Genomic DNA, 57,671 nt, shown 5'->3' on the forward strand with positions numbered 1-57,671 from the left:
GCTACCCGTTCCTTTCTTCTCCGTTTCCTTCGATCGGCGACGGCTTCCGGTCCAGTGAAAAGCGACAGACGTCTCGCTGATTGGCCGATGTCGCAGTAGGAGGGATGGAATGAAGAAGCAGGGACGAGACGATACGGTGATGTATAAAAAGGGGAAGAAACCTTTGACGGAATACTTACAGGACCATGCCAGGCAGCGTCCGAACGATCCGGCGTACATTTACTACGGAAAGGCTTGGAACTGGAGAGACGTGCTGGAGCAGGTTCAGAAGGTCGCAGGGTTCTTAACCTCCGCTGGATTTACAAAAGGTGATCGGATCGGGCTTTTCATGCAGAACGGACCACCATACGTGATCGCTCATTATGCCATTCAGTACATCGGGGCAGTCGTCTGTCCGCTCAGTCCGATGTATAAGGCTGGAGAGTTGGATTACTTCGTGGAAGAAGTAGGGATGTGCGCCGTTTTCGCGGGCAGCGAACTGCTTTCGGAAGTTAGAAAAATGGAGCATACGCTCGCCCGTGTCATTGCCGTTCGAAACAGCGAGTACCGAGCAGACGCCGTTTCAGAGAAGGATTCAACCCTGCAGCAGCGGGAAGTAGCATGGAGAGATGTTCTTCTTGAAGGCCCTTCGTTACAAAAGCCAACCGCCGTTGATATGGATGAGACCGCTCTGCTTGCTTTTACATCCGGGACGACCGGGCGTCCGAAAGCGGCCATGCTTACCTACGGCAATGCCCTTTACAAAACGGCGGCTGCAGTCAGCGCCAACGGAGTGGAGAATCGGGAAACGTGGCTTGCGGTCATGCCGCTGTGCCATATAGCGGGAATGGTGATGGGCGTGAATATCCCTGTCTACACAGGGGCTCCGTGTGTGTTGATGGAACGCTTTGATCCGGTTGAAACGTTGAGGATGCTTAAACATTATGAAGTGACGGTCTGGTACAGCACCGCACCGATGAATGAAGCGATACTTGACATGGGAACAGAAGGAACGCTTGAACACTTGCGGTTGAACCTGTGTACCAGTTTCGGTATGCCGGTGACGGAGAGTCTTGCGGAAAGGTGGAAGGAGCTAGCGCCGGGGTGCTGTTTGTTTGAAGCATCGTACGGCTTGAGTGAATCACATACGGTCGATACGTATATGCCTGCGGAAAAGGTGAAATTCGGTTCCGTCGGCGTTCCGGTTCCTGGTTCCAGGATAGAGATCCATGATCCATGGACAGGAGAAGCTTGTCCACCAGGGGAGTCCGGGGAGATTGTTATCCGAAGCCCGGGTGTGTTTAAGGGCTACTGGAATCGTCCGGAGGCTACAGCAGAGGTTAGGAAGGATGATTGGCTGCATACGGGCGATATCGGTTACTTCGATGAGGACGGCTATCTGTATTTTCAAGGTCGGAGTAAGGAGATGATCAAGTCCTCCGGGTTCAGTATTTTCCCGGAAGATGTGGAATCGCTGTGGAAGAAGCACCCGGCTGTCGTACAGGCAGCCGTCATCGGTATCCCGGATGAGCGAAAAGGGGAGGTTGTGAAGGCGTTCCTCGTTCTGCAGCAGGATGCCGACGTAACGGAAGAAGAGCTGACAGGATGGGCCAAGGAGCATATGGCCCGCTACAAGGTACCTTCAGCCATCGAAATCCGCCGCTCGCTGCCGCAGACGAGCGCAGGAAAAATACTAAGGCGGCTGCTGAAAACAGAGACGTAACCCGATAGACCGCTTCCCGCTATGGGGGCGGTTTTTTCGGTGTGTTCTTGGGTAAGATGAAGGGGATATGGATAATGGGATACTTGTGTTAAAATAGTCCTTTAACAGGCCGGTCGTCTTTTGCTGCAAAAGAATCCGCGACACTACATGGAGGTTATGATATGGATAATAATGATATATTGATACGGCTGCGATATGCCCTCGATATCCGCGACATGGACATGGTTGAAATATTCAAGCTCGGCGGTGTAGAGCTGACGAAAGAGGACGTGCGTAAAGTTCTCACCAAGCCGGAGGAAGAGTATGAGGAATACGATGATGAAGCGTACGAGGACGAGATGCATATCAAGTGTACGAACAGCATGTTGGAGTCCTTCCTGAACGGGTTGATTACATTTGAAAGGGGCCCTCAGCTTTCTAAGGATGGCACCCCTGTCAAACCGGACCGTTCCATCAAGAACTATTCCAGCGTCAATAACGTCATGCTGAAGAAAGTGAAAATAGCATTGAAACTCACCAACGAAGATGTGATCGACATCATCGGACTTGCCGGTGTGACGATAACAAAAGGCGAATTGAGTGCGCTGCTTAGAAAAGAAGGGCATAAAAACTACAAACCATGCGGCGATAAGTATGCGAGGAATTTCCTGAAAGGCCTTGCGATCAAGCATCGCGGCTGATGAAAAGCCCCGGGAGAGGCATCCCGGGGCTTTTTTTATGATTTTGATTCCCTTCCGATTTCAGGGAGGATGGTTTTGGCTACTTTCTTGTCCAGTGCTTCATAATCATAATAGTTGATCGTTTCGTATAACTCTTCACGGGACTGCATGTCGGACAATTTGTGCTTTTGTGTGTCTTGGGTCAGGATTTCCGTGAAAATCCGTTCGTAGGCTTTAGCAGCGACGCGAAGGGAGGTGACAGGATAAATCACCATGTTCATTCCGAATGCCTCGAAGTCTTCCCCGGTGAAATACGGGGTTTTCCCGAATTCCGTCATGTTGGCCAGAAGAGGGGCGTGAATGGCATCGGACGCCTTTTTGAAATCTTCCTCGCTTGTCAAAGCCTCTGGAAAAACAGCATCTGCGCCCGCTTTTACATAATCATTCGCACGTTCGATTGCCGCATCCATTCCTTCCACTGACTTAGCATCTGTTCTGGCGACGACCAGGAGGGTAGGAGCCGTTTCTTTAATCGTGCGGATTTTCTGCATCATCTCTTCTGTATCGACAAGTGTTTTTCCGTTTAAGTGGCCGCACTTCTTCGGGAGCTGCTGATCCTCGATTTGAACGGCAGCAACTCCTGCCTCTACCATTTCCATCGCTGCGCGGGCGACGGTGATGGTCCCGCCGTATCCGGTGTCGATATCGACAAGTAAGGGAAGGTCGGAGGCACGGATCAACTCTTGTGCCTTTGCTGCCATTTCGTTGGAGTAAATCATGCCGAGGTCGGGCAGTGCACGGCTGGCAGTATAGGCGGCACCTGATAAGTAAAGGGCCTTGAACCCGACGTCTTTGGCTATTTTGGCAGACATGCCGTCATGGGCACCGGGAATCCTGAGCAGTTCCTGTTCTTCCATCAATCGCTTGAACGCTGCTGCTCGTTCCGGCTGGGTCGATGTAGGTTCCACTATCCATGTCATGATACGTTCTCCTCCTTATATACGGAATAATTCCATGAATTGAGGCACGGATGTATCGACTAATTGGTCGTAATCCTCACATCGATTCAGAATCCGGTTCACCTGACGGAATGGGAAGCGTGTCTTCAAATTGTCCTGGAACTTGTTCAAAAGAAGCGGGATTCCCTCATCCCGGCGTCTGCGGTGGCCAAGGGGGTATTCAATTGCCACTTGTTCAGTGCAGGAACCGTCTGTAAAGAATACCTGAACAGCATTGGCGATCGAACGTTTATCCGGATCGAGGTAATCGCGGCTGTATTCCTCGCACTCCACCGTTGTCATCAACCCTCTTAGTCGGTCGATATCCGGATTCCGGGCCGTGTCATCTTCATAGTGGTCGGCGTTCAGGGTGCCGTAAATCAATCCGACAGCTGTGATGTACTGCAGGCAGTGATCGCGATCCGCAGGGTTGTGCAGCGGTCCTTTCTTATCAATGATCCGAATCGCCGATTCATGGGTGGTGATGGTAATCCTGGCAATGTCGGAAAGTCTGTCTTTTACTTCCGTGTGGAGCTGGACGGCGGCTTCCGCAGCCGTCTGGGCATGAAACTCGGCTGGGTATGCGATTTTAAACAGGATATTCTCCATGACATAGGAACCGAGCGGGCGGGCCAGTGTCAGCTTTTTCCCGCTGAACAGGACATCCTGAAAGCCCCACCCTGGCGCAGATAATGCTGTGGGATATCCCATTTCTCCTTTTCTCGTCATTAAAGCCAGACGGACACCCCTGCTTGTCGCATCACCGGCAGCCCAGGATTTCCGTGATCCGGTGTTTGGCGCGTGGCGGTATGTGCGGAGACTGGAATTATCGACCCATGCCTGCGAGACGGCATCGGTGACTTCTTCCTTCGTCCCGCCGAGCATCGCTGTAACAACGGCGGCTGTTGCGACTTTTACGTAAAGGACGTGGTCCAAACCTTCTCTGTTCAGGCTGTTCTCAAGTGCAAGGACACCTTGAATTTCGTGGGCCTTCACCATGTTCACGAGCACGTCCTTCATGTGGAGCGGAGCTTCCCCTGCGGCCAGTCGCCTCCTGCTGATATAGTCGGCGATGGCCAGGATTCCTCCCAGGTTGTCGGAGGGATGCCCCCACTCGGCAGCGAGCCACGTGTCATTGTAGTCGAGCCAACGAATCATACAGCTGATATTGAAGGCGGCATGAACAGGATCCAATTCATAGGAAGTCCCCGGGACACGCGAGCCGTCAGGAACGATAGTACCAGGAACGATGGGACCGAGGTGTTTCGTGCATTCCGGGTATCGAAGGGCGAGAAACCCGCAGCCAAGCGAATCCATCAGGACGTACTGGGCTGTCTGCAACGCTTCCTCGCTGGTAACTTCTTCGTGAACCGCATAAGCAGCGATTTCCTCCAATAATGGATCGGTTTCCTTGAGGGTATTCATTTTCACTTCTTCCATTTCATCTCCACCTTTACAAAGAATATGTACCATACAGCCGGGCAGGCAGCCCGGCTTTCTTCCTTTATGGATGCAGATCCCGCGGGCCGGAATAAAGGACACGGGGACGGAACAACTTGTTGTTGGCGTATTGTTCTGTGACATGGGCACAGAGGCCGAGGGTTCTTGCAGCAAAGAAGATCGGCGTGTACAAAGCGATTGGAACAGAAAGAAGGTAATAGACAGGAGCAGCGTAGTAATCCAGATTCGGATATAGATTTTTTTCTTCTTTCATGACGGCTTCTCCTGCTTCGCACATGTCAAACAGGTCTTCACGTTTTTTTTCTTTTGCGAGTTCCCGAAGAGCTTCTTTCATGAGGGAAGCCCGTGGGTCCATGCGATTCCTATACACTCGATGACCGAATCCCATCACCTTTTCTTTCTTCTGGAGCTTTTCATAGAGCAGGTGACGGAATCCGTCGGTCGTTTTTCCTTCAAGCAGCATATGCATGACCGCTTCATTCGCACCGCCGTGAAGATTCCCTTTTAAGGAGGCGACGGCACCGGTCAAGGCACCATACAAGTCGGCATTCGTCGATGCGATGACCCGGGCGGTGAAGGTCGAGTTCGGCATTTCGTGCTCGCTGTAGAGCAACAAGGAACGGTCGAAGAACTTCACCTCCTGCTCCGATGGTATCGTACCGGTGATCATGTATAAGAAATTCGCGCTGTAAGAGAGTTCCTCCGTGGGCTCGATGACCGGTTCCTGCTGCAGGATGTGGTAACTGTTAGCGACGATGTTCGGAATTTTAGCCAGTAAACGCAGCGCCGTCGTACGCATGACCTCCGGTGAGCGGTCTTCCAGCCTTTCATCGTGACCGGCAAGGGCGGAAACACCTGTGCGCAGCGCATCCATCGGGTGTGTAGAGGACGGAAGCTTTTCGAAAAGCGTAAAAAAACCTTGCGGCAGGGAATATTCCTTTATTAAATTAGCTTCGATATTTGATCGTTCTGCACCTGCAGGGAGACTGCCGTGAAGCAGAAGATGAATCAAGTCTGTATAGGTCTTACAGCCGGCAAGCTCAATCAGTTCATAGCCGCGGATGACAATTTCCTCTTTCTCTGTATCCAGGTAGGAAAGCTGCGTCTCTGCAGCAATCACACCATCAAGACCAGGTCGATAGATCATTTGATCAGGCATAGACATCCTCCTCATAGTAACCGCTTACAAAAATAAGATCAGGACAGCGAATGCTTACCGAAAAGTTCTTCGCGGACAAGGACGTATGCTTTTTCTAAACGAATTCGTTCCTCCGAGTCACGGCATTCCTTCTGCCATTGTTCGAACGTCTCCTCCAGTGTACTTGGAAGATCGGCGTAGAACTGATTCATAATAGATGCTTTAAAAAGGTCGATATAGCTGTCTATCGGATCATTCATAGAGACACCTCTATTTCATTCGGAAATAAAGCCAATAAAAAAACAACTTCCCCAAGAAGTTGTCAAGCTGCGTTCTTCCTAGGAAAAGCAAATAAGATCCGCAGCCATGCGTATCCATCCTTCTCCTGAAACGGCACTTCACACCCCCTATCCTCGTAGGTACATGATGTTCGCTGAAACGGGCAGGTCTCCTGGCTTATGATCATCGCTCCCTGAACCCTTCCCATTCCCGCTCGATGACGGGGACAGTGGTCCTTCAGTTCGCTCCCAATTACAGTTGCGGGACAGCACCGGCTTTTCACCGGTTTCCCTTTTAAGCAGGCAGCATTTGTGCGCCTGCACCCGAATCAAAACGTATTCAGTTGTCACAGTTCAATATATCAAACAATCCAGAAATAAACAATATTTTCCTTTCTTCCCCATGGTAGGAACAGCTGGGATGTTTGCTTTTTATAAAAAAAGGTTACATATCTTACAGGTGAACAAACTATACCATGTATGTTTTCCATAGAAAGGATGAGTGAGAGTGAAAGTACTTGTAGTAGGTGCAAATGGTCAAGTCGGTAAACATCTGGTTGAGAAAATCCAGGACAGCGAAAAAGTAGAAGCCGTCGCTATGATCCGTAAAGAGGAGCAGGCGTCCTACTTCAAAGATTTAGGAGCCGAAACGGTCCTTATTGACTTGGAAGACGACACGGAAACCATTGCAAAAGCGTTTAAAGGAGTGGACGCTGTCGTATTTACAGCGGGATCCGGTCCGAATACCGGCCCTGATAAAACAGTAATGATCGACCTTGACGGTGCGGTGAAGACGATCGAAGCATCGAAGCAGGCAGGTGTGAAGCGCTACGTCATGATCAGTTCTTTCGATACGACGCGGGAAGCGATTCAGGAAGCACCGGCTTCTTTCGCTCCTTATGTCATTGCGAAGCACTATGCAGATGACTGGCTGCGACGAACGGATCTGGATTACACGATCATCCACCCGGGAATGTTGACGAACGATGCGGGTACGGGTGAAGTGGAAGCGGCAGAGAAAGTCGAACGCGGGGAAATTTCCCGTGAAGACGTGGCGAGCGTCATTCTTGCGACATTGGAAAATGAGGCGACAATCGGTAAGGAATTCCAAGTGGTCGGGGGAAATACGACCGTCCGCGATGCTGTAGGATCTTTATAATTATTAGGAAGACTCTCGAAGGCTCTGCTGGAAACAGCGGAGTCTTCTTTATTGTTTCGTCGATTTCCCGGGAAATATGTGGCGGCACCATGTGAAAAAATGCTACGATTCCCGTAGGATATACATAGGAGGAAAGTATATGACACGGAAATTATATTATGAAGATGCTTATTTGACGGCATTTGATACAACCATTGCCCGTACCGGGCAGGATGATAACGGATTTTTCGTCATACTTGAAGAAACAGCCTTTTATCCAACCGGCGGCGGCCAGCCGAGTGATCGAGGAGCTTTGAACGGAGCACCGGTTTCGGGTGTGGAAGAAGTGGACGGCGATATCCGTCATTATTTGGAGGAGCCGATGGTCGTCGGAGGTACCGTCCATGGGGAAATTGACTGGGCCAGACGCTTTGACCATATGCAGCAGCATTGCGGGCAGCATATCCTTTCTGCAGTCATGGAAGATCGTTTTCAGTGGCAGACGACCAGCTTCCATCTGGGTGAGGAAACGGTCACGATCGATTTGGATACTTCTGAGCTTCTGGAAGAAACGCTTGCAGAAGCGGAAGCAGAGGTCAACCGCTTGATCCTGAAAAATATTAAGGTGGAAACAGCATGGATGACGGCGGAAGAGGCAGGGAAGTATCCTTTGCGTAAGAAACTCGCCGTCACGGAAAATGTCCGTCTCGTCATGATTCCGGGCGTTGATTATAATGGCTGCGGCGGAACACATCCGCAGGCGACCGGGGAAGTAAGGGCTGTTAAGCTTCTGGGCTGGACTAAGAATAAGGGTCAGGTGCGCCTGGAATTTGTCTGCGGAGAACGCCTGCTTGGACAGTTCGGAAAGAAACACCGGCTGTTGACGGAGTTGAAGCAGCTCGTTGCCCGTCCTGAGGAGGCGCTGCCGGAGGAAATCGTTGAGCTGAATGAAAAAAGCAAAGAGAAGGATAAGTACATCTTGGATTTGGAGAGTAAGCTGATCGGCTATGAAGCGAAGGAGCTTGTGGAACAAGGAGAGCAGAAACAGTTTCTCTCTGCAGTATATCAGGACCGTTCCATTAAGCAGCTCCAGGCTTTAGGGCAGGCTGTGTTGAACGAAACGACGGATGCCTGTGTCCTGCTCGTCAGTGAACAGGAAGATGCCCTCCAGTTTGTACTTGCCTGTGGCAGCGGACTGGACAGAAATATGAATGACGTGGCGAAACAAGTGTTGCCGCATATCGAGGGAAAAGGCGGAGGAAAACCGCATTTTGTCCAGGGTGGCGGCAAGAAACGAATCAAAGCTGATGCATTTGTGGAGCTGGTAAAGAATATAGTTTAAAAAGAGTCCCCCTGAACTCCAGGAAGCGCTTGTCGCTTTCTGGAGTTTTTTATCATCTTACGGTAACTGTTGTGTAATAGTGGTGTAATAGTATTAAGAACATATAACAGTTCCATTATTGTTGCGTTTTTTTATTGTAAATGTGGTATTATCAATCTTGTTCTCCTACGCATGCTTAATTTTAATTGGTATCAGCTATTGATGAAACATAAATAAATTAGATCACTATTTACGGAGGTTGTATCATGTTTTCTAAATTTAAAACAAAGATGGAAAACCCCGAATTCAAGAAGAAATTCATGATTTATGCGGCTGTCATTGCAATTTTCTGGGCGAAGATGTATTACGTTCAGGGCAGTGTCTTCACGTTGAATATTGAAAATGCCAATGAAGCGGCTATTCTTGCGTTCAACCCACTGAGCAGTATTTTCCTACTATTCGGTGTCGGTATTCTTCTTGGCGGCCGTAAGGGAATGCTGGGGATGTATATATTCGGGTCCTTACTATTGTATGTAAACGTCCTATTTTATAGAGAATACAACGACTTTTTAACGATTCCGATGTTAGGTCAGGCGGCAAACCTTGCCGGTCTTGGCGGAAGTATCACCGATATCATGTCAGCCACAGACATTTTCCTGTTCCTTGATGTCTTCGTCGCTGCATTTCTATTGTTCTTCTTAAGAAAAAATCGTCTGCAGAGTTTCATGCCGAAACGAAAGGAAGGTTTGATCCTTGCGATGATCGCTGTTCCTTTGTTTGTCGTGAACCTCGGCTGGGCACAGACTGAGCGTACGGAATTGCTGCAGCGGGCATTCGACCGGAACATGCTTGTTAAGTACCTTGGTGTCCTGAACTTCCACGCGTATGACCTTGTTCTACAGGGACAGACAGAGGCGAAGCGTTCTTTCGCTGACAGTAATGAACTTGCGCCTGTCTTGAATTATCTAAATGAGAAAAAGACGGAGCCTAGTGAAGAAATGAAGGGAATTGCAGAAGGGAAGAACGTTATTGCTCTTTCCTTGGAAAGTACGCAGACCTTTGTTGTCGATAATACGGTGAACGGACAGGAGCTGACGCCATACTTGAACGACCTGAAAGAAGAAGGGGCTTATTTCAGTAACTTCTATCACCAGGTGAAGCAGGGGCGTACATCCGATTCCGAGTTTCTGTTGGATAACTCCTTGTATGGATTGAACCGTGGATCTGCATTCTTTACGCATGCGGGGAATGAATATGAGGCAACGCCGGAAGTGCTAGGCAAAGAAGGGTACACGTCTTCCGTTATGCATGCGAACGATGCCAGCTTCTGGAACCGTGATACGATGTATGATTCACTCGGATATGATCGTTTCTATTCCAAGAAGGATTTTGATGTAACTGAGGATAAATCCTATAACTGGGGTCTTCTCGATGAGTACTTCTTTGATGAATCCCTGGATAAGATGGAACAGATCGATCAGCCTTTCTATAATAAGATGATTACACTGACGAACCACCATCCGTTTACGCTTCCGGAAGATAAACAGATGATCGAGCCTGGACAAACATCCAGTAAGACGCTGAATAACTACTTCCAGACGATTCGTTATCAGGATGAAGCATTGAAACAGTTTGTAGAGAAATTCAAGAAATCTGATCTGGCCGATGACACGGTGTTGGTCATCTATGGGGACCACTTCGGTATTTCTGAGAACCATAAGAAAGCCATGGGTGAGTATTTGGATAAAGATATCAATGAATACGAACAGTTCCAGCTTCAACGCGTACCGCTTCTCATCATCGGAGAAGGCATTGAGCCGAAAGAATATGATACAGTCGGTGGTCAAATCGACCTGCGTCCGACAATCATGAATCTGCTTGGTGTGGAAGATGACAATCCCGTTCAATTCGGACAGGATCTCTTCAGTGAAGATCGTCAGGAATTGATGATCGACCGTGATGGTAACTTCGCAAATGAAAAATACGTCGGTGTTAATGGCAACTGCTATGACAGGGAGACCGGCGAACCGGTAGAAGGGGAAGATGCTTGTACTTCCGGATTTAAACAAGCGGAAGAAGAGCTTGCTCTATCTGACTCTGTCGTCTACGGCGACCTGCTTCGCTATTTAGACGAAACAGAAATGATTGAGCAGAAAGCTTCCTCAGATAAAAAAGAATAAGACAAGAGAAAGAGCTTGCGGGCTGAATCCCGCAAGCTCTTTTTTTATTGGTGTGCGTGGAGGAGGTATGCTTCTGTGAAGTCCACCACTGCGGGCTGGGGAAGCAGACGGGCTTCTGCCTCTCCGACCGGTGCTTTATTCAGCTGGTGCACCTTTTCGAATGCTTCTCCGATTGTTGGGAAACGTTCTTCCTCATACTCTAAATCTTTGTAAGTCCGCCATACTCTCTTTCCATCTTCATAAACCGGACTTCCATTCGTACATTCTTTCAGACACTTGGAACGATATTCCCCGAGATGCATGGACGTATTGCTCTCATAGTCCGTACCAAGTAAAAGGACATACCCGTCCCGGTCATAAATCCGGGCGAGTGGAGACTGGTCCCCAAGTCCGAAATCAAGCGAATGGTCCTTCGTGATTTCTTCGCTGTATTTCCCCCAGGCTGCGAAGGAAGAGACCGGATGGTTGCTCCGCTTGACATCAGGAAAAGAACGGAACGCCTCCGCGATCTGTCCCATGAAGTAACTAGGAGTGATGACCGGATCAAAGGCGGGCATTTCTGCGCGCACCGTTTCCCACCACGATTCAGGGATGGGTGGATTCCCCCATCCGGCTGGATCCGACATGTTGGCACTATGGGCAGGCATGACCAAGGTCCCTGTCGGTGTCAGAACGTCCTGCAGAGCATGGATGACGGTGACAGGTCCTCCACACACCCAGCCCAGCGAACTCATCGAGCTGTGAACAAGCACCGTCATACCTTCCTCCACTCCTAGATTTCTAAGGTCCTCCGCGAGGGATTTCCTTGTTTGTGGCTGCTTTGAAAATTGTACAGCGTTTGCTTCCGACATAGTCGAACGACCTCCTGCTTCCATTATGTAATGGATGTACTCCTTTTATTTTACAATGAATGGCAGGAGTTTAGGAGGGGATAATTTCATAAAAAAGGAACACCTCCGATCATCCTGCCGGAGGTGTTCTTCCTTTATTTTGTCTGATCCCTGTATTCTTTCTCCGTACCATCCGGGAAATCGACGTCGAGCTCGAAGGACTCATAATCATCCGGCAGGTTGAAGGCTTCCTTCACTTGCTTGATGACCTCATCGTCTGCGGTGTCCTTGTCGAACGTCAGCTCCTGGAACAGAGGTGTCATTTGTGCCAATGCCTCGTCGGACTGAAGGTTTTGGTCGTCCATGTCATCTTGATAACTCGCTTCCATTCCATCTTTCTCCTTTTCATAATCCACATCAAATGTATTGTTCTCCGGATAGTGGACCTCTAAGTCGAAGCTGGTGAACGGAAAAGATTGTTCATCCGTCTCTGCTGCACCATTTTCTGCCTGCTCCTCTTGAGGTGCATCCTCAGGTGGGTTGCTTACCTCATCATTATCGTTACATCCTGCTAACAGGAAAAAAGGGACTGCCGCCAGCAAGGATAGTGTTTTCCAGTTATTCATCATTCCTGCATCTCCTTTGATTTGAAAGTATTCGTAGTGTACCCAATCTCTAGAATTCATATATATGACGCGATTTTCTCCACATATCCTGCTTGCAGACAGGGCGAAGGTACGTATTTTTTTCAAAATTAAGGAACACTGCCAATAGTTTTGAAATATTTTACTATAAAAGAGTTGCGTAATTCCGAGTAAACCTATAGACTTAAATATCAATTGATGATTATTCTGAATATTTAATTTCGTAAGACTATAAACAGGTGGGTATGGAGGATTGACAATGACCTGGGAGATGGGGTTTGTGCTGCTGGTCGTCTTGGTGATGATGATCTGCTTATTTAAAGAGGTGGCGCGGCCGGATATTATCGTGTTCGTCGCGTTGATTGCGTTTCTTGCAGTGGGCATCATTACACCGGAAGAGGCGATTTCCGGCTTCTCCAATGAAGGTATGCTGACGGTTGCTATGCTGTTCGTCATAGCTGGTGTCATTCAGAAGAGCGGGTTGGTTGAGAGATCGGTGGCAGCCCTGCTCGGGAAAGGGAAGTCGGAGAGGAGATCGTTGTTCCGGTTTCTTGTACCGATATCCGGTGCTTCGGCATTTTTGAATAATACACCGATCGTCGTAACGCTGACACCGATCGTTCGCGAATGGTGTGCCGATCATAATATATCACCGTCTAAATTTCTGATTCCGTTATCTTACGCTTCCATCTTGGGAGGAATACTTACCTTGATGGGTACGTCCACCAACCTTGTCGTCCATGGATTGCTGCTGGAGCGGGGGATGGAGGGATACAGTCTTTTCACTCTTGCACAAGTCAGTCTTCCCGCAAGCTTGATCGGGTTGGTTTATTTGGTGACGGTCGGTTACCGTATTCTTCCTGACTACAAACCTTTGAATAAAAGAAGCGGGGATGAACGGAAGCAATATTTGATGGAAGTGGTTGTAGAGAATCACTTTCCAGCCGTCAATCGGACGGTTGAAGAGGCGGGACTCCGTAATTTGGAAGGAGTTTATCTGCTGGCAATTGCGCGCTCCAAAGATAAAGTGTGTCCGGTTAAGAATTCTACAACGATAAAAGCGGGGGACCGCCTTATTTTCACTGGTATCATTTCCAAGATCGCTGAGCTGCAGGATAAGAAAGGATTGACGATCAAAACAGGAACGGACGTCTCCCTGGAACAATTGGAGAACGGACACGGCCGTCTTGTGGAAGTCGTCGTCTCTCACCAGTCCTCTCTGCTGCATAGAAAGATAAAAGAAACACAATTCCGGGCGACGTTTGATGCAGGAGTGGTCGCTGTTCATCGGAACAATGAACGGATTGAAAGTAAAATTGGTGACATTGAGTTGAGAGCCGGAGACACGCTCCTGCTTTTGACAGGAGCTGATTTTCAGGAAAGAGCAGCTCAGTCAAAAGATTTTTATGTCGTTACACCGCTTAAGAAACACCCGCTCTTAAATAAGATGAGCAGTTGGAAGGCGTGGACGGCACTCCTGTCCCTGGTTGGAATGATCGGCCTTGTCACCATGAACGCCCTGTCCATGTTTACGGCAATGAGTATATTGGTCGTCTTTTATCTCCTGTGCAAGATTGTTACTCCTGATGAAGCCAAGCAGAATGTCCAGTTCCACGTCCTTCTGCTCATCGCAAGTGCCTTTGGAATCGGGCAGGCCTTGTTCAAAACGGGCGCTGCCGAATGGGTAGCCGGCGGACTGATCCGACTGTCCGATCCATTCGGGATCTTCGGAGCCCTCGTTCTGTTGTATGTTCTGACGGCTCTCTTTACAGAAATGATCACAAACAATGCTGCCGCTGTCTTAATGTTCCCAATCGCTGTCGAGGCCGCCAACAGGCTGGGAGTAGAACCGATGGCCTTTGTCGTCTTGGTAACCATCGGGGCGTCTGCAAGCTTCCTGTCTCCAATCGGATACCAGACGAACTTGATTGTATACGGACCGGGGGGATATCGATTCAAAGATTATTTGAAGGTTGGTCTGCCTTTGAGCTTTCTTGTCATGGCATCGACGATATGGATGGTTGATTGGATCTGGATATAATAAAAAGGACTTCCGGAGACGGAAGTCCTTTTTGTTGTTCAAAGATAGATGTCGATCGTATTTTCTTTGCTGCTAAGGTATGGTTCTAATTCTCCTTTTGCAATTTTCCATCCGCCTTGCCTGTAAGGGGAGGAGGTACTTTTTAATGTGAGTTTATTTCCGTTTGCCGTGATCATAGATGCTTCGGAATTCAGATGGTAGATGAATGTAACGGGCCGGTGGAGAAGCTCGAAATGAAAATGTAAGCCGTCCATATTGGCTGGAACGACTGGATCGATGACGATGCTGTCCTTTTCCTGCCGTACCCCGAGAGCCTGATTGATCAGCTGGTTCATATAGATACCGGGACCGCTGGAATAGATCCGCCATCCGCCCTTGACTGGTACACTTCCGTCCTTCAATTGATGGAAGTGCTCCTGGGCATCATAACGATCCAGGAAAGCCCCGTCGGAGCTGCTGAAATAAGCGTTGCTTTGACGTAGTGATGCGTTCGGTACCACTTCTTGTATGCGGACAGGATTAATCACGGCCAACCCATCCCACACATCTTGATCTTTTCCGAGCTTCGCCATTGCTTCTATGAAGCGGATGTGTGCATGAACATACTGTAGACCAATCTCCCGTCCGAAGTTGGAAGCCTGCTCTGCCCGCTTAAAGTGGGTGCTCACTCCTCCCCGATAAGTAGCGGGACGGTTCATCAGTCTCACTCCATCCGGATAAGTAAGCTGGTTTTTTATGATTTCATAATGACGGGCAGCTTCTTCCGGCGTAAATAATTCACTGATAATGCTTCGCTGCATCGGGAGCAGTCTGTAGTGTATGCCGGTCGTTTGATCCTGGGGATGAAGCATGTATTCCGGGTGCTCCTTGTCTTCCATATAAATGAACCCTGGAATGACATCCGTCTTATTAATAAATCGGTGGTAGTCTCTTCGAATTCCGTCGGCCATTTTCTTTGTACGTTCCGCGCGTGTGGGATCCTTGTCGGTGAGCAGGCTGGAAAGGGAATGGACGGCCTGGTACATCAGAGCCGTCGTCCAACTGCTTACCAAGTACTTCTTCAACTGTTCCTTAGCCGGCTGAAGCGTATCGTCCCAATCCCCGTCGTCGTAAGAGGGGAGGCAGGTGTCGTGTAAGAAATGTTGGTCCATATAGGATAGTTGTCGATCCATGTGTTCGATTAACGAAAACTTCGATTCTGTGAAGGAATATGTGTCTGCTTCGGTATATGGGATTTCTTCCTTCAGAATGCTGTAATCCCCGGTTGTTTTCAGGTAGTCACTGACCATTTTTAACGGCCACACAATAATGTCCCCGTGGCTTTCCGCCTGCTGTATGGAAGAATACTCATCGAACATGAACCACTGGGGCCAGTTGCCGTCTCCGGCGTATTGATGGGCATACACATGAAGAATGATATCTCTTGCTGTTTGATAGTTCTCTGTCGCCAAGAAAAATTCAAAAGGTCCCTGACTGACATCTCTTGTCCCCCAGGCAGCTCCTCCGTATTGCTCCAGACCATGGGGAGTGGAGAAATGGACCAGCATGTTGTGGGTGTACCAGGAGCTCAAAGCATTGAACTTCTCCATGTCCCGATTGATCCGTTCATCCGCATGAGATAAATGGAAATGGTTCCTGACCTGATTTATATAGTTTCGATAGCGTTTCTTTTCCACACCGAAGTCCATCATCTTCGTTGGGGCAGGGGTCTTACTTAAATGACCTGCCAGATGCAGCGTCCATTCTGAAGCAGACTCCAGAGCCATGATGACGAGGGAGGTGCTTCCTTTCTCTACTCCCGATGTCAGGAAGTCTTCGTCTACTACTTCGTAATCCGTTCCTGAGATACTCATTCTATAACGAAGGCCCGGGTGGACGGGATAACTAGCCGCTGTCTCATCCGCCTTGAAGATCAGAGAGCCTTCTTCCTCGTCGTAATGAAAGGGGGCGTCGTATTCGTTTGCATTCATTACTATTTGACTCGTCACGATGCAGCGATAGCTTTTGCCGCTTTCAGCCTGGAAGTCCATCTGAATACCTCTGCCGTCCGTATCGATGAAATTCGTAACGAGAAACACCTCATCTGAGGTCTTGTATATCCACTTCGCATAATTAAGCCCCATCTCAAATAACGAAGGCATGGTAAGGAGACGGTATGTTCCTTCCATCTCCACGTATATCCGCTGTCCGGCTGTCTTAATCAGATTGAGAGGATTGCGGCTGTTGGACATCATCTTGTTCATAGAAATATTGCCGACGGCCACTTGAGAATTAAAAATGCCATACATGTAGGAAGTAGTTGTGAGCACATCATTTCGGATGCGATCATTGTGCCCATCCATTAAAATATGGCCGTGCGGGCGTTCCATCGTTTCTTCCTTCTGCTTGAGGACAACATGTGCATAGTCCGGTGTGAAGAAGGACAATAATGTGCCGTCTGCTTCCTCCTCCAATATGCGATCGCTGTAAAGGTCCTGCAGTTCTGTTTCCGATAGTTCTGTCGTTATTAAAGGAGAACCGATCATTTCGCTGAACCTTGGTTGACCAGGGGAAGACGTGTCTGGTACAGAATTGCGGGATTTGCTCCAGGCTTTCTCTATATGGTCGGGATGAAACGGTTCTTCCACTGCTTCGGCATGGTTCTCTTTGAATAAACCGTAAAACGTGTAAGTGGTCTCTCCGTTCAGTTTTATGGTCTCCGACTGAAGGGCACACAGGGCAAATTCATATTGATATTTCTGGTTGGCCAGGGTGGTTTTTTCAAGAGCTTCCGGACGGTTGGTTGTTTTATAGGATAACCCGAAGAATTGAAATCCATCTGTTGAGAATCCGGCAATTCTGCTCAATCCTCCTTGCTGCAGATAAGGAAACGAACCACTTTGAGGCTGGTTCTGCCTTGAAGAGACAATATATCCCTTCTCCTCCTGATTGAAAATCGTGTGCTCGATGTATTGAGAAGTGTACGCTTCATTGGAGCGTACGGCTTGAATATCTGCAAGTCCGACGTCCTGTGTGTAGAAAAGATCCGCCCTGTCATTTCCTTTCAATGTCACATCCCAAAACCATAGATGATCGTCGGACAGCCGGAATACGACCTCATACGCGACAGATTCGAAAACACCGGTCCAGCTTACTGCTTCGTTTCCGAAACAGACGGTACTGGGTGATTGAATGCCGAGGAGAGGGGTGGCTGCATACGTGCCATCATCTTGATGGATGCGGAGGTAAAGGTTATTCAACGATCCATCTATTCCGTTTGATAAAACTTGGTTGATTAAGAGGTTGTTATAACGAATGCTGTATAGATCGCCCGTTGGGAGAAAAGTGAATTTCAAACGTCCTGCTTCTAATTCGTGCGTGTGATTTATCATTGGAGACTCTCCTTAACATCTTTTTTTAAACGGAAGGATACTTCGGACACATCCCGGCTGCTTGTTCCGATAAACGTCTTGAATTCACCTGGATCACTGGAGCGTGACAGGTCGGCATGGACATACCGGAGGTGCTTTTCTGTAATAGTGAACGATACACATTTCGTTTCACCCGGCAGCAGAGATACTCTTTGGAAATCTTTAAGCTCCTTCACCGGACGTACGACCTCTCCAACGAGGTCCTGAATATATAATTGAACAATTTCTGTACCGGCCATGTTTCCTGTGTTTGTCACATCGATAGAAAATGTAATGCTCTCACCGGAACATAAAGTGCCCGAAGAAGACTTGATGTTATCGTACCGATAGCTTGTATAACTAAGGCCGTATCCGAAAGGAAACAGCGGTTCATTCGGACTGTCTAAGTATTGGGACGCGTACCTTTCCTGTGCATCAGGAGCGTCTTTCGGTCTTCCCGTATTGAAATGATTATAGTAAAGAGGAACTTGTCCGACTGAGTTCGGAAACGACATTGTAAGCTTTCCACTGGGATTGGCCTGTCCGAACAGGATATCACCAATGGCGTTCCCGCCTTCTGTACCCGGGAACCATGCTTCAAGAATGGCATCGGCCCCGGCTTCGATCTCCGTTAAATCAAGGGGACGCCCATTGAACAAGACGACGACGATCGGCTTCCCAAGCTTCTGTATTTCCCGGAACAACAGCATTTGAGCTTCGGGTATTTGGATGTTCGTTCTGGAGCCTGCCTCTCCACTCATTTCGGATGCTTCCCCGAGTCCTAACAAGATGGTATCTGCATGTGCCGCTTTCTTCAGGGCGTCTTCCAAAAGGGAAGAGGAAGTCTTCTCGATATGGGAACCTTCGGCAAATACCAACCTGGTTGATTCGCAATGTTTACCAATCCCGTCGTGTACAGAGACCGTATCCTCCGGTGATCCTTTCCATGACCATGGACCAAGTATATCGGTGCTGTCGATGAATGGTCCGATCAATGCGAGGGATCGTTTTGGATCGAGAGGGAGAAGGTGGCGTTTGTTTTTAAGAAGGACGATTGATTGTACAGCCGCATCATAAGCGGTCTCTCTATGTTTTTCTGAAAGGACAAATTCCTTCTCCTTTTCGATGTCCGCCCCTCTGTAAGGGTTTTCAAATAAGCCCAGCTTTTCTTTTAACCGCAGGATGCGAAGTACGGCCTCGTCCAACTGGTGTTCTTCGACTGTCCCTTCTTTTACCTTCGTTGGCAAATGGTTGGAGTAGCAGGTCGTCATCATTTCAATATCTATCCCAGCCTGCATGGCCAGTCTGGCAGCATCGGCTTCATCTTCCGCCACCCCGTGCGGGAGGAGTTCTTTGACTGCTCCCCAGTCGGAAATCAGGACACCTCCAAACCCCATTTGTTCTCTAAGTAACTGTTTTAACAGGGGCTCGTTAGCCGTAGCGGGTACGCCATCCACTATATTGAAAGCCGCCATCACCATTTCGCAGCCTGCGTCAATGGCCGCTTGAAAAGCCGGTACATAGGACTCCATGAGCTCACGCGGCGACAGGTCTACTGTATTGTAATCACGTCCGCCTTCTGCAGCACCGTACGCTGCGAAGTGCTTGACGCAGGACGCGACCCGGTAAGGATCATCTTTCAAATGATCTCCTTGGAAACCTTTTACCTGGGCTTTGGCGAATTCGCTGTTCAAATAGGCGTCCTCGCCGGTAGACTCCATCACTCTTCCCCATCTGGGATCTCTGACAAGGTCTACCATCGGTGCGAACGTTACATGGGTTCCAGATACAGCCGCCTCTTTAGCTGCGATTTCGGCACATTCTTCCGCAAGATTCAAATTCCAGGAACAGCCTAATGCTAATGGTACCGGGAAGATGGTTTTGTATCCGTGTACGATATCTGACATAAACAAGAGTGGGATTCCGAGACGATTGCGTTTTAAATGTTCCCGTTGAATCGAAATGGTCTGCTCTGCACCGGAAGCGCCTAATACAGAACCGGCTTGGATAATTGCAGATTCTGATACATCCATAGCTTTCATCGGCCCCGTGATTTCCCCTCTATCCATAGATCCGTGGAAGAATGGAGTAGCCAACTGCATCAATTGATTTATTTTTTCTTCCAACGTCATTTGGTTCAAGATCGATGTAATGTCCAAGATAATCTGTCTCCTTTCCAAGAACTTGTAGATAACTATACGGGATTTGTTGAAACGTTTCAATTGGTTTTTTACATAACATCACACGGATATAAAAAGATTTTTAGCTGATATAACTGATACTTAAAGTATTATACGGAATATTTTAAAAAATAACTTGAAACCGCTTGCAAGCTATTTTATACTTTGGTTATTGAAACGTTTCACCTGTTTGTGGCAAGAGTTTAGACGACGGTTCGGTTTTAAATTCTTTTAAAAAGTGAGAGGTGTGCGGAAATGGAGAGAAAAATAAGTAAGTGGCAAAGAGGATTGGTTTTATGTTTATTTATCGGTGGACTATTCATTCTGGGGGCATGTTCTTCCAATGAAAGTTCCGGGGAAGGGGAAGATTCCGACGCTCTCCAAGTGTGGACCATGTCCGGTGGGTTGAAGGAGTTTGTGACGGAATTTGAAGATGCGAACGGTGCCAAGGTGGAGGTGCAGACCATCCCTTGGGCGAATGCTCATGACAAACTATTAACAGCGGTTGCTTCCGGAAAAGGACCGGACGTCATTCAAATCGGAACGACATGGGTGGCTGAGTTTGCAGAAGCCGGCGCCTTTATGGATTTGTCAGACAAAATCGGGGACTATGAAAATTTGAAACCGGATCACTTCTATGAAGGAGCGATCGGTACCACTACTTATGAAGACAAAACGATAGCTGTTCCTTGGTATGTAGATACACGTCTTCTCTTCTATCGTACAGATATCCTGGGGGAAGTCGGCTATCCGGAAGGACCTGAAACGTGGGAGGATATGATCGATGCTTCCCGTAAGCTTGCTGATCGCGGGGAAGGTCAGTTTGCGGTCGATTTGCCTGCAAATGATCCTCAATTCCCTTTCATGATGGCATGGCAGCAGGGATGGGAGTATGAAGTCGGAGCAGGAGCGGACAACTTTGACAGTCCTGACTTTAAGAAAGCGGTAGAGCTTCATCACTTATTCTATGATGAAGGACTGTCTCAAATGGAAGAGGGAAAAGAATTCTTCCAATCTTTTGCGGACGGATCTAAACCGATGTTCTTCAGCGGACCATGGGATATTAAGACTATCAAGGAGCGTGCCCCGGAAATTGAAGGGAACTGGGACGTGCATGTCATGCCGGAAGCAGACAATAACAAATCGATGATGGGCGGAGCGCACTTGGCCGTTTTCCATAATTCTGATAAGGAAGACCTTGCTCTTGAATTTATTGATTGGATGGCTGATAAGGATACGCAATTGAAATGGTATGAAGAAAACAGTGAGCTCCCGGCTAACAAAGAAGCGTGGGAAGATCCGTTGCTTTCCGAGGATCCGATGGTCAGTACTTTCGGAGAACAGTTAGAGTCCACCCAGCCGCTTCCGTTGATTCCGGAGTTTGAACGACTAGGACAGGAATTGATCACAAAGCTCGAAGAAATCAATCGCGGCGGGAAGAATATAGATGATGCCATCCAGGAATATAAAGCTGACACGGAAAGGGTCTTAGCAGACTGACTAATAGGAAACATCTGCATGACAGGTCGATCGGGCGGGTACTAGGATACCTGCCTGGATGACCTGAGTCTTTCAGACATTAAGGAAGAGGCTTGGAGGGATCGTGGATGAATCACATGAAGACAAAGTGGACGCCGTTTCTATTTATAGGACCGGCTGTTTTATTATTAATGGTTTTCGCTTTCTTACCTATCATCATTGCTCTTGGAATCAGCTTTACAGACATGAACCTCGCTGGTCTTGCAGACTGGTCGTCAATCAGTTTTGCCGGACTGAGCAACTATGTGGAGCTGTTTAAAGACCCTGTGTTTATACAATCCTTAGGGAATACATTCATTTATGTCATGATCGGTGTACCGCTTGCGGTGGGTAGTTCTTTTATTATTGCATTGTTTCTGCAGTTGTTGAGTTCATGGCTTTCCTCTACCTTCCGGGTTATCTACTATATGCCTTCCATTACCAACATAGTGGCAGTCGCGGTAGTGTGGGGCTTTCTGTATAACCAGCAGTATGGATTGTTTAATTTTGTACTTAACACGCTGCACATCGATCCGGTTCCGTGGTTGGAAGATCCTTTTATCGCGAAGTTATCTCTCATTCTCTTAGCTGTATGGAAGAGTAATGGTGTAAGCATGCTCATCTTCCTTGCTGCATTACAGTCCATTCCTCGTACATACTATGAAGCGGCTGATATTGATGGTGCGAACCGTTGGCACAAGCTCATTCACATTACTCTGCCTTCCATGAGTTTTGCTACCTTCTTTGTTACCGTGACGACCTTGATCGGCTGGCTTCAATTCTTCGAGGAACCTTTCGTCATGACAGAGGGTGGTCCTTTGAACGGGACGAACTCTATCGCTTTATTCATCTATCAGGAAGGCTTCCAGTATAGTGAGTTCGGATATGGAGCTGCCGCTTCCTTCGTCTTGTTTGCAATCGTCATTATTGCAACCTTAGTGCAGTTCAAATTTAGGAAAGACCAAACGGTGTAAGGAGGATTCCTATGTATTTAAGGAATAGGTTTGAAAAGACGCTGGTCGTTGCAATCATGCTGATCGGCGGTATATTGGTGGCTTTGCCTTTCTTGTGGATGATTCTAAGCTCGTTTAAAACGGAAACCGAAGTATTGGCGATTCCGCCTACTATTTTTCCGGAAAATCCTACCTTTCAGCATTACTTACAGCTGTTTCAGGAACTGAATTTCGATGTTTATCTGATCAATACGTTAATTATTGTTGTATTTTCTATGTTCGGGCTGCTCCTTAATACAATGGCCGGCTACGGGTTCGGCAAATTCGAATTTAAAGGGAAAGAAGCATGGTTTATGGTGGTATTGATTACGATGATGCTGCCCGGTCAGGTGACGATGATTCCTACTTATTTGATTCTGAATGAAATGGGATTGACCAATACGATGGCTGGTATTATTCTTCCTGGGTTGATCGCTGCATTTAATATATTCCTTATTCGACAGTTCATGGTTACGATCCCGGATGATTTAATCGAGGCGGCCCGATTGGACGGGGCCGGGGAGTTTTATATATTCTCCCGTATCATCATTCCTCTGTCTAAACCTATTCTTGCTGTTCAAGTCATTTTGACCTTTATCGGATCATGGAACAGTTTCTTATGGCCGTTAATCGTAGCGAATGATGAGTCGCTTTATACCCTTTCGGTAGGATTGGCGCTGCTTCAAGATGAAAATGTAACGAACTATGGATTGCAGATGGCAGGTTCAGCGTTCATGGTTCTCCCGATTTTAATTATTTTTATCATCTTTCAGAAGTATATCGTCGAAGGATTTAATGTGTCCGGAATTAAGTGAGGAAAAAAGAAAGGAGCGAGGACGATGCAGAAAATGGAGTGCAGCTTTTTCTCAGAAGTATTGTCTAAAGTAACCACGATCACGGTCCTGCTGCCGCAGCCGTCTTTGGAAGAATTGGAAAAGGGAGACAGTAGTAAATATCCGGTCTTATATTTACTTCACGGCTTTAGTGACAATCACCGCACGTGGACAGGGAGTACTTCTCTGGAACGTTATGTAGAAGGACTCGGTTTGGCTGTGGTTATGCCTGGAGTGGATAACAGTTACTATACCGACATGAAATACGGGGGAAGATATTGGACGTTCCTGACAGAAGAGCTGCCAAGGCGGGTACAGTCCATGTTTCCTGTATCGGGGGAAGCGGAGGATACATTCGCTGCCGGCCATTCCATGGGCGGGTTCGGAGCGTTGAAATGGGGATTGAATCGCCCGGAGCAATTTAAAGCAGTCGCATCGATGTCCGGGGTGACGGATATGGTGTTCCACCTGGACAAAATGCGAGAAGAAGATAGTGATAAATCCCGTTGGCTGCAATTGATTTTCGGGGACGGGGATGTAAGAGGTACGGAAAACGATATAATGGATAGAGTCAGCAAAATCTCACAGTCAGGTAAACGTCTGCCGCTGTTGTATCAGCGGTGCGGCGAAGATGACTTTCTGTTTGAACATAACGTACGGTTCCTGGAGCAATGTAAGCAGGAAGGAGTAGAAATTGATTCTGCTTTCGAGCCGGGAGATCACAACTGGGAATATTGGGATTATGCTATTCGACACGTGCTCGAGTGGTTGCCGATAAGGAACCAGAAGAAATAAGTTTGATGGGGGCACGAACAATGGCAACGATTAAGGATGTAGCTAAATTAGCCGGGGTAGCTGTATCGACGGTATCGTACGCTTTAAATGACAGTAATAAAATCAGTCTGGAAACAAAGCGTCGCGTGAAAGAAGCAGCAAGCGCCTTGAACTATCAGAAAAACGGCATTGCTTCCGACTTAAAGAAGCATCGGACGAATACGATCGCGTTGATATTAAGTGATTTATCCGGTCCGTATTATTCCGAGTTAATTAAAGGAGTTCAGGATGTTGCCGTATCGAACGGCTATGACCTGATCGCCTGCAGTTCCGTGGGAGGAAAAGAGTCTACTGCGGTTAAATTTCTGCGGGAAAAGAGAGTCGACGGAGCGATTATACTCGCGCACAACATTGACGATGATATCGCCGTCGAAGCTGCGAGAGAAGGTTTTCCTTTGGTCGTTCTCGATAGGAAGTTGAATAACGATAATATTTATCATGTAGAGGTAGACAACGAACATGGTGGTTTCATTGCGACCGAGTATTTAATTAAGTACGGCTTCAAAAAAATCGGGTATGTAAGCGGCCCTTCGAATTCGTATGATAACAAGAGGCGCTTGGAGGGTTTCAAGAAAGCATTGGATATGCACAACATCGTTTTTCAATCCAAGTGGAAGGTCTCTGGTGATTTTACCAGGGAGGGTGGTTACAGAGCTGCAAAATTGTTGATTGCCCAGCAGGAGATGCCGGAAGCTGTCTTTTTCGCAAATGATGAAATGGCGATCGGTGGATTGAAGGCCTTTGAGGAATACGGGATTAAGGTGCCGGAAGACATCTCCATCATCGGGTTTGATGACATCCAGATATCTGAATTCGTTTCCCCGCCGCTGACGACGGTATCTCAACCGAAGTATGAGGTGGGTGCACTTGCCGTCCATATCATCTTTCAAGCACTCCAGAATCAGGATGTCGATTCTAAATATACGCTTCATACGAAATTGGTCCAACGAAATTCTGTAAAGTTAAAATAGGCAGCTCGGTCTGTCTATTTTTTATCGGATCAATGTTGACAATTTGTCAACGTTTGTACCATAATGAACGAGCACCAGGGAATAAATATAACGGTGAGATGGTGACAGGAGATGTGGAATCAATTTAAGAAAATGGACCACGCGCTGATTGTCGTAGTCATTCTTCTGGCAGCCTTCGGTGTGGTGATGGTATATAGTGCGAGCTTCGTCAAAGGGTACATGGAGTTTGGAGATGCCCAGTTCTTCTTCAAAAGGCAGCTGTTCTCTCTTGTAATCGGCATTTCTGTCATGGCCTTAGCATCTTATCTCCCTTACAGATGGTACGGGAAGTGGATAACCATGATGGTCGTCGTTTCCCTCGTGCTGCTGGTTGCCGTGCTGACAGTGGGCGTAGAGAGGAATCACTCTCAAAGGTGGCTGCATATCGGTCCCGTTCTGCTTCAGCCGACGGAAATGATCAAGCTTGTCATGCTTCTCTATTTTGCCTATTTCTATTCGAAACGCCAGCGGGTGATCCATCATTTCCGGGAAGGGGTCGCCCCGCCCTTGATTCTTCTGGCAGTCGTCTTCCTGCTCGTGCTTCAGCAGCCGGATCTGGGGACAGCATCCGCGATCGCCATTCCATGCGGGTTCATCGTATGGAGTGCAGGTGTTAAGGGGAAGCATTTGTTTATACTTGGATCCATTGCCGGGAGTGCCGTCGTCTATTTCGCCCTTACTGCTTCTTATCGTCTCGATCGCATCCTTTCTTTCCGTGATCCGTTGGCAGACCCGAATGGGGAAGGGTATCAACTAATCGGCTCTTATAAAGCGATCGCTTCCGGGGGGTGGACAGGAAGAGGACTTGGAAACAGCGTGGAGAAAATGGGCTATTTACCGGAAGCGCACACGGATTTCATTATGTCGATTGTACTGGAAGAGCTTGGCTTGATCGGCTTGCTTATCATCCTCGGGGGATATGTGACGATTTTGTACCGCGGGGTACGTATCGCTGTCCAAACAAAGGATACGTTCGGGAAGCTGCTGGCTGTCGGACTGACCTTCCAAATCGGTTTGCAGGCGGTCTTCAATCTCGGTGCCGTATCAGGATTACTCCCGATTACCGGAATAACGCTCCCGTTCATCAGTTATGGAGGCTCTTCTTTGATCGTTCTATTGCTCTCGGCAGGCATCCTTGTTAATATCTCTACATACCGCAGGATTTCTGTCAGGAAAAAGTATGCTTAAAATGTTGACAATTTGTCTACGGTTGAGATGTTATAATAAAGAAATGAAATGTATGAATCGGTAAGGATGTGAAGCTGTTGTCTTCATCAACAAAACTTGGTGAATATTTAAAGGAACGAATGGGGCTGCTTGCTCTTTCCATGAGAGAAATCGGACGAAGGGCGGGCATCGACCCTGCTGTTGTCTCTAAAATCATGAACGGCAGAAGAAGAGCGACACCGGCACATCTGGAAAAACTCGCTGGAGTTTTAGATGTGCCTTTGAAAGATTTATATAGGTTGGCGGATTATCCTTTGGATGAGGAGGAGAAGGGAAGCGATGAGCTTGCACAATCCGTCGAAACGATCCATCAGTTACTGAAGGTGAGTGAAGGTTATGATGGTGATTTTTCCCTTGATCGTCTTAAAGGAGAGGTATCCTCTTACCAGGCCTATGCCGGTACAGAGGAAGGAAAAGCGTCCATAAAAGAAAATTTCAAACAAAAATTAATGAAAGTCGGAAGCGCCGCCGGCCCGTTTATACAACAGCTGGAACGTATGTATGACGCTTTCTTTCAAAAAGAGAAGAGTAGACGGGAGCTTATGGTTATTGGAGGAGTTCTTCTGTACTTCATAGCCCCGGTTGACGTCATCCCTGATTATTTCTTCCCAATCGGGTATGTGGATGACGCGTTAGCTGTTCAGTTGTATCTGTCGATGGTTACGAAGTCATGACCTAAGGTAAGAACGGACTCCGGCGTTTCGGACAGTCGGAAGGAGCGCATCATTGACTACGAAAGCTTCGTACTGGGAGAAGCTGGACCAAGGGATTTTATGTATAATCGTTTCATTCTTTGTGATCAGTGTTGTTTTTATATACAGCAGTCAGAATGCAGGCGTATATTCGATCAACTTTGCGGGTCGACAAGTCATCAATTATGCAATTGGTGTCACATTAATGCTGATCGTGGCTAAATTGGATATCGATCAAATTGAGCGTCTGGCGTGGCCCCTTTACATCGGTTCGTTTGCATCGGTATTCGTGTTGAGGTGGGCACCGCCGGGGATTGCGCCTGTGATCTATGGAGCGAAGCGCTGGTTCAATATCCCGTTGATCGGTTCCATACAGCCGTCGGAATTTCTGAAGATCAGTCTGTTTATTTTAACCGCGAGCATCCTTGCCACTTACCAGGCCGGGAAAGCCCGTACTATCTGGACAGATATAAGGATGTTAGGGAAACTTATGTTGTTGACCGTTCCGCCTGCCTTGTTCGTGTACCAGCAGCCGGATACGGGAATGGTCATACTCTATTTCATCGGAATCGGGAGTATGATCTTTCTCTCGAACATTTCGAAACGAATTTTGGCTGTTTTAGTGATCGTCCCAGTGGTGCTCCTTGTTTCGGTGGTCACTCTTTTCCTGTATCAGCCTGAAGTGATGGAGGAATATGTGCTGCCTCTTTTGAAGCCGCACCAACAGGATAGGATTGTCGGTTTTCTCGATCCTTCGACGAGTCAGGATCAGTCTTATCAGAGTCACAGGGCGCAATTGGCGGCGGGAAGTGGTCAATTTACCGGAAAAGGGCTGATGAACGGAGAAATTTACATTCCGGAGAAGCACACCGACTTCATCTTTGCCGCCATTGCTGAAGAGGGAGGATTCATTGCAGCCACTATCGTTGTACTCCTCTTTTTTCTGCTCATCTACAAGTTCTTCAAGTTTGCGGAAGAAACGGAGGTATTCTTCGGAACTTGTTTAATGGTGTCTATAGCGGTCAGCATGTCTGCACAAATTTTTCAGAATATCGGAATGGTCATCGGTTTGATGCCGGTGAAGGGGATCGCACTTCCTTTCATTACATACGGGGGAAGTTCCCTGTTCTCGACGATGATGATGGTGGGAATCGCTCTGTCGCTCCGTAAAAATCACGGAAAATACATGTTTAGTAATTAAGAAAAGGAAGGCATCTGCTGTAATGATGCCTTCCTTTTCTTATGATCATCTCTGAAGGAAGTGAATACTCTCTTCGAGCCAGGCAACATAGCCTTCTTCTCTGGTAATGGCCTTCGTCAATACGAAATAATGACCGAGTTCTTCTGCATTTAATTGAAGTGGGTCGGTATCCGGCCCGAAAAGGCTCTGGAATTCTGATTTAAGCTCACACAGCTTATCTTTTCGAAGCTTCTTCTGGTTTTCAAATACCTCCGCCCGTTTATTCTCGGGGATATCCTTCAGGAAATACATCCGGAGAGCGAAAGTATCTTTTTCTGTTTCGACCTCCGCCGGCAGGGCGGTCAGCCACTTCTTCAATTCTTCCTCTCCTTCACTGGTAAGGTGATACATTTTCTTCTCCAGCTTGGCTCCTGCCATCTCAATATAGAGAGAAATTAAATTCTCCTCCAGGAGCTTTTTCAATTCTACATAGATTTGGCTGTGCTTGGCACTCCAAAATTGTCCGATCGCCCCTTTAAATTCAGCAGTGATATCATAACCGCTCTTATCTTCTTTACTCAGTAAACCTAAAATTGCATATTTTAATACTCTGCGTCCCATCCGAGACCTCCTGATTCGATCGTTTGACAACATTATAGCATAAGAGTAAAGTTTTACATGTAAAATAAAACATGTAAATAGTTACATGTTTTAATAATTGGAGAGGTGAAATCAGCATGAAAAACTTGAATGAATTTCTTGGAACGCAAATGATCTATACGTACGAGAACGGCTGGGAATATGAAATGTACATTAAGAATGCGGATACGATCGACTACCGGATCCACAGCGGTATGGTCGGAGGACGCTGGGTCCGTAACCAAAAAGTAGATATCGTCAAAATTACCGACGGTGTGTTCAAGGTTTCCTGGACCGAGCCTACAGGTACCGACGTTTCGCTGAATTTCATGCCCGATGAAGACCGGATGCACGGAGTTATTTTCTTCCCTAAGTGGGTGCATGAACGTCCGGATATCACAGTTTGTTATCAGAACGATCATATCGAGTTGATGGAGGAATCCAGAGAGAAGTATGAGACGTATCCTAAATATGTCGTACCTGAATTCGCGGATATCACCTTTAAGAAGCACGTTGGAATAGATAAGGAGACGGTTGTTTCTGAGGCTCCATACAAAGGGATGACGGATGATATCCGTTCAGGCAAGCTCTCTTTCTGAACATGCAAAAAGAGCGGTAGAACTCAAGGGTTCTACCGCTCTTTTTTGTATCGTAGTTTGTCAGCAGGTTATTCTACATAAGAGAAGCCGTGGTTGATGAAGGTGTGGATCATGGCAGCCATCTGCCCTGGCGGCTGGGTCATGTCGTTCCTGATCCAATCCTTAATGACATGAATGGCGCCGCTGATAACGAAGGAGCTGAAGTATTCGGATTCTTCTTTCTCTACCTTACTGTCGCTCATCCAATTATTCAGCATGAAGCTCCTCGCGAGCTCCATCATCTTCTGTTCGAAGCTGGAAGCGGAGTCGCTCGTAAGAAGGGTTTGGAACATACGCTTGTTGTCGATGATATACTCCAGGATCTTCTCCGTCATCTGCTGGGATTCTTCTTCTTTTTCATAGCTGTAATTTTGTAAATACTGCTTCATATCTTCGGTAATCTCTGCTTCTATTTTATGAAGGAGGTCGTAGTGATCCGTATAGTGGGTATAGAAGGTGGAACGATTGATATCGGCGATTTCACAAATTTCTTTGACGGTGATGTCGGCTATCTTCTTTTCTGCGAGCAGGATGATCAAGCTTTCTTTGAGAACTTTTCTTGTGTATTTCTTTCTGCGGTCCAGTTTTCCACTCATGATTTCACTCCTTAACCGTTACAGTTATGTGACAATCCAACACAAAGGCATGTTCGTGTCGGGAAACTGACGTAATTTATAAAACTGTTTGTTGAATATCCAACACAGTGTCAATAAAATATTAAAGTGTACCAACGCGTTTTGCAAGAGAGGGGGAGGCCTTATAGGCTGGACATCATCAGTAATCAAACATAAGAAAAGCATTGTCATCCTATTTACGATACTTACCTTACTAAGTGCTGTGGCACAGTTCGCTGTATCGGTGAACTATAATATGGTCGATTATCTTCCACAGGATTCACCGTCGATGGAGGCGATGGATTTAATGGAGGAAGAGTTCGATGAGCCGGTGGAGAATGCGCGAGTGATGATTCAGGATGTTTCCATCACCGAGGCACTTCAGTATAAAGAAGACCTGGAGGCGATTGAAGGAGTCAGCGGCGTCACATGGCTCGACGATGTGGTTGATTTAAAAGTTCCATTGGAAATGGCAGATGCCGATATGACGGACTCCTACTATAAAGATAACGCCGCTTTGTTTTCGTTGAACATCGCGGAAGGATTTGAAGTAGATGCGACCGATGCGATTTATGAGTTGATCGGAGAGGATAATGCGGTTGCAGGGGAAGCTGTCAATACCGCGACATCCCAGAAAATGACCGGTAGTGAATCAGCCTACGCGGCGGCTCTGCTCGTTCCGATCATCATTCTTATTCTCGTGCTGTCGACGACGTCATGGATGGAGCCTGTCTTCTTCCTGGTGGCGATCGGCGTATCGGTTCTGATTAATTTAGGCACGAATATCTTCCTTGGTGAAGTATCATTCGTTACTCAGTCGGTGGCACCGATTCTGCAGCTTGCTGTATCCCTGGATTATGCCATCTTCCTGCTGCACAGTTTCTCCGATTACCGCAAGCAGGTGGAAGATCCGAAAGAAGCCATGCAGTTGGCCATGAAACGTTCGTTCCCCGCAATCATTGCCAGTGCTTCCACGACGTTCTTCGGATTCACTGCCCTTACATTCATGGATTTCGGAATCGGTTCCGACCTCGGTCTGAACCTTTTGAAAGGGATATTGCTCAGCTTCATCAGCGTCATGATCTTCCTTCCGGCTCTTACGCTTATGTTCTATAAGTGGATCGACCGGACCAAGCATAGAGCGTTCATTCCTGATTTCAAGAATGTCGGGCGCCGAGTCATGAAGTTCAAGGTTCCCAGTCTGATTCTTGTCGTCCTGCTTATTGTCCCGGCATACCTTGCGCAAGGGCAAACGAGCTTCATCTACGGAACGGGGGAGCAGCCTGATAATACGAGAGCAGGCCAGGATGTCGAAGCGATTCAACAGGAGTTCGGCAAGAATATGCCGATGGTGCTTCTCGTCCCGCGTGGAGACAGGGCTAAAGAAGAGCAGATTGTTCAGGAATTGGAGGATATGGAAGGTATTTCGAGCGTGATGTCTTACGTGAATATCGTAAGCCCGGCCATTCCGCCTGAATTTTTGGATGAATCGATGACCGAGGCCTTTTATTCCGAGCATTATGCCCGCATCACGTTATATACGGAAACGGACGCGGAAGGAGAGGAAGCGTTCTCTCTGATTGAGAAGGTGAAAGAAACCGCGGATGAATATTATGAAGAGAACCACCTTCTTGGGGAAAGCGTAACCTTGTATGACATGAAGAATATCGTGCAGAAGGATAACACGCTTGTCAATGCACTGACGATCATTACGGTTGCGCTTGTGCTGCTGTTGACGTTCCGTTCCATTTCGATTCCGCTGATTCTGCTTGTGACGATACAGCTGTCGGTTTGGATTAACTTATCGTTTCCGTATTTCTCGGATACGCCACTTGTCTATGTCGGCTACCTGCTGATCAGTACGATTCAACTGGCAGCTACGGTGGACTATGCGATCCTGTTCACAGAGAATTACAACCACCTGCGTAAAGACATGCCGGCCCTGCAGGCCATCAAGAGAACGATTGATGAGAAGATCTTCTCAATTTTCGTGTCGGCTGCCATTTTGTCGAGCGTCGGATTCATTTTATGGATGACCTCTTCCAACCCGATCGTCTCATCGATCGGATTGCTGCTTGGTCGAGGGGCGCTGCTTGCCTTCCTGATGGTTGTATTCGTACTTCCGGCTCTGATGGTCGTTCTTGATCCAATCATCAGGAAGACGACGTACAAAGCTAATTTCTATAAAGGAGAATGAGCGATGAGTATTAAACGTATGACGGCAGTCGGCTCTGCGTGTGTTCTCCTGCTGACAGCTGTTTCTCCAGTTGTAGCAGAAGAAGGTGGGAAGGATCAGGGAGACAAAGGATCCTTTTCAGCAAAACATGAAGTGGTCTACGCCAATTTGAAACCGGATGGAGACCAGGAAAAGCTCTATGTCATCAACAATTTTGATATAAAGGATAAAGGAAGCATTGTCGATTATGGTCCTTATACGAGCGTGCAGAACCTGACCGATGTTAATGAAATCAAACAGGAAGGTCAAAAGGTCGAATGGACAGCAGAAGAAGACGAGTTCTATTACCAAGGCAACTTGAAAGGGGATACCCCTCTTCCTTGGGACCTGGACGTGACCTATGTGCTTAATGGCAAAGAGATCTCTGCGGATCAACTTGCCGGTAAGGACGGAAAGCTCGAAATTAAAATTAAGACGACGAAGAATGAGAAGGCGGACGCTAGTTTCTTCAACAACTATTTAATGCAGATTACGATTCCGATGGCTTCTTCTAAATTCGAGAATATTGAAGCGGAGGAAGGAACGGTGGCCAATGCCGGGAAGGACCGGCAAGTGACCTTTACCGTTCTCCCCGAAGAAGAAGGTGATTTCACCGTTACGGCGGAAGCTGACAATATGGAGATGGAAAGTATCGAGTTCACCGCTGTACCTTCCTCCATGGCCATTGATGCACCGGATATCGGTGGAGTGAAAAACGACATGGGGTCTTTAGCAGAGGCAACCGCCAGCATTGATAACGGTGTCGGCGATTTACAGAATGGTATTAAAGAATTGAACGGCGGGGTGGCGAGCCTCTATGACGGCTCTGTGCAATACAAACAGGGGATGGAAAGCCTGAACAGCCGGTCATCGGAACTTGTGGAAGGATCTGGTTCCATACAATCCGCCCTTCAGCAGATGAATGAAGCGGTTCAGGGCGGCACTGGTGACGTCGATTTAAATGATTTGACGAAGGTAGAGGGCGGGCTGCGTGAGTTGGCGGACAGCCTGAAGAACGCCCAGTCGGAAATCGATGATTTGAATGCTCAGTATGGAAAAGCGAATCAGGCACTGGCTGATGCCATCGCAGCAATTCCGGGATATAACATTACAGAAGCGGATATTCAGGCACTTCGTGACAGCGGGGCGGATCAGGATATCATTGACCAGCTTTTGGAAACATATAGAGCAGCCCAAGCGGCTAAAGGAGCCTTCACGGATGCAGAGGGGGCATTCCAAGCAGTGACGCCTGCTTTGGAACAGAGCTCCGCTTCTCTCGGAGAGATGAGTAACCAGCTTTACAACGTAGCAGATCAGGTCGGAGCCGGTCTTGAAAGGATGGATATTGCAGGTTCCATTGCTGAACTGCAGACGGGTTTCGATCAGCTCACTTCCAATTATGCGACCTTCCATCAGGGTTTGAAGCAGTACACGGGGGGCGTAGCGGAACTGACGAATTCCTATGAGGATATCCACGGGGGAATTGCCGGTTTGACGGATGGAACGGCAGAGCTTGAAGAGGGGGCCGGCCGGTTGAAAGGCGGCACTTCAGAGCTGGCTTCTGCAACGAGTGATCTCCCGGGCCAGATGCAGTCCGAAATCGATCAGATGGTAGAGGAATACGACAAGTCGGATTATGAGCCGGTGTCCTTCGTTTCTGAGAAAAATGAGCAGATTAATTCTGTCCAATTCGTCATGAAGACGGAAGCGGTCAAGCAGGAGGAAAAAGAAGAGAAGAAACCGAAAAAGAAAGAAGAAAAAGGGTTCTTTGAGCGATTGTTAGCATTATTTAAATAAGAACGAAATCCTCCGTCCGGGATCCTGCCGGGCGGGGGATTTTTTTCATAAATCATGGATGAAGAGCATTCCCACGACTTTGAAAGGCGCAAAATGTTATTATAAGGATTAGGTCAGGGAAAAGGTGGAATTCCTTTTGCCTCTGAACATCCAGATGTGAACGACAGAAAGTGAGTGATGATAATGAATCGAATAGGCGTGTTGACAAGTGGAGGAGATGCTCCCGGTATGAATGCTGTCATTCGGGCAGTAGTGAAGTCAGGAATGGCTTCCGGCAAGGAAGTGGTAGGAATCCATAACGGATTTCACGGATTATTAGAAGAATCCGTAGAGACACTGGACAAGGAAGCGGTACGGACGATTCTTTCCCGAGGGGGCACGATTCTACAGTCTTCTCAGGATATGGATATGTTCGAAGAAGAAGCACAGGAACAAATCAAGCGGCAGCTTACTAAATTTGAAATCGATTCCTTAATCGTAATCGGCGGTCTGGAAGCATTGCAGATGGCGCATGTTCTCGCAGACAAGGGTGTCGCTTGTATAGCAGTCCCGGCTGCGATCAATTCTACGATTCCTCATGTAGCGTCGGCGATCGGCTTCGATACGGCTTTGAATACGATCATGGAGAATATCGATCGTATTCGGGATACGGCGGATTCTCATGAGAAGACGACCATCGTCGAAGTGATGGGGAGAGATTCCGGTACCTTTGCTCTATCAGCCGGCTTGGTCGGTGGTGCGGAAACCATCATCATCCCGGAGAGAAAAGCGGAGCTTGATGAGGTGATCGAGGAAATGAAAGATCAGGAGGACCACCGTTACCGCATTATCATCATGGCGGAGGGAGTCGGAAATGCAGCGGATTTCGGAGCGAGATTGAAGGAGGAAGCCGGCGTGGAAGCGAGGGTAACGATTTTGGATGATACCCAATATGGTGGAACGCCGTCTGCAAGAGACCGGATGATGGCGACACGTCTCGGTGCCTATGCGGTCGAACTTCTGAATTCTGGCCAGACAGGCTTCTATGTCAGCTTGAAGGAAGAGGAGCTCATCACTTATGAGCTGTCAGAGATTGATAAAGAAACGCCGGTTCGGAATGAATCCATGTATTCGCTCGCGAAGAAACTTTCTATATAAGTAAAAAAAGGCCCCTCTCTGGAGGGGCCTTTCGCTTGTTCGAAAAGAGATAGGAAGGGAAAAAGACTTTACCTGAGGGATAGTTCAGGCAGTCAGGTCCCGTTTACATAGATTGAAAGACATAGTACATCATACTGCCGGCGTAGTTGCCGATGATGTATCCGAGTGTGCCGACCAACATGATAGGGACAATCAGCCGCTGCCACCCTTTCGCAATAGCAAAGGCTGCTGCGGTCGTCGGCCCGCCGACGTTGGCATTGCTTGCTACGATCATTTCCTCCAGGCTGAAACGGAACAAACGACCGACTCCGAATGTCAGGAGCATGTTGAAGAAAACGATGATCGCGACAAAGATGATAAGCAGCGGAGCATTCTGGACCAATAATGGAATCGATGCGGGTACACCGATGACGACGAAGAAAATGTATATAAGGTAGGTCCCCAATTCCTGTGCACCATGTATGTTATCGAAAAATTTATCAAATAGGGTGACAGCAAGAACGGTGATAGTCGTCAGCATCAAATAACCATCTCCAAATAATCCGTTCATTATGTTTAAATACACCGGTACTCCTTCGCCTGATGGAATCCAGGCGCTGATCCAATCCGCCAGCTTGAAGGAAACACCCACCAAAACGAACGCACTCCCGCTTGCAAGCGCAATATCTTTAAGAGAGATGTCCTTCCTCTTCCAATAATCTGCTGCCGTATTTTTAGACGAGTCGACGGTGCGTTCCTGCTCATCGATGTAGGGAGTCCGGAATTTCCTGCGGAAGAAGGAGGAGGCCGGGATCAGGATCAACACAAAGAAATACAAAGCCATCAACAGGTTGTCGGCAACGATTGCGGAAGCGGCGAGCTCTCCGGGTGGGTTCAGCTTGCCGGACAGGGCGGCGAAGTTCACACCTCCGCCAATGTAAGAGCCTGTTTCCATTGCTGCTATCTTATCCAGGTTTGGAATGGTATCTTTCAGGAAGAAGAAGGCTATGTACGCACCGATGACGGTACCGATGGAGCTGATCAGGAAGATGAACAGCATCCGTCCGCTTTCTTTGATCACTTTTCTTAAATTGGCTTGAAATAAGAGCAGCGGGATAGCCAGAGGAATGACATATGTCCATACGGCATCGTAGGCGGGTGCGTCTGTCGGAATCACCTTTATGTTGGCGAGGATCAGGGCACCGACGAGGGCGATGATGGCTCCGGTCATTTTGGCTGCCCATTTGTATTTTTGCTCCAGATAAATGCTTACAGCTGCCCAGCCGGCAAGAAATGCCCACAACAGCCACGTGTCATCTGCTTGAATCAACGTTTGTTCCATCTTCATCTCTCCTTTTTCTACATTTTATCGTATCTCAGCTGGTTTTTTTACATTTTTTGATAAATAGGAAAAGAGGCACTCTATAACGAGTGCCTCTTTCGTTTACCAGGTGACAGGGAGACTGCGCAGGCCGCGTAGAAGAAAGATCGAGCGCCATTCGGGCGCCTCTCCGTTCGGGTCGATTGTGATGGCAGGGAGCGATGCAAACAGCTTCTCCAATGCAATGTTCCCTTCCAATCTGGCGAGTGGGGCACCGAGGCAGAAGTGAATGCCGAAGCCGAACGCGACGTGACCGTTGCTCTTCCTTGTAACGTCAAACGTGTCTGCCTTTTCGAATTTATCGTTATCCCGATTGGCGGAGCTGATGGAGGCTAAGACCATATCGCCGCGCCGGATCGTCTGCCCGCGAAACTCCATGTCGTCGGCGGCCCATCTTGCTGTCGAGAAGTCGACAGGACTGTAGTAGCGCAGTCCTTCTTCAACGGCTCCCGGGATGAGGGAAGCATCTTTTTTGACTGAATCCAGCTGGTCCGGGTGCTCAAAAAGGGCGAGCATCGTGTTACCGATCAAATTGACGGTGGTTTCATGACCGGCGATGATCAAAAGGAAGATCATCGAATATAACTCCTGCCGGCTCAACTGTTCTCCGTCTTCCTCTGTTTGGATAAGGTAGGAAACAAGATCGTCGGTCGGATTCTGCTTTCTCTTCTCAAAGAGGTCGGTCAAATAGGTAGTGAAGGCTTCCACATCCGCTGCAAAATCCGTGTCCTCTTCGTTGGAGGCGGCCACGATGGAGTTGGACCACTTCCGGAACTTATCCCGGTCTTCTGCCGGTACACCGAGCATCTCACTGATGACGATGATCGGCAGAGGGAAGGCATAATCGTCGATCAGGTCCACCGGTCCTCCTTTCTTTTTCATTTGCTCGATTAGATCATCTGCGATTTCACTGATCCGTGGAGTCAATTCCTTGATCGTTTTCGGGTGGAAGTAGGGCTGGACAAGCTTGCGTAAGCGCGTGTGGTCAGGGGGGTCGACATCAAGCATCATGTTTTCGAAGATAGTGATTTCTTTGTCACCGTCATCGTCAGGCGTCCTCTGGATCAGCTTCGTCTGATCTTTTAGGAAACCCGGCGCCTTCAGCATTTCTTTGACATCGTCATATTTGGTGACAAGCCACGTAGCGGGAGTGCCATCAGACATTTGAAATACGGGTTGTTTATCTCTCATTTTTTCATAAAAAGGGTAGGCGTTATCTTTGAAGTTGGATTGGTAAAGCTGTTCCATCGTTTCCATAAGTGGGGACCACCTTTCTTTAAGTAAAGTATAAAAGATTGGAAGGATCATGAACAAATGATAGGAAAAGGGAAAGAGGAATATCGTTACTATTTCCTATTTCCTTAGAATAGGTTTCCCGTTCATGAAAAAGGCGTACACCACGGTGTACGCCTTTTCTGAATTCTATTATCTGCCTTTTTGTACAGAAGCTGCGTAAATGGAATCGACGGCATTCTGCAGGGCCTGATCAAACGTTTCGTCTGACTGGTCTGCATACACATCGCCGACAAGTGCCCGGGAGAAGCTCGCGATTAACCCATCATTCGCTGTCAGCTTCTCGTTGGCCTCTTCCCGTTCATAACCTCCGGAGAGAGCGACGACACGAATGACTTTCGGGTGGTCGACAAGTTCCTTATACGCATTCGTTTTTGTTGGAATCGTCAACTTCAACATGACCTGCTGATCCTCTTCCAACTCGTTCAAGTGTTTAAGAATATGATTGCGAAGAAGCTCTTCACATTTCTCTTTCTCTTCGCTGTGAATATTCACTTCCGGTTCGACAATCGGCATCAGGTCGGAAGCGAGGATCCGTTTGGCAATATCAAACTGCTGTTGAACCACTGCTTCGATTCCACTTTCATCCGGATCGTGAATGACGGAGCGCATTTTCGTTCCGAATATTTTCCGCTCGTTCGCCCGACGAAGCGTTTCGTCGAGATCGTTGATCGGTTTCATGAGCTGGACGCCGTTTTCTTTATCGGCAAGCCCTTTATCGACTTTCAGAAAAGGCACAATGCCCTTCTCCGCGAGATAGTCTCCTGTGTATTTCCCTTCGACTTTACGGTCCATCGTTTTCTCAAAAAGAATAGCTCCTAGAATTTTTTCGGAATCGAAAGCAGGGGAGGTGATGATCCTTGTCCTCATCTCGTGGACTTTATCGAACATCTCGTCTTCATTATTGTAGGCATCTTCAGGAATGCCGTAATCAGCCAGAGCCTTCGGCGTACTTCCGCCACTTTGATCCAGAGCGGCAATAAATCCTTTTCCGTTTTTAATTCGGTCGAGCTGTTGCTGGTTCATCTTATCTGCTCCTTCCAGAATTTTATGGAATGTCCATTGTAAGCATTCCCTGTCCTCTCCGAAATGTAACGTTCAAATCCATAAAATTTGAAGATCCCCTGATTTGTAAACTTTCCTAACATTTGCTTTTATTCTTTGGAACATCTCCCATATAAATACGACAGGTTTCTACAATATAATAAAATTACTGTATTTTTTAAATTTACTGAAAATAAAAAAGGGGGCCATTATTGAATGAAGAAAATCTACTGGTTGTTGCTGCTCGTATCCCTGCTGCTCTTGCTTGCCGGCTGTCAGGACCCGACGGAGTCTGGTTCATCTGATTCCGGTTCGGAGGAGAATAATCAGGAAGGGGAGGCTTCGGAAGGTGGAACATTGACGATCACAGATCTATCCGAAGGACAGAGTCTCGATCCTCACGTCGTGACAGATGCAGCCTCCATGCGCTACATCGAGAACATGTACAACACCTTGTTCAAGTATGAGAAAGGGACCTACGGAGAAATCGAAGGAGACTTAGTAGAGGATTATGAAGTTTCTGATGATGGTACGGTCTATACTTTGACCCTCCACGACGGCGTGACGTTTCATAATGGGGACGCTTTGACTTCAGAAGATGTGAAGTACTCCATTGAAAGAATTATAGAAAACGAAGTAAGGGCGGCTCAGTTTGAGTCCTTGGAAAGTATCGAGACGCCGGATGACACGACAGTCGTTCTGACTTTAGCCGAGCCGGTCGCTCCGTTCCTGACATTCCTTGCTTATCCGATGAATGCCATTGTCAACAAAACGATCGTCGATGAGAACGGCGGCGACCTGGCTGGTGCGGATGCCGGCAGCGGCCCATTCACATTGGGTGAGTGGACGAAGGATCAGGAAATGGTCCTGGAGAAGTATGAGGACTACTTTAAAGATGGACTGCCTTATTTAGATAAAGTCGTGTGGCGTTCGATTCCGGATGAAACAGCACGAACTACAGCCATCCGAAACGGGGAGATCGATATTCTTCTCCAAACACAGCCGAAGGATGTCCAAGTATTGGAGCAGGCAGACAACGTCAATGTGGAGACTGTCGCCGGAACGTATTGGGAGTATGTCGGTTTGAATACCGAGGCAGGTCCATTGTCCGATCCGAAGGTCCGTCAGGCCATTGCGTGGGCTGTCGATCGTGATGCTGTCAACGACGTCGTGAAGCTGGGACAGGCGACTCCGCTACGAAGCGGCCCGATTCCGGACAACCACTGGGCACACCTGGAAGATGCCGTGTATCCAGAGCAGGATTTGGACAAAGCGCGTCAATTGTTGGAAGAAGCAGGAGTCTCTGACTTGAGTTTGACAATGAAAGTGAGTACGAACCAAGCGCAGATCGATGCCGCGCAGGTCATTAAGCAGCAGCTTCAGGAAGTCGGCGTGACGGTCGAGGTCGTCTCCCAGGAGGACAGTGTCTTCTTTGATGCTCTCGGTAATGGAGATTTTGAAATGACTGTTGTCGGCTGGGTCGGTTTCGTCGATCCAGATGAGTTCCTTTATAACATCTTCCATACAGACGGCATGTACAACCAACAGGCGTACTCCAACCCGGATGTCGATGCATTGTTGGAACAGGGACGTAAAGAGATGGATAAAGAGAAACGGACGGAAATCTATGCAGAAGCACAGCGTATGATTGCCGAAGATGCTCCGATGGTCTTCTTGTACGCCAACCCGCAGACGTCGGCACTCAGCGATCGTGTAAGCGGATTTGATGTTCATCCTACGGTGACGACGATTTCATTAGAAGAGACGAAGGTTGACCAATAATAAATAGATAAAACGAAAAAGTGGCTTCCGGCCACTTTTTCCTTCACTTTACGTGCAAGGAGGGACGATTGGATGATCCAATACATCATCAAACGGCTGCTTATTTCCATTCCGGTCTTGTTCGGAATCTCCATTGTGGCGTTCTTCATCGTCCGGCTGGTTCCCGGGGATACGGTCACAGCCATGCTGGGTACCAGTTATTCTCCGGATCAGGCAGCTGCCTTGAGAGATAAGTACGGGCTGGATGAACCACTCATTCAGCAATATCTCTTATGGCTCGGAAACGTTCTGCAAGGGGATTTCGGATATTCGCAATTTACGAACACTCCGGTGCTTGAAGCAATCATGGCCCGGCTTCCGATTACGATCGAGCTTGCCCTGCTTAGTGTAATCATCGCTGTTATTCTTGCCATTCCACTTGGTACGATAGCTGCTCTCAAGAGGAACAGTAAGTTTGATTACGGAGCAAGTTTTGGCGGGATGCTCGGCATATCTGTTCCTAACTTCTGGCTTGGTACATTGATGATTCTCTTCTTCAGTCTCTATGCCGGCTGGTTTCCTTCCGGCGGCTTCGTCGGCCTTTATGACAGCGTATGGGGAAATCTGAAGAGCATGCTGCTTCCTGCTGTCGCCTTAGGCACAGCTGTAGGAGCTGTCGCGATGCGGATGACGCGCTCCTCGATGCTGGAAGTGACGAATCAGGAATATATCAAAATGGCAAAAGCAAAAGGGGTTTCCAATTCTCGGATGATTTGGAGACACGCGCTGAAGAATGCGCTCATTCCTGTTGTGACAGTACTCGGCATTCAAACGGGCTATCTGCTTGGAGGCTCTGTCGTCGTGGAGCAGATCTTCGGTCTTCCTGGTGTCGGTCGTCTCGCTCTGCAGGCGATAACAAACCGGGATTACGCGCTGCTGCAAGGGACGATTCTGTTCATTGCAAGCGCCTTTGTGATTGTCAATCTGGTTGTGGATATTATTTACGGATTCCTGAACCCGCAAATCAGATATTAAGAAAGGAGAATCGTGATGTCTGATTTATGGTATCAATTCAAAAAAAATAAAGTCGGTGTTTTCGGACTTGGCATGACGCTTTTGTTTGCAGTGATGGCGGTCGCTGCCCCGCTGATTGCCCCTTATGATCCATACGAAATGATGACGGACGCTATTTTGGAGGGACCGAGTATGGCCCACCTGCTCGGTACCGATCAATTCGGACGTGATATTTTGAGCCGGATCATTTATGGAACGAGGATCTCTTTACAAGTCGGTATTATTTCGGTCGGTCTGTCCTTTGTCTGTGGGACCATCATCGGAGTCGTTGCTGCTTATTACGGCAGATGGGTCGATCATGTGCTGTCCAGGCTGACGGATGTCATGTTCGCTTTCCCGGATATTCTGCTTGCCCTAGTCATTATGGCTATCTTAGGACCAAGCCTCACGAATTTGATGATCGCTGTCGGGATTGTGTACACACCTATTTTCGCCAGGATCGCAAGGGGATCGGTGCTCTCCATCAAGAATTCTCTGTATATCGAAGCGGCCCGCTCGATGGGAGTGAGCAATATGAAGATCATGTGGAAACACATTCTCCCCAATAGTGTGGCCCCGCTTATCGTGCAAGTGACTCTTTCCTTCGCTTTCGCTATCTTGGCAGAAGCGGCGCTCAGCTTCCTCGGTCTCGGAGTTTCTCCGGATACACCGTCCTGGGGAATTATGCTGAGTGAAGGGAAGAGTTGGATGGAAACGGCCTGGTGGACGGCGGTATTCCCGGGCATCGCCATTACGCTTGCCGTGTTCAGCTTCAATACGATGGGCGATGGATTAAGGGATGCCCTTGACCCAAGGTTGAAGAATGAGTCTGCATAAGGAGGAAGCCGATGTCTGAGTATGTGCTGGAAGTACAAAATCTGAAGACGCATTTTCATACGAAGAAAGGGATAGTCAAAGCGGTGGACGGTGTCGATTTAAAAGTAAAGCAAGGAGAAATTCTCGCAGTCGTCGGTGAGTCCGGCTGTGGAAAAAGTGTGACCTCTCAATCGATCATGCGCCTTGTCGGTCAGAAGAAAAGCGAAGAAGTCAGCGGACAGGTCCTGTACCGTGGGGAGGATCTTCTCAAGAAAACAGAGAGAGAAATGCAGCACGTCCGGGGTAAGGATATTTCGATGATCTTTCAAGATCCGATGACTTCCCTTAATCCGGCTTATACGGTTGGTACACAAATTGCCGAAATGCCGATGATTCATGAGAACAAAGACAAGAAGTCGGCATGGAGACGTGCGGTGGAGATGCTGAAGAAAGTCGGTATCCCCTCTCCAGACAAACGGGTGCATCAATACCCGCATCAATTCAGTGGAGGGATGAGGCAACGCGGGGTAATCGCTATGTCCTTGTCCTGTGATCCGGATTTGATCATTGCTGATGAGCCGACCACCGCTTTGGATGTAACCATACAGGCGCAAGTGCTGGATTTATTAAGGCGTCTTAGAGATGAAACGAACGCCGCGATTGTTCTGATCACCCACGATTTAGGCGTTGTTGCTGAGCTGTGTGACAGAGTGGCGGTCATGTATGCCGGCAAAATTGTCGAAGAAGGGTCCGTGGAAGATCTATTCGATCGACCGAAGCACCCTTATACGCAAGGGTTGTTGAAGTCTGTGCCGCGTCCTGGTATCAGGGAACGGCTGCAGCCGATTGAAGGACAGCCGCCTAACCTGCATGATTTACCGGAAGGCTGCCGCTTCGCCGAGCGGTGTCCATTCGTCATGGAACAGTGCCTGCATAAGGAACCGGCGTTAAAGGCTTCGGAGTCGGAACAACACAGAGTCGCCTGCTGGCTGGAGGAGGAGAGAAACGATGACGACAGAGGAACTCGTCCGCGTCGACAACCTGAAGAAGTATTTTAATGTATCCAATGGCATATTTCGAAAGAAGAGTGAAGTCAAAGCAGTAGACGATTTGAGCTTTACGGTCTACAAAGGGGAAACGCTCGGGATTGTAGGAGAGTCCGGATGCGGCAAGTCGACGACCGGGCGTCTGCTAATGCGTCTCCTGGATGCAACGGATGGAGAAGTATATTTTGAAGGCGAGAACATCATGGACTGGGACAGGAAAACGCTGAGGCAGAAGCGACGTGATTTTCAGATGATTTTCCAGGATCCATTCGCCTCTCTTAATCCAAGGATGGTCGTCGAAGATATTATCGAAGAGCCGTTGAAAACGATCGGTATGACGAAGGCGGAACGGAAGGCGCGCGTCGGGAAACTGCTTACGGATGTCGGTATTCCGGAGAGTTACAAAGATCGCTACCCGCATGAGTTCTCTGGAGGGCAGCGTCAACGGATCGGGATTGCGAGAGCCCTGGCGTTAAATCCGAAGTTCATCGTGGCAGATGAACCTGTTGCTGCCCTTGATGTTTCCATTCAGGCGCAAATTATTAACCTGCTGATGGACCTTCAGGAGGAATACGGGTTCACGTATCTTTTCATCGCCCATGATTTAAGTGTCGTCCAATATATCAGCGATCGCGTAGGGGTTATGTACTTAGGGCAGATGGTCGAATTGACCGATAGTGATGAGCTTTATGAGCATCCCCTCCATCCATACACGAAAGCGCTCCTGTCTTCCATTCCGGTTCCTGATATTCATACGAAGCGGGAGAAAATCACGCTCGCGGGGGAAATACCGAGTCCGGACAACCCGCCGTCAGGCTGCAGGTTCCATACCCGCTGCCCGATTGCACAGGAACATTGCAAAACCAAAGTACCGGAATTTAGAGAAATAAAGAAGGGTCACTATGTGGCCTGTCATGAGGTGTAACGTTATGAAGCTAAATACATTTTCTATCATGGCCCGCTGTCCGGAAACGGGCAATTTCGGAGCTGCTGTTGCCACGCGGTTTCCAGGCGTCGGTGCCTATTCTCCCCATATCGAACCGAATGTGGGGATCGTCATCACCCAGGGATGGGTCAATCCGGCATTAGGCCAGGAGGGCGTGGACCATCTGAAGAAAGGGCGGACGGCCAATGAAACGCTCAACCATCTCCTCTTTCATGACCCGGGCAAAGAACTGCGCCAAGTTTCAGTGATGGACCAATATGGAAACAGCAGCGTCTATACAGGGGTGGAGAACGATGATTATAAAGGACATATTGTCGGAGACCAATGGGCGGTCCAAGGGAATCTGCTTACCGGACCGGAAGTCCTTGAACAGATGGTTTCCGCCTTTAAAGAGGCGGAGGGATCACTCGCCGAAAAGCTTCTTGAAGCCCTTCATGCCGGTGATGCAGCCGGTGGAGACATCCGTGGGAAACAGTCTGCGGTCATCAAGGTAGCCTCGGTAAAAGGATTTCCTTTCGTCGACTTCCGCGTCGACGATCATGAGAACCCGGTACAAGAGCTCCGTCGGATTTATGACAAGAACAAATCTGTCCTGATTGACAGGTATCATGAATGGATCGATGCAGTCAAAGAGGGAATTCCCTTAGATTGACATACACTTTTTTCTGAAAATTCCTTATAGTTATTTTAGAGGTGGCACCTATGGAAAAAGAACTATTGCAGCAACTGAAGGCAAGGTATCGGTTGGAGGATATCGTCATCGTCGATAAACATACAAGGACCAGTGTGTCTGAGAAAACATACACCGACTCTATTTCTGAATGGGTTTCCCTTTCCCTTTGTATGGAAGAAGGAACGATAAGGGAGACGGGAGATCGATGGGTATATAACGGGGAAGATGTGATGGTCGTTCTGATCGGGCGTCACAAGTATGATGAAGGGGCAGCTGCCTCTTTCCTGAAAGAGCATGAAGCATGGCTGAAGCTGCTTCTTCATCATACGAATGAACAGAAAAGGAAGAATGCGCTCCACGTATTGACCGGGGTCTCTCATACCCTCTCCTCGAGGATGTATGAGGAAGGGTTCCTGCAGATCATTTTGGATTCCGTGGTGGATGCTGTCACAGCGGCGGATTCCGGATTTCTGTTTCTTTATGATGAGAAAATCGGGAAACTCCTCGTGGAAGCAGCTGTCGGTTTTCGTGATTCCGGATATAAGAAGACGAGACTGAAGCCAGGAGAAGGTGTCAGCGGCCGTGTGTTTGAAAGCGGGAGAGCTTCGCTTCTGCAAGGTACAGGATCCATTAAGGAAGCAATGGAAACGATGTCCGCTTTTAATTACGAGCATTATCTGGAGGCGGCTGAGGAACGTTCCATACCAGAGAGCATGCTGTCGGTCCCGCTTTTGTTTCATAAGGAAACAATCGGTGTCCTCACGTTGGACAGTTTCAGGGACCATCCCTATCTGACAGAGCACGACCTCCACTTAGTGGAGGCGCTGGCGGATCATATCGCTGTTGTTATCATGCATGCACGGTTGTACCGTCAGGAGAAGAGGCAGCGGGAGGCCTTACAGCAGACCCATCTGGCGTTAAGGAAAGAACACGAAACGATGCAGCGTACAACGGATTTCCACCATCGTTTGACGAACGTAGCCGCCAGTGGAGGCGGAGTTCAAGGGATCATTCAAACGATGAAAACGATGGTCCGGTACCCTTTCGCCGTGTATGATGCGCTCCTTAAGCCGCTGTTCGTCGATGAGGAAGCGGGGGAGAAGGGACTCCCGGACAGGTTTCTCAGTCATGACAGGGTCAAGAAAGTTATTAAAATGAATAAATGGCAGCAGATTGCTCATGCAGGCGAGCAGCTCGTCGTTCTGCCGATCACGGGTCCGGTCTCTGTGTGGGGATTTGTCTGTGTGTGGATTGATTCTGCCGATTTCTTCGAGAATGATATCGTCTTATTTGAATACGGGACGACCGTTCTTTCCTTGGAATTAACGAAAGAGGATTCCATAAGGGAGGCGGAGCAGCAGGCGAAGGGACAGCTGGTAGAAGGAATTCTGACAGGGGAGCGTGATCCGGTGGTCGAAGTGCAGGCATCCAACCTTGGCCTCTATCCAGCCGATTTTTATGCGATGGTGCTCTGTCATGTCGATCCGGACAAGATGGGGGAAGAGATGATGACGGTCAATTCCAGGCGTCAGCGGGAAGAGATAGGGGACGCGCTCGAAAGTGTAGTAACGAAGCTTGAGTTGAACGGGATTGTTTCCATGAACCGCTCGTATGTTTTCGCTATGATCAGCTTTCCGGAATCAGAAGGTAAAGGGTCTGCGCGTCAGAAGATGAAGGCGCTTGTTCACATGCTGGAACGATCCTCCGCGCCGCTTAAAGCTGGTGTCGGCCGTGTCCATAAGAATCTTTTCCAATTGAATAAGTCCTATGCAGATGCGGAGAAGTGCATCCAGGTCTTAAAGACGAAGCCGTCGAAAAATGTGATGAGCTTCGTCGATGCAGGTTTCTATCGCTTTCTTCTTCAGAACAGTGAGGAAGACCTCTCTCTCTATGTATCTGACTTTCTTGGTCCTTTGATGAGGTATGACAAAGAAAAGAATAACGACATGCTGCACACATTGATCACCTATGTCCGGTTTGATAAAGACTTGAAGAAGGTGACCAAGGAGCTGAACATCCATCATAATACATTGTATTACCGCATCAACCGTGTTCAGGAAATTCTTGATGTGACCTTTGACCGGTTCGATGACTGGTTCAATGTCCAGTTGGCCTGCCGGGTCTATGAATATTTACAGATAGAAGAGAGGGACGTCCGATGATAGCCATTTGTAATGTCGTTTTGGAACCTGTAAGAGGAAAAAGAGAAACAGACGCGACCGTCCTTGTCGAGGCGGGGAAAATCAAACAGATCTGCACAGCAAAAGAAGCGGATCTCGGAAACTATGAACAAGTGATCGACGGCATGGGGATGATTCTGACCCCTGGTTTTATCGATACCCATACGCATCTTGGCATTGATGAAGAAGGTATTGGTTGGGAGGGGGCCGACTTCAACGAAACGACCGAAGCACTCACTCCCCACCTTCGAGCCATTGACGGCATCAACCCGTTCGACCGTGGATTTTTTGATGCGGCAGAAGGTGGTGTGACGACTGCACAGGTGCTTCCCGGTAGTGCCAACGTCATAGGTGGAATCACCGCGATTGTAAAAGTGAAGCCCGGGTTTATCCTTGAAGACATCATCGTTCGTGAGCGTGCCGGGTTAAAGATGGCATTCGGCGAAAATCCGAAGAAATATCATGGTCAGCAGGGACGCACGCCCTCGACACGAATGGGCATTGCCGGAATGATCCGGGAACAATTGGTGCTGGCCGCTGAATATCTGAAAAGTCCTTCCCCGAGAGATTTACGGAAGGAATCGCTTGGGGAAGTGCTGGAGCGTCGGATACCTGTCTGTGTTCATGCTCATCGGGCGGACGATATCATGACAGCCATACGAATTGCAGAAGAATTCGATCTTGACCTGCACCTGGAACACGTCACCGAAGGCCACCGGATTGTACCTGCATTGGTGAAATACAAGGATCGCTGCAAGTTTTCCATCGGACCGACACTTTCCGGGCGGAGTAAAGTCGAACTAAGCGGCATGTCATGGGATACGTATAGAGCCCTTGATGAACAGGGGATTTCTTTCTCTATCATCACCGATCATCCGGTCGTGCCGGTCAAGCAGCTGAAGACGTCCGTGAAGCTTGCGGTGGAAGCAGGCCTGGATGCGGATACAGCATTGGAGAGTGTAACGATCCGTGCTGCAGAAGTGCTTGGTCTGCAAGATCAAACCGGCAGTATCGAAGTCGGTAAGGATGCGGACCTCGTATTATGGGATAAGCACCCGGTGAAAGATGGCGGTACAGCTGTCCTGACGATGGCCGGTGGAGAAATCACCTATCAAACTCGTCAGCCTCTTTAGGCTGGCGGGTTTTTATTTTGTGGAATATTATGGAATGCTTTCGTTTGCACAAATGACCTTAATGTTATACATTTGTGCAAAGGGGGTTGTCTATGGAAGAGAGAGAAGAGTTGAAGAAACTCTACCAAATAGCTCGGATGTACTATGAACAGGACATGACGCAGAGTCAAATTGCCAAAGAACTAGGAATCTACCGGACGACCATCAGTCGGATGTTGAAAAAAATCAGAGAGAAAGAAATTGTCCAGATTCGTATCAACTATGAGGCTTTCCACGATATTGCGGTAAGCGAACAGTTGAAAGAAAGGTTTGGTCTGAAGGAAGTCCTTCTCGTCCCTGACAAGGAAAATCAAACCAAGGATCAGAAGCGGAGAGCGATGGGGCAGGCATGTGCGAAATTTCTTGACCGAATCGTTCAAGCCGGTGATGTCGTCGGTTTCTCGTGGGGGACTTCCCTTGCTGCGGTGGCCGAAGAGTTGGAGCCTGAAAAACCGCAGGAAGAAGTTATTTGCGTTCCGTTAATCGGAGGACCTGACGGGAAGCTTGCAAGTCGTTATCACGCGAATACCATCGTTTACGAAGCTGCCCGTAAATGGAAGGGGGATTCGACATTGATCGATGTCCCTGCTATTGCGGGCAATGAGGAATTAAAATCGGCACTGGCCGCTTCCGGACATTTTCAGGAAGTAAAAGCTTTATGGGACCGGCTGACGATAGCGGTTGTTGGAATAGGATCACCTGCGATCAATCAAGGCGATAATTGGAAAGCTTTCTACGGTGGAACATTATCTGCAGAGATGGAAGAGGGAGAAGTCGCAGGAGATATTTGTTCCAATTTCTATGACAAAAGAGGGCGGATGATGGACACGGAACTCCTGCACCGGACGATCTCTATTGACCTGCAAGCTCTTCATAAAACGAGGTATTCCATCGGAGTAGCGGAATCGAATGAAAAAGTGGAAGCGATCAAGGCGGCCTTGACAGCAGGGCATCTCAACGTTCTTGTCACGACAGAAGAGACAGCGAAGGCATTGATACGAGAAGGGGAGTAAGCGAATGGATGTTAAGAAACAGTGTGCCGAAGAAGCTTTGACCTATATAGAAAACGGGATGACTGTCGGGCTGGGAGGTGGAAGCACGATAAAGCATCTCGTCACCTTTCTGAAAGACAGTGGTCGTTCTGTAAAGGTCGTAACACCCTCCTGGGAAACGAAACAGCATTGTGTGAGCGAAGGTCTGCAGGTACTTCCGTTGTCCGACGTCCCCTCTATCGATATAGCTTTCGACGGATGTGATCAAGTAGATCAGCAGCTGCATGCGCTTAAGAGCGGGGGCGGCATCCATACGGAAGAGAAGCTTGTCGCTTATATGGCAGATGAGTACGTGCTGCTTGTGGATGAGTCGAAGTTCGTTCCTGCGTTGACCTTCGAACATCCGGTGGTAGTGGAAGTACTCCCACAGGCTCTTCCTTACGTCCGCCGCAAATTGGAATCGTTCCCAGTGCTTCAGGCGAATATTCGGATGAGTGAAGATAAAGACGGGGCCGTCATAACGGAAAACGGGAACCTGCTGCTGGATGTCTACGTCGATCCGGATAAGGCAGATTCCGGTTTGGAAGGCCGGTTAAAAGGATTGACGGGTGTGATCGACACGTCCTTGTTCACCTCTGTTGTAACGAAAGCATTGGTGGCAGGACCGTCTGGGATAAGAGAGATCACTATAAAAGGAGAGAATTGAAATGGGACAAGTTAATTGGGGTATTGTCGGACCTGGAGGAATCGCTGGAGATTTCGCCAAAGCAATCAAAGCGGTGAATGGGCATATCTACGGTGTGTGGGGAAGAAATATGGACAAAACCCGCCGGTTCGCGGAACAAGAGGGCGTCGATCATGTCTATGAGAATACAGAGGATATGTACCGGGACGATCAAGTCGATGTCGTCTACATAGCGACACCGCACAGCATTCACTATTCTTACATCATGGATGCTTTGAAGAACGGCAAGCACGTTCTTTGTGAGAAGGCGATTACGATGAACGGCAGGCAGTTAAAAGCGATTGCGGAATTGGCAGAAGAGAAAGGATTGGTAGTAGCAGAAGCCATGACCATTTACCATATGCCGCTGTACAAGAAGCTCCGTGAAATGATCGAAGAAGGAAAAATCGGCAGGATCAATATGGTCAACGTGACGTTCGGAAGCTGTAAGGAAGATGATCCGGAAAACCGCTTCTTTAATCCGGATCTTGCCGGTGGGGGAATGCTTGATATCGGGACCTATGCTCTTTCCTTTACACGTTTCTTCCTCTCAGGGCAGCCGACGGAGCTGCATACTACGGTGAAGAAGCATGAGACAGGAGTAGACGAACAGTCTGGTATCGTCATGAAGAATGACCATGATGAGATGGTAGTCGTTTCCCTTGCGATGCGGGCAAAAATGCCGAAACGCGGCATTGTCGCCGGTGATGAAGGGTTTATTACGGTGGATAACTTCCCGAGAGCTGATAAAGCAACCATCACTTATACAGCCGACGGCTCTGTGGAAACAGTCGAAGCCGGAGTGGAAGCAGATGCGCTTCAATATGAAGTGGAGGCTATGAACGATTTGATCTTGAATAAAGTGGACAATTGGACGCTCGCTTTATCTCGAGAGGTTATGGATTTAATGGATGATGCCCGTCAACAGTGGAACCTAACGTACGATTTCGAATAAGCGGATCTTCCATGATCCATTCTATGTCTCGTTTTTCTGCAGGGGGATAACGGGGAAGTAAGGATGGAAGGGGAGATTGTAATGACAAGAGGAATCGACCATATAGGAATGACTGTGCCCAGTATAGAAGAGGCGACCGCCTTTTTCCAGGAAGCCTTTGGTGCCGAGGTCAGCTATGATGTGCAGCGCCCGGAACAAGAACCTATGGCAGGAGATGAAGTGGAGAAGCAGTTGGGACTGCCGGAGGGAACGTCCATTATTCATATGCGGTTATTGAGAATTGGCGACGGTCCTACGTTGGAGCTTTTTGAGCTGGGAACCGAACCGGATAAGGAACCATTGCGTATTTCAGATATAGGCATCCACCATTTCGCCTTCTATGTAGATAATATCGAACAAGCTTCTGAACGTTTTGAAGCGGCTGGAGGTTCTCTACTGTCCCCGCCCCATTCGTTGGATGATGAAGAGGACGGACCTCATAATGCAGGAGTGTATGGGAAAACGCCCTGGGGGAGCTTGGTCGAATTGATCAAGTATCCGGACGGGGTGGATTATCCAAAAGGAAGTGAAGCACCGCGCTGGACGCCGCCGAAAAACTAAAGAGAATGAAACAGGCGTGTATATTATTTAAAGAAGAAGCTCACTCCCCGCAGTAGGGAGTGAGCTTCTTTGTTTATGAAAAATCCTGTGCTGTCATACAGCTGACACATTCCGGTTTTATAGTAAGCGTATCAGAAAAAATCTTACGGAATGAGGGATACAAATGGGTGAAAAAAAGCAGTCACTATTTAAAGTAATCGGGTTATCACTATCCGCAGGTGTGCTTGGATCTGCGCTTACATTAGGAATTACGTCGTACGGGGATCAAGCACAGGATAATGGCAAAGATGCTGTAGTGGAAAGTGCGACGCAGGAGGCGGCGGATGTAGATGTGTCGACAATAGCTTCGGATTCCGGTAAATCCACGGCCGACATTGCGGAAGCAGCTTCGGATGCAATCGTCGGCGTCGTCAATATGACAACACAGCAAAGCCCGTTCCAGGCATCAGCAGAAACGACGGAAAAAGGAACAGGCTCCGGGGTCATCTATAAAGTGACGGATGATGCTGCCTATATCGTTACAAACAACCACGTGGTGGAGGGAGCGTCCGAATTGAAAATCTCCTTGAATGACGGCAGCGAAGTAGATGCCGAAGTAATCGGGACCGACGCTTTGACAGACATTGCCGTGCTGAAAATTGATGGAGACTATGATATTAAACCGCTTGCCTTCGGCGATTCAGATAATGTCCGGGCCGGTGATGAAGTCATTGCCATCGGTAACCCACTGGGACTCGACTTATCAAGAACCGTGACACAAGGAATTATCAGTGCCAAGAGTCGTACGATCACTACTTCCACGTCTGCCGGAGAGTGGGATCTTGACGTCATTCAGACCGACGCAGCCATTAACCCTGGAAACAGCGGTGGTGCATTGATCAACTCTGCAGGCCAGCTTATTGGAATCAACAGTCTGAAAATCGCCAGTGAAGAAGCGGAGGGCTTAGGGTTTGCCATCCCTAGTAATGATGTGAAGGATCTGATCGCTGACATTACAGATGATGGAAAGGTTGACCGCCCATATCTAGGTGTAGGGGTAGTGAGCATCGACCAAGTGCCTGCCTATTACACGCAGACACTGCCGGAAGATGTGAAAGAAGGGGTCATCATCGGTTCCATTGATGAAATGTCTGCTGCCGCAAAAGCAGGTTTGAAAGAAGAGGATGTCATCGTTTCGATTGATGATCAGCAGGTGACAAGCTCCAGTGATCTCCGTAAATATCTGTACACCGATCACAAAGCAGGAGATAAAGTGTCTGTGAAATACTATCGTGACGGCCAAGCGCAGACGGTACAGGTCATCCTGTCTTCGCAGGAAGAATCATAAGGGAGATATGTAATGAATAAAAAGGTTATGTTCGGAGGGATAGGAGCGCTGGTTGTTGTGGCGCTCTGTATCCTGCTCAGTGTGAATGTCGGGGCCAAACAGGAAGCTGTTGCCACAGTAGATGGAGAAGAGATTTCCAAAGATGATTTATATGAGTTGCTCGTCAGTCAATATGGAGACGACGCCCTTGATTCATTAGTAACAAGTAAAATAGTAGAGATGGAAGCAGAGAAGAATGATATCCAAGTGGATCAGGACAAGATGAAGGAAGAAATGGAGACGTATTACGATCAATATGGCAGCAAGGATGACTTCCTGAGCGCCCTCAATGAAAACGGGGTGTCCCTGGAGGATTTTCAAGCGGATTTGGAAGAATACCTGACGCTTGAGAAACTATTAAAAGACAGGGTCTCCATTACGGATGAAGAGAAGGAAACTTATTTTGAAGAGAATAAAGATAGTTTTAATCAGCCGGAGCAAGTGACGGCAAGGCATATTCTCACGGAAACGAAAGAAGAGGCACAAACGGTTCTAGATAAATATAATGACGGAGAGAAATTTGCTGATTTGGCAGAAGAGTATTCGACGGATGAGGCAACGAAAGATTCCGGCGGGGATCTCGGGACGTTTGGAAAAGGGGAAATGGTGGATGCATTTGACGATGCCGCCTTCTCCATGGAAGCAGGGGAAGTGAGCGACCCTGTGGAAACGGAATATGGGTTTCACATTATTGAAGTAACCGATCATACGGATGCCGAAGAAGCGACATATGAAGACGTAAAAGAAGAGGTTACGGACGCGTTATATGACTCTAAAGTTAATGAAGAATACACCTCCTGGCTTGATGAAAAGATGGAGGAATATGAAATAAAGAACAATCTTTAAGAGCAATAGAGAGACCGCCCACAGGGTGGTCTTTTCTTGAATTATTTTATGCGGTCCTTCAAGTAAGAGGGTCGGACACCTTCTTTCCTTACCGCTTATGTTATTCTGAAACTAGATTTCAACTGGAGAAGGTGAAGATACCGTGAGTAAGATCATGATTGTAGAAGATGAAATGCCGATCAGCCAGGTGTTGAAGGCATATCTGAAGAAAGCAGGATTTGAGACTATACAGGTGTTTCGGGGAGACGAGGTCCTTGATACCTTTCAGAGTGCTTCGCCGGACCTGGTAATCCTGGATGTCATGCTGCCCGGGAAGAATGGCTGGGATTTATTGACTGATATTCGTAAGGAAAGCGAATGCCCTGTTATTATGTTGACGGCTCTCAGTGAAGTGGATGACCGGCTTACAGGACTCAATCACGGGGCGGACGACTATATTGCCAAACCATTCGTCGGAGATGAAGTGGTGGCACGTGTCAAAGCAGTTTTGAGACGGGCTGGAACGCAGACATCGCCTGTAAAGAGTTTCGGTAAGTTGGAGGTCGACATCATCGGTCATCGAGTGAAGGTGGATGGGGAAGAAGTGACGCTGACACCAAGGGATCTTTCTTTAGTCACTTTTCTTGCGGAGCACCCTAATCAGACATTTACACGAGACCAGCTTATAGAGAAAGTGTGGGGATGGGAGTACGAGGGTAGTGACCGTGCCGTCGATGTCAGTATCAAGCGCATCCGTCATGCTTTGAAGAGCTGGCCTTCTTCGGAAGGGGAAATACGCACGCTGCGCGGGTTAGGATATCAGCTCAGTGTTTACTGAAAAGAAAGTGCCGTTACAGCGTTATTGGACGACCAGGTATGTGTGGACGCTTGTCATCGGATTATTCGTAATCGGGATCATATCGGTCGCCTGGATCCGCCATCAGACGATGGATAATCGCCTGAGTATGATGCAATTCGTTGCCGAACAGACGGCCGGCCGCCTGGTGAATGATGGACAGGTCCAGCCGCAGGAAGAGGAAGACGTCGTCATTCAAGGCAGGGAAGACTTCATGAACATGGACAGCCGTCCTGATTTGTACGTCGTTGATCAGCAGGGTACGATTCTGTTCCAGGACCGGCCCAGAGGTCAGAGGCTTCCACAGCGCTTTGCCGTCGACCTTCTTGATGAAGAGCAGACTATTCAAAAACTGGACACCAGCTCCGGGTTGTTTTACATGGTTTCCAAACCTGTCGAAATTAACGATGCCACCGTCGGATGGGTCATTCTTCTGGAATCGAAGGAGAACTTGACGAAGGTCGATCAGGAGTATTGGCAGTTGTTTTTCATCCTCGTTTGTCTTGCGCTGCTGGGCTGGTTGGCTATCTACTTCTTGTCAAAGCGGCTGTCTAAGCCTATTCAGGAAGTTGCTCAGGCAGCGAGAGAAGTAGAGGCAGGAAATTACGGATTCCATATCGATGATGAGCGGGTGAAAGAAGCGGAAATTTACGACCTTATTCAGTCTTTTCAGGAGATGTCCGGGAAACTGCAGCATCTGGAAGAGCTCCGTAGTCAGCTGCTTGCCGGAGTTACCCATGAATTGAAGACACCGGTGACGTCGATCAGCGGCATGCTGCGAGCCGTTCAGGATGGGATTGTTGAGGAAGAGGAAGCGGAAGACTTCATAAGGGTCTCGTTGAAGGAGACAGAGAAGCTGGAGCGGATGGTCCTCGATCTGTTATCGTTCAACACGTTTGCAGCCAATTCCGTTCCTCTAACGAAGGAAATCCAGTCCGTCAATCGTACGGTTAAGGAATCGGTCCATCATTGGGAAGTAGGTCAGGAGAAGGACAACCTTACCATCTCCGTGGATCTTCTTTCTGAAGATGTAGACATACCCATGGATTCTATGCGGTTCCAACAAATTATTACGAATCTGCTCAACAACGCCTCTCATGCGATAGAGGGAAAAGGAGACATCTATATCCGCATGGATCAGCGGGAACAATGGATCTATATTGATGTCGAGGATACAGGTGGTGGAATCAAAGAAGAAGAAAGAGACTTCATCTTTGAGCGGTTTTACAGGGGAGAAGAGAAGAAGTATAAAACCGGTGGCCTCGGTCTCGGTCTCCCGTTTAGTAAAATGATCGCCCAGTCTCTTGGGGGAGATCTTGTCCTGTTTGATAGTTCTTCCGCGGGAACGACCTTCCGTATCCAATTACCCATACACTAGACCCCTTCCATCAGAAGGGGTTTTTTAATAATGAATTTTTATCTTGATTTCAAGATAAATGAGATGTATAATTCTTTTTGTAGGACATATCTCAGTTTCGAGATTTCAAGAAGGGAAGATTCCAATGGGATTTCTAAATAAACTATTCGGTAAGCAAAAGGAGATGGAAGAGATGGCAAATGTAAAATTAGCTGTTGTTTTTTATAGTATGGGTGGTACGAATTATCAGATGGCGAAATGGGCGAAAGAAGCAGCGGAAGAAGCAGGAGCGGAGGTAAGGCTTGTTAAAGTAGAGGAATTAGCACCTGCTTCTGTTATCGAGGCGAATGATGCTTGGAAAGCGACCGTAAATGCGACGAAAGACGTTCCGACTGCAAGCTCCGATGATATTGAGTGGGCAGACGCCTTGATCTTCAGTGTGCCGACACGATTCGGGAACATGCCTGCTCAAATGAAGCAGTTCCTTGATACGCAGGGCGGTCTTTGGGCTTCAGGAAAAACAGTCAACAAAGTTGTCAGCGGTATGACGTCTGCTCAAAACCCACATGGTGGTCAGGAAGCTACCCTGTTGTCTCTTTACACGTCCATGATGCACTGGGGCGCCATTATCGCTTCTCCTGGTTATACAGATCCTGTTCTGTTCGGCGCAGGAGGCAACCCTTATGGTACGAGCGTGACCGTAGATCAGGAAGGCAAGATGGTGGAAGATGTTCAGGCAGCTGTCAAACATCAGACGAAACGAACCATCTCCGTAGCCGAATGGGTCAAGCAAGGTAATAAATAATAAAAGATCTCTATATCAAAAAGCCCCTGTTTCCTCTCAACAAGGAAACAGGGGCTTTTTGGATTCATTCCATTATCATTTCTTATGAGTAGTCGTTTTATTACCAAGGAAGTTGGGACTCATGGCATTCAAATGTCCCTAACCAACCGGATAGAGCACAACCGCCCCAGAATCCTACGCGTCCACTTTTCCAATCGCTTCCGAAAGAAGTGGAACCTGCGTGGTGAAGGGTGTCGGATGTCATGCTTTTTGCTTCCACGACGGAAGAGGTCGAACCTGTAACGTCCCCAAAGCTCAAGATACCTACAGCGGCTAAAGCGATTCCTACTTTTGCAAGTTTCTTCATAAAACATAACTCTCCTTTTGTTTTGTCATGGATGAGGATTAATTGGAAGTTTTTATCACCTTACCAATTGATTCCATGCTTTTCAACGAAATAGGAGGATTTTGGCACTTTATTCCTATGACTGAATGTGCTGTTTACTAGAAAAGTAGCAAGAAAGGATTTTTGAGTTTTTTTATTTCAAATAGTTTGAATATTATGTTCTATATGTATAGAATG

The 57,671-nt window shown here is 48.0% G+C and carries 50 protein-coding genes and 1 riboswitch (1 of these 51 cut by a window edge); of the genes, 36 read left to right on the forward strand and 14 right to left on the reverse strand.

Going from position 1 to position 57,671, the window contains the following annotated elements:
- The 3 genes from M662_RS02570 to M662_RS02580 form a co-directional block, all read left to right on the forward strand.
- Window positions 1-99: the end of an acyl-CoA carboxylase subunit beta gene (locus M662_RS02570; RefSeq protein ID WP_051348994.1), read on the forward strand. It extends 1,377 nt beyond the left edge of the window; 99 of the gene's 1,476 nt are visible here — the last part of the coding sequence; its start codon lies beyond the left edge, outside the window; its stop codon occupies window positions 97-99.
- 10 nt (window positions 100-109) lie between these two features.
- On the forward strand, window positions 110-1,702 hold the full coding sequence (locus tag M662_RS02575; protein ID WP_026578811.1) for a class I adenylate-forming enzyme family protein: 1,593 nt from the start codon (window positions 110-112) through the stop codon (window positions 1,700-1,702).
- Between the two features lie 161 nt (window positions 1,703-1,863).
- Entirely contained in the window at window positions 1,864-2,382 is a 519-nt protein-coding gene (locus tag M662_RS02580; RefSeq protein WP_008634401.1) for a YehS family protein, read from the forward strand.
- Between the two features lie 35 nt (window positions 2,383-2,417).
- Here the strand turns inward: M662_RS02580 and prpB are convergent, their stop codons facing one another.
- The 4 genes from prpB to M662_RS02600 all read right to left on the reverse strand — a co-directional run bounded on the left by prpB (window position 2,418) and on the right by M662_RS02600 (window position 6,218).
- The gene (gene prpB, locus M662_RS02585) at window positions 2,418-3,341 is read right to left on the reverse strand and encodes a methylisocitrate lyase (protein WP_026578810.1); all 924 of its coding nucleotides are present in this window, start codon (window positions 3,339-3,341) and stop codon (window positions 2,418-2,420) included.
- 15 nt (window positions 3,342-3,356) lie between these two features.
- Window positions 3,357-4,799 (reverse strand): bifunctional 2-methylcitrate dehydratase/aconitate hydratase, encoded by a 1,443-nt coding sequence (locus M662_RS02590; protein WP_152522245.1) that lies wholly within the window; start codon window positions 4,797-4,799, stop codon window positions 3,357-3,359.
- Between the two features lie 64 nt (window positions 4,800-4,863).
- On the reverse strand, window positions 4,864-5,979 hold the full coding sequence (mmgD, locus tag M662_RS02595) for a citrate synthase (protein WP_026578808.1): 1,116 nt from the start codon (window positions 5,977-5,979) through the stop codon (window positions 4,864-4,866).
- Window positions 5,980-6,017: 38 nt separating this feature from the next.
- Complete coding sequence (locus tag M662_RS02600; RefSeq protein ID WP_026578807.1) at window positions 6,018-6,218, reverse strand: hypothetical protein; 201 nt, start codon at window positions 6,216-6,218, stop codon at window positions 6,018-6,020.
- 164 nt (window positions 6,219-6,382) lie between these two features.
- A riboswitch (cobalamin riboswitch) is annotated at window positions 6,383-6,579 on the reverse strand.
- A gap of 165 nt (window positions 6,580-6,744) precedes the next feature.
- Between M662_RS02600 and M662_RS02605 the strand changes: the two genes are divergently transcribed.
- From M662_RS02605 to M662_RS02615, 3 genes are all read left to right on the forward strand, one after another.
- A complete protein-coding gene (locus tag M662_RS02605; RefSeq protein WP_008634412.1) occupies window positions 6,745-7,395 on the forward strand; it encodes an SDR family oxidoreductase in 651 nt (216 codons plus the stop codon).
- 139 nt (window positions 7,396-7,534) lie between these two features.
- Window positions 7,535-8,716, forward strand: a complete 1,182-nt coding sequence (locus M662_RS02610; RefSeq protein WP_026578806.1) for a serine-tRNA(Ala) deacylase AlaX — start codon at window positions 7,535-7,537, stop codon at window positions 8,714-8,716.
- A gap of 245 nt (window positions 8,717-8,961) precedes the next feature.
- A complete protein-coding gene (locus M662_RS02615) occupies window positions 8,962-10,875 on the forward strand; it encodes an LTA synthase family protein (protein WP_008634417.1) in 1,914 nt (637 codons plus the stop codon).
- Between the two features lie 44 nt (window positions 10,876-10,919).
- Here the strand turns inward: M662_RS02615 and M662_RS02620 are convergent, their stop codons facing one another.
- The gene (locus M662_RS02620) at window positions 10,920-11,726 is read right to left on the reverse strand and encodes an AAC(3) family N-acetyltransferase (RefSeq protein ID WP_026578804.1); all 807 of its coding nucleotides are present in this window, start codon (window positions 11,724-11,726) and stop codon (window positions 10,920-10,922) included.
- Window positions 11,727-11,860: 134 nt separating this feature from the next.
- Entirely contained in the window at window positions 11,861-12,334 is a 474-nt protein-coding gene (locus M662_RS02625; RefSeq protein ID WP_008634420.1) for a YusW family protein, read from the reverse strand.
- Between the two features lie 274 nt (window positions 12,335-12,608).
- On the opposite strand from M662_RS02625, the gene M662_RS02630 reads away from it, so the two are divergent.
- Window positions 12,609-14,390 (forward strand): SLC13 family permease, encoded by a 1,782-nt coding sequence (locus tag M662_RS02630; protein WP_026578802.1) that lies wholly within the window; start codon window positions 12,609-12,611, stop codon window positions 14,388-14,390.
- Between the two features lie 38 nt (window positions 14,391-14,428).
- On the opposite strand, the gene M662_RS02635 is transcribed toward M662_RS02630, so the two are convergent.
- Together M662_RS02635 and bglX are read right to left on the reverse strand one after the other, a co-directional pair.
- Window positions 14,429-17,761 (reverse strand): GH36-type glycosyl hydrolase domain-containing protein, encoded by a 3,333-nt coding sequence (locus M662_RS02635; RefSeq protein WP_026578801.1) that lies wholly within the window; start codon window positions 17,759-17,761, stop codon window positions 14,429-14,431.
- Window positions 17,758-19,911, reverse strand: coding sequence for a beta-glucosidase BglX (gene bglX / locus M662_RS02640; protein WP_051349000.1), 2,154 nt, complete (start codon window positions 19,909-19,911; stop codon window positions 17,758-17,760). The genes M662_RS02635 and bglX overlap by 4 nt, the downstream gene beginning before the upstream one ends.
- A 303-nt stretch (window positions 19,912-20,214) precedes the next feature.
- Here bglX and M662_RS02645 point away from each other — a divergent pair, with 303 nt between their 5' ends.
- From M662_RS02645 to M662_RS02680, 8 genes are all read left to right on the forward strand, one after another.
- A complete protein-coding gene (locus M662_RS02645) occupies window positions 20,215-21,459 on the forward strand; it encodes a sugar ABC transporter substrate-binding protein (RefSeq protein WP_008634429.1) in 1,245 nt (414 codons plus the stop codon).
- A 107-nt stretch (window positions 21,460-21,566) separates the two neighbouring features.
- Window positions 21,567-22,451: a carbohydrate ABC transporter permease gene (locus M662_RS02650; RefSeq protein WP_008634431.1), complete on the forward strand. Its 885-nt coding sequence runs from the start codon at window positions 21,567-21,569 to the stop codon at window positions 22,449-22,451.
- Window positions 22,452-22,462: 11 nt separating this feature from the next.
- On the forward strand, window positions 22,463-23,284 hold the full coding sequence (locus M662_RS02655; protein ID WP_008634433.1) for a carbohydrate ABC transporter permease: 822 nt from the start codon (window positions 22,463-22,465) through the stop codon (window positions 23,282-23,284).
- 24 nt (window positions 23,285-23,308) lie between these two features.
- Window positions 23,309-24,097, forward strand: coding sequence for an alpha/beta hydrolase (locus tag M662_RS02660; RefSeq protein WP_008634435.1), 789 nt, complete (start codon window positions 23,309-23,311; stop codon window positions 24,095-24,097).
- A 20-nt stretch (window positions 24,098-24,117) separates the two neighbouring features.
- Window positions 24,118-25,107: a LacI family DNA-binding transcriptional regulator gene (locus M662_RS02665; protein ID WP_008634438.1), complete on the forward strand. Its 990-nt coding sequence runs from the start codon at window positions 24,118-24,120 to the stop codon at window positions 25,105-25,107.
- Window positions 25,108-25,218: 111 nt separating this feature from the next.
- Window positions 25,219-26,334 carry a putative lipid II flippase FtsW gene (ftsW, locus tag M662_RS02670; RefSeq protein ID WP_008634440.1) on the forward strand — a complete coding sequence of 372 codons (1,116 nt, stop codon included), beginning with the start codon at window positions 25,219-25,221 and terminating at the stop codon, window positions 26,332-26,334.
- 77 nt (window positions 26,335-26,411) lie between these two features.
- Window positions 26,412-27,047, forward strand: coding sequence for a DUF1232 domain-containing protein (locus M662_RS02675; RefSeq protein WP_026578799.1), 636 nt, complete (start codon window positions 26,412-26,414; stop codon window positions 27,045-27,047).
- Window positions 27,048-27,099: 52 nt separating this feature from the next.
- Window positions 27,100-28,266 (forward strand): FtsW/RodA/SpoVE family cell cycle protein, encoded by a 1,167-nt coding sequence (locus M662_RS02680; protein ID WP_008634447.1) that lies wholly within the window; start codon window positions 27,100-27,102, stop codon window positions 28,264-28,266.
- 45 nt (window positions 28,267-28,311) lie between these two features.
- On the opposite strand, the gene M662_RS02685 is transcribed toward M662_RS02680, so the two are convergent.
- Window positions 28,312-28,866: a PadR family transcriptional regulator gene (locus M662_RS02685; protein WP_026578798.1), complete on the reverse strand. Its 555-nt coding sequence runs from the start codon at window positions 28,864-28,866 to the stop codon at window positions 28,312-28,314.
- A 116-nt stretch (window positions 28,867-28,982) separates the two neighbouring features.
- Here M662_RS02685 and M662_RS02690 point away from each other — a divergent pair, with 116 nt between their 5' ends.
- On the forward strand, window positions 28,983-29,483 hold the full coding sequence (locus tag M662_RS02690; protein WP_026578797.1) for a phenolic acid decarboxylase: 501 nt from the start codon (window positions 28,983-28,985) through the stop codon (window positions 29,481-29,483).
- Between the two features lie 68 nt (window positions 29,484-29,551).
- On the opposite strand, the gene M662_RS02695 is transcribed toward M662_RS02690, so the two are convergent.
- On the reverse strand, window positions 29,552-30,118 hold the full coding sequence (locus tag M662_RS02695) for a TetR/AcrR family transcriptional regulator (RefSeq protein ID WP_008634452.1): 567 nt from the start codon (window positions 30,116-30,118) through the stop codon (window positions 29,552-29,554).
- A 274-nt stretch (window positions 30,119-30,392) separates the two neighbouring features.
- Between M662_RS02695 and M662_RS02700 the strand changes: the two genes are divergently transcribed.
- The 3 genes from M662_RS02700 (at window position 30,393) to M662_RS02710 (ending at window position 35,285) form a co-directional block, all read left to right on the forward strand.
- Entirely contained in the window at window positions 30,393-32,333 is a 1,941-nt protein-coding gene (locus tag M662_RS02700) for an efflux RND transporter permease subunit (RefSeq protein WP_026578796.1), read from the forward strand.
- Window positions 32,334-32,336: 3 nt separating this feature from the next.
- Window positions 32,337-34,148, forward strand: a complete 1,812-nt coding sequence (locus M662_RS02705) for a hypothetical protein (RefSeq protein WP_026578795.1) — start codon at window positions 32,337-32,339, stop codon at window positions 34,146-34,148.
- A 183-nt stretch (window positions 34,149-34,331) separates the two neighbouring features.
- Window positions 34,332-35,285 (forward strand): ATP-dependent 6-phosphofructokinase, encoded by a 954-nt coding sequence (locus M662_RS02710; RefSeq protein ID WP_026578794.1) that lies wholly within the window; start codon window positions 34,332-34,334, stop codon window positions 35,283-35,285.
- A 103-nt stretch (window positions 35,286-35,388) separates the two neighbouring features.
- Here M662_RS02710 and M662_RS02715 read toward each other — a convergent pair whose 3' ends face one another.
- The 3 genes from M662_RS02715 to M662_RS02725 all read right to left on the reverse strand — a co-directional run bounded on the left by M662_RS02715 (window position 35,389) and on the right by M662_RS02725 (window position 38,964).
- Window positions 35,389-36,606: a DUF819 family protein gene (locus M662_RS02715; protein ID WP_026578793.1), complete on the reverse strand. Its 1,218-nt coding sequence runs from the start codon at window positions 36,604-36,606 to the stop codon at window positions 35,389-35,391.
- Between the two features lie 102 nt (window positions 36,607-36,708).
- Window positions 36,709-37,902, reverse strand: coding sequence for a cytochrome P450 family protein (locus M662_RS02720; RefSeq protein WP_026578792.1), 1,194 nt, complete (start codon window positions 37,900-37,902; stop codon window positions 36,709-36,711).
- Between the two features lie 168 nt (window positions 37,903-38,070).
- The gene (locus tag M662_RS02725; RefSeq protein WP_008634463.1) at window positions 38,071-38,964 is read right to left on the reverse strand and encodes a fructose bisphosphate aldolase; all 894 of its coding nucleotides are present in this window, start codon (window positions 38,962-38,964) and stop codon (window positions 38,071-38,073) included.
- 234 nt (window positions 38,965-39,198) lie between these two features.
- On the opposite strand from M662_RS02725, the gene M662_RS02730 reads away from it, so the two are divergent.
- The 17 genes from M662_RS02730 (at window position 39,199) to wrbA (ending at window position 57,109) form a co-directional block, all read left to right on the forward strand.
- The gene (locus tag M662_RS02730) at window positions 39,199-40,764 is read left to right on the forward strand and encodes an ABC transporter substrate-binding protein (RefSeq protein WP_026578791.1); all 1,566 of its coding nucleotides are present in this window, start codon (window positions 39,199-39,201) and stop codon (window positions 40,762-40,764) included.
- Window positions 40,765-40,836: 72 nt separating this feature from the next.
- Entirely contained in the window at window positions 40,837-41,778 is a 942-nt protein-coding gene (locus tag M662_RS02735; RefSeq protein ID WP_026578790.1) for an ABC transporter permease, read from the forward strand.
- A gap of 15 nt (window positions 41,779-41,793) precedes the next feature.
- The gene (locus M662_RS02740; protein WP_026578789.1) at window positions 41,794-42,633 is read left to right on the forward strand and encodes an ABC transporter permease; all 840 of its coding nucleotides are present in this window, start codon (window positions 41,794-41,796) and stop codon (window positions 42,631-42,633) included.
- A gap of 11 nt (window positions 42,634-42,644) precedes the next feature.
- Window positions 42,645-43,670: an ABC transporter ATP-binding protein gene (locus M662_RS02745; RefSeq protein WP_026578788.1), complete on the forward strand. Its 1,026-nt coding sequence runs from the start codon at window positions 42,645-42,647 to the stop codon at window positions 43,668-43,670.
- Window positions 43,621-44,583 carry an ABC transporter ATP-binding protein gene (locus tag M662_RS02750; protein WP_026578787.1) on the forward strand — a complete coding sequence of 321 codons (963 nt, stop codon included), beginning with the start codon at window positions 43,621-43,623 and terminating at the stop codon, window positions 44,581-44,583. The genes M662_RS02745 and M662_RS02750 overlap by 50 nt, the downstream gene beginning before the upstream one ends.
- Before the next feature lie 4 nt (window positions 44,584-44,587).
- A complete protein-coding gene (locus tag M662_RS02755) occupies window positions 44,588-45,256 on the forward strand; it encodes a DUF1028 domain-containing protein (protein WP_026578786.1) in 669 nt (222 codons plus the stop codon).
- Between the two features lie 50 nt (window positions 45,257-45,306).
- Window positions 45,307-47,439, forward strand: a complete 2,133-nt coding sequence (locus M662_RS02760; protein WP_026578785.1) for a helix-turn-helix domain-containing protein — start codon at window positions 45,307-45,309, stop codon at window positions 47,437-47,439.
- Window positions 47,436-48,590, forward strand: a complete 1,155-nt coding sequence (locus tag M662_RS02765) for an amidohydrolase (RefSeq protein WP_026578784.1) — start codon at window positions 47,436-47,438, stop codon at window positions 48,588-48,590. Before M662_RS02760 ends, M662_RS02765 begins: the two co-directional genes overlap by 4 nt.
- Before the next feature lie 92 nt (window positions 48,591-48,682).
- On the forward strand, window positions 48,683-49,642 hold the full coding sequence (locus tag M662_RS02770; RefSeq protein WP_008634478.1) for a sugar-binding transcriptional regulator: 960 nt from the start codon (window positions 48,683-48,685) through the stop codon (window positions 49,640-49,642).
- 4 nt (window positions 49,643-49,646) lie between these two features.
- Entirely contained in the window at window positions 49,647-50,327 is a 681-nt protein-coding gene (rpiA, locus tag M662_RS02775) for a ribose 5-phosphate isomerase A (RefSeq protein WP_026578783.1), read from the forward strand.
- 1 nt (window position 50,328) lies between these two features.
- Window positions 50,329-51,300 (forward strand): Gfo/Idh/MocA family protein, encoded by a 972-nt coding sequence (locus M662_RS02780; RefSeq protein ID WP_026578782.1) that lies wholly within the window; start codon window positions 50,329-50,331, stop codon window positions 51,298-51,300.
- A gap of 81 nt (window positions 51,301-51,381) precedes the next feature.
- The gene (locus M662_RS02785; RefSeq protein WP_236096534.1) at window positions 51,382-51,900 is read left to right on the forward strand and encodes a VOC family protein; all 519 of its coding nucleotides are present in this window, start codon (window positions 51,382-51,384) and stop codon (window positions 51,898-51,900) included.
- Window positions 51,901-52,063: 163 nt separating this feature from the next.
- Window positions 52,064-53,227 carry a S1C family serine protease gene (locus M662_RS02790; RefSeq protein WP_026578780.1) on the forward strand — a complete coding sequence of 388 codons (1,164 nt, stop codon included), beginning with the start codon at window positions 52,064-52,066 and terminating at the stop codon, window positions 53,225-53,227.
- Window positions 53,228-53,239: 12 nt separating this feature from the next.
- Window positions 53,240-54,112 (forward strand): peptidylprolyl isomerase, encoded by an 873-nt coding sequence (locus M662_RS02795; RefSeq protein ID WP_035388704.1) that lies wholly within the window; start codon window positions 53,240-53,242, stop codon window positions 54,110-54,112.
- A gap of 142 nt (window positions 54,113-54,254) precedes the next feature.
- Window positions 54,255-54,929 carry a response regulator transcription factor gene (locus M662_RS02800; RefSeq protein ID WP_026578778.1) on the forward strand — a complete coding sequence of 225 codons (675 nt, stop codon included), beginning with the start codon at window positions 54,255-54,257 and terminating at the stop codon, window positions 54,927-54,929.
- Complete coding sequence (locus tag M662_RS02805; protein ID WP_008634488.1) at window positions 54,919-56,325, forward strand: HAMP domain-containing sensor histidine kinase; 1,407 nt, start codon at window positions 54,919-54,921, stop codon at window positions 56,323-56,325. The genes M662_RS02800 and M662_RS02805 overlap by 11 nt, the downstream gene beginning before the upstream one ends.
- A gap of 172 nt (window positions 56,326-56,497) precedes the next feature.
- Complete coding sequence (gene wrbA / locus M662_RS02810) at window positions 56,498-57,109, forward strand: NAD(P)H:quinone oxidoreductase (protein ID WP_026578777.1); 612 nt, start codon at window positions 56,498-56,500, stop codon at window positions 57,107-57,109.
- Window positions 57,110-57,209: 100 nt separating this feature from the next.
- On the opposite strand, the gene M662_RS02815 is transcribed toward wrbA, so the two are convergent.
- On the reverse strand, window positions 57,210-57,455 hold the full coding sequence (locus M662_RS02815; RefSeq protein WP_008636395.1) for a hypothetical protein: 246 nt from the start codon (window positions 57,453-57,455) through the stop codon (window positions 57,210-57,212).
- Between the last annotated feature and the right edge of the window lie 216 nt (window positions 57,456-57,671).

It is taken from the genome of Bacillus sp. SB49 (assembly GCF_000469135.2).
Lineage (GTDB): Bacteria > Bacillota > Bacilli > Bacillales > Halobacillaceae > Halobacillus.

Coding starts and splice junctions, on each gene's coding strand:
- M662_RS02765 (WP_026578784.1), top strand. CDS start 47,436: ATGATAGCCATTTGTAATGTCGTTTTGGAACCTGTAAGAGGAAAAAGA.
- M662_RS02600 (WP_026578807.1), bottom strand. CDS start 6,218: ATGAATGATCCGATAGACAGCTATATCGACCTTTTTAAAGCATCTATT.
- M662_RS02590 (WP_152522245.1), bottom strand. CDS start 4,799: ATGGAAGAAGTGAAAATGAATACCCTCAAGGAAACCGATCCATTATTG.
- M662_RS02690 (WP_026578797.1), top strand. CDS start 28,983: ATGAAAAACTTGAATGAATTTCTTGGAACGCAAATGATCTATACGTAC.
- M662_RS02790 (WP_026578780.1), top strand. CDS start 52,064: ATGGGTGAAAAAAAGCAGTCACTATTTAAAGTAATCGGGTTATCACTA.
- M662_RS02760 (WP_026578785.1), top strand. CDS start 45,307: ATGGAAAAAGAACTATTGCAGCAACTGAAGGCAAGGTATCGGTTGGAG.
- M662_RS02715 (WP_026578793.1), bottom strand. CDS start 36,606: ATGGAACAAACGTTGATTCAAGCAGATGACACGTGGCTGTTGTGGGCA.
- bglX (WP_051349000.1), bottom strand. CDS start 19,911: ATGACGTTGGAAGAAAAAATAAATCAATTGATGCAGTTGGCTACTCCA.
- prpB (WP_026578810.1), bottom strand. CDS start 3,341: ATGACATGGATAGTGGAACCTACATCGACCCAGCCGGAACGAGCAGCA.
- M662_RS02815 (WP_008636395.1), bottom strand. CDS start 57,455: ATGAAGAAACTTGCAAAAGTAGGAATCGCTTTAGCCGCTGTAGGTATC.
- M662_RS02755 (WP_026578786.1), top strand. CDS start 44,588: ATGAAGCTAAATACATTTTCTATCATGGCCCGCTGTCCGGAAACGGGC.
- M662_RS02685 (WP_026578798.1), bottom strand. CDS start 28,866: ATGGGACGCAGAGTATTAAAATATGCAATTTTAGGTTTACTGAGTAAA.
- M662_RS02620 (WP_026578804.1), bottom strand. CDS start 11,726: ATGTCGGAAGCAAACGCTGTACAATTTTCAAAGCAGCCACAAACAAGG.
- M662_RS02710 (WP_026578794.1), top strand. CDS start 34,332: ATGAATCGAATAGGCGTGTTGACAAGTGGAGGAGATGCTCCCGGTATG.
- M662_RS02650 (WP_008634431.1), top strand. CDS start 21,567: ATGAATCACATGAAGACAAAGTGGACGCCGTTTCTATTTATAGGACCG.
- M662_RS02705 (WP_026578795.1), top strand. CDS start 32,337: ATGAGTATTAAACGTATGACGGCAGTCGGCTCTGCGTGTGTTCTCCTG.
- M662_RS02795 (WP_035388704.1), top strand. CDS start 53,240: ATGAATAAAAAGGTTATGTTCGGAGGGATAGGAGCGCTGGTTGTTGTG.
- M662_RS02720 (WP_026578792.1), bottom strand. CDS start 37,902: ATGGAAACGATGGAACAGCTTTACCAATCCAACTTCAAAGATAACGCC.
- M662_RS02660 (WP_008634435.1), top strand. CDS start 23,309: ATGCAGAAAATGGAGTGCAGCTTTTTCTCAGAAGTATTGTCTAAAGTA.
- M662_RS02645 (WP_008634429.1), top strand. CDS start 20,215: ATGGAGAGAAAAATAAGTAAGTGGCAAAGAGGATTGGTTTTATGTTTA.
- M662_RS02740 (WP_026578789.1), top strand. CDS start 41,794: ATGTCTGATTTATGGTATCAATTCAAAAAAAATAAAGTCGGTGTTTTC.
- M662_RS02700 (WP_026578796.1), top strand. CDS start 30,393: ATGGTCGATTATCTTCCACAGGATTCACCGTCGATGGAGGCGATGGAT.
- M662_RS02580 (WP_008634401.1), top strand. CDS start 1,864: ATGGATAATAATGATATATTGATACGGCTGCGATATGCCCTCGATATC.
- rpiA (WP_026578783.1), top strand. CDS start 49,647: ATGGATGTTAAGAAACAGTGTGCCGAAGAAGCTTTGACCTATATAGAA.
- M662_RS02725 (WP_008634463.1), bottom strand. CDS start 38,964: ATGAACCAGCAACAGCTCGACCGAATTAAAAACGGAAAAGGATTTATT.
- M662_RS02780 (WP_026578782.1), top strand. CDS start 50,329: ATGGGACAAGTTAATTGGGGTATTGTCGGACCTGGAGGAATCGCTGGA.
- M662_RS02665 (WP_008634438.1), top strand. CDS start 24,118: ATGGCAACGATTAAGGATGTAGCTAAATTAGCCGGGGTAGCTGTATCG.
- M662_RS02750 (WP_026578787.1), top strand. CDS start 43,621: ATGACGACAGAGGAACTCGTCCGCGTCGACAACCTGAAGAAGTATTTT.
- M662_RS02785 (WP_236096534.1), top strand. CDS start 51,382: ATGACAAGAGGAATCGACCATATAGGAATGACTGTGCCCAGTATAGAA.
- M662_RS02635 (WP_026578801.1), bottom strand. CDS start 17,761: ATGATAAATCACACGCACGAATTAGAAGCAGGACGTTTGAAATTCACT.
- mmgD (WP_026578808.1), bottom strand. CDS start 5,979: ATGCCTGATCAAATGATCTATCGACCTGGTCTTGATGGTGTGATTGCT.
- M662_RS02615 (WP_008634417.1), top strand. CDS start 8,962: ATGTTTTCTAAATTTAAAACAAAGATGGAAAACCCCGAATTCAAGAAG.
- ftsW (WP_008634440.1), top strand. CDS start 25,219: ATGTGGAATCAATTTAAGAAAATGGACCACGCGCTGATTGTCGTAGTC.
- M662_RS02630 (WP_026578802.1), top strand. CDS start 12,609: ATGACCTGGGAGATGGGGTTTGTGCTGCTGGTCGTCTTGGTGATGATG.
- wrbA (WP_026578777.1), top strand. CDS start 56,498: ATGGCAAATGTAAAATTAGCTGTTGTTTTTTATAGTATGGGTGGTACG.
- M662_RS02610 (WP_026578806.1), top strand. CDS start 7,535: ATGACACGGAAATTATATTATGAAGATGCTTATTTGACGGCATTTGAT.
- M662_RS02695 (WP_008634452.1), bottom strand. CDS start 30,118: ATGAGTGGAAAACTGGACCGCAGAAAGAAATACACAAGAAAAGTTCTC.
- M662_RS02735 (WP_026578790.1), top strand. CDS start 40,837: ATGATCCAATACATCATCAAACGGCTGCTTATTTCCATTCCGGTCTTG.
- M662_RS02575 (WP_026578811.1), top strand. CDS start 110: ATGAAGAAGCAGGGACGAGACGATACGGTGATGTATAAAAAGGGGAAG.
- M662_RS02655 (WP_008634433.1), top strand. CDS start 22,463: ATGTATTTAAGGAATAGGTTTGAAAAGACGCTGGTCGTTGCAATCATG.
- M662_RS02770 (WP_008634478.1), top strand. CDS start 48,683: ATGGAAGAGAGAGAAGAGTTGAAGAAACTCTACCAAATAGCTCGGATG.
- M662_RS02625 (WP_008634420.1), bottom strand. CDS start 12,334: ATGATGAATAACTGGAAAACACTATCCTTGCTGGCGGCAGTCCCTTTT.
- M662_RS02730 (WP_026578791.1), top strand. CDS start 39,199: ATGAAGAAAATCTACTGGTTGTTGCTGCTCGTATCCCTGCTGCTCTTG.
- M662_RS02745 (WP_026578788.1), top strand. CDS start 42,645: ATGTCTGAGTATGTGCTGGAAGTACAAAATCTGAAGACGCATTTTCAT.